At 67.6% G+C, this 57,671-nt stretch carries 50 protein-coding genes, 2 tRNA genes and 1 pseudogene (2 of these 53 only partly in view); 19 read left to right on the top strand and 34 right to left on the bottom strand.

Going from position 1 to position 57,671, the window contains the following annotated elements; all coding sequences use genetic code 11:
* Positions 1 to 350 carry the beginning of a glycosyltransferase gene (locus tag ACT9TC_RS16055; RefSeq protein ID WP_458041434.1) on the bottom strand. The gene continues 1,036 nt to the left of window position 1, outside the view, so the window shows 350 of its 1,386 coding nt (coding positions 1-350); the start codon lies at positions 348 to 350; its stop codon lies off the left edge, out of view.
* The gene (locus tag ACT9TC_RS16050) at positions 347 to 2,518 is read right to left on the bottom strand and encodes a glycosyltransferase (RefSeq protein ID WP_458041433.1); all 2,172 of its coding nucleotides are present in this window, start codon (positions 2,516 to 2,518) and stop codon (positions 347 to 349) included. Before ACT9TC_RS16050 ends, ACT9TC_RS16055 begins: the two co-directional genes overlap by 4 nt.
* A 134-nt stretch (positions 2,519 to 2,652) precedes the next feature.
* Here ACT9TC_RS16050 and ACT9TC_RS16045 point away from each other — a divergent pair, with 134 nt between their 5' ends.
* The 3 genes from ACT9TC_RS16045 (at position 2,653) to ACT9TC_RS16035 (ending at position 4,886) form a co-directional block, all read left to right on the top strand.
* Positions 2,653 to 3,846 (top strand): polysaccharide pyruvyl transferase family protein, encoded by a 1,194-nt coding sequence (locus ACT9TC_RS16045; protein ID WP_458041432.1) that lies wholly within the window; start codon positions 2,653 to 2,655, stop codon positions 3,844 to 3,846.
* A 135-nt stretch (positions 3,847 to 3,981) separates the two neighbouring features.
* Positions 3,982 to 4,329: a hypothetical protein gene (locus ACT9TC_RS16040; protein ID WP_458041431.1), complete on the top strand. Its 348-nt coding sequence runs from the start codon at positions 3,982 to 3,984 to the stop codon at positions 4,327 to 4,329.
* Positions 4,326 to 4,886 carry a DUF6036 family nucleotidyltransferase gene (locus ACT9TC_RS16035; RefSeq protein ID WP_458041430.1) on the top strand — a complete coding sequence of 187 codons (561 nt, stop codon included), beginning with the start codon at positions 4,326 to 4,328 and terminating at the stop codon, positions 4,884 to 4,886. Before ACT9TC_RS16040 ends, ACT9TC_RS16035 begins: the two co-directional genes overlap by 4 nt.
* A gap of 361 nt (positions 4,887 to 5,247) precedes the next feature.
* Here the strand turns inward: ACT9TC_RS16035 and ACT9TC_RS16030 are convergent.
* Both ACT9TC_RS16030 and ACT9TC_RS16025 read right to left on the bottom strand, forming a co-directional pair.
* Positions 5,248 to 5,321, bottom strand: a tRNA-Ile gene (locus tag ACT9TC_RS16030).
* A 22-nt stretch (positions 5,322 to 5,343) separates the two neighbouring features.
* On the bottom strand, positions 5,344 to 6,372 hold the full coding sequence (locus ACT9TC_RS16025) for a DMT family transporter (RefSeq protein ID WP_458041429.1): 1,029 nt from the start codon (positions 6,370 to 6,372) through the stop codon (positions 5,344 to 5,346).
* Between the two features lie 63 nt (positions 6,373 to 6,435).
* On the opposite strand from ACT9TC_RS16025, the gene def reads away from it, so the two are divergent.
* Positions 6,436 to 7,002, top strand: coding sequence for a peptide deformylase (gene def, locus ACT9TC_RS16020; protein ID WP_458041428.1), 567 nt, complete (start codon positions 6,436 to 6,438; stop codon positions 7,000 to 7,002).
* Between the two features lie 72 nt (positions 7,003 to 7,074).
* Positions 7,075 to 7,398, top strand: coding sequence for a tryptophan synthase subunit alpha (locus tag ACT9TC_RS16015; RefSeq protein WP_458041427.1), 324 nt, complete (start codon positions 7,075 to 7,077; stop codon positions 7,396 to 7,398).
* On the opposite strand, the gene ACT9TC_RS16010 is transcribed toward ACT9TC_RS16015, so the two are convergent.
* From ACT9TC_RS16010 to dusB, 7 genes are all read right to left on the bottom strand, one after another.
* Complete coding sequence (locus ACT9TC_RS16010) at positions 7,395 to 9,020, bottom strand: sensor histidine kinase (protein ID WP_458041426.1); 1,626 nt, start codon at positions 9,018 to 9,020, stop codon at positions 7,395 to 7,397. The two genes, ACT9TC_RS16015 and ACT9TC_RS16010, sit on opposite strands and share 4 nt — an antisense overlap.
* 70 nt (positions 9,021 to 9,090) lie before the next feature.
* Positions 9,091 to 9,834 carry a sulfite exporter TauE/SafE family protein gene (locus tag ACT9TC_RS16005; RefSeq protein ID WP_458041425.1) on the bottom strand — a complete coding sequence of 248 codons (744 nt, stop codon included), beginning with the start codon at positions 9,832 to 9,834 and terminating at the stop codon, positions 9,091 to 9,093.
* Between the two features lie 2 nt (positions 9,835 to 9,836).
* A tRNA-Asn gene (locus ACT9TC_RS16000) sits at positions 9,837 to 9,909 on the bottom strand.
* A 71-nt stretch (positions 9,910 to 9,980) separates the two neighbouring features.
* On the bottom strand, positions 9,981 to 10,781 hold the full coding sequence (locus tag ACT9TC_RS15995) for an ATP-binding cassette domain-containing protein (RefSeq protein WP_458041424.1): 801 nt from the start codon (positions 10,779 to 10,781) through the stop codon (positions 9,981 to 9,983).
* A gap of 29 nt (positions 10,782 to 10,810) precedes the next feature.
* Positions 10,811 to 12,676, bottom strand: coding sequence for a DNA primase (dnaG, locus tag ACT9TC_RS15990; RefSeq protein ID WP_458041423.1), 1,866 nt, complete (start codon positions 12,674 to 12,676; stop codon positions 10,811 to 10,813).
* The gene (locus ACT9TC_RS15985) at positions 12,676 to 14,031 is read right to left on the bottom strand and encodes a deoxyguanosinetriphosphate triphosphohydrolase (RefSeq protein WP_458041422.1); all 1,356 of its coding nucleotides are present in this window, start codon (positions 14,029 to 14,031) and stop codon (positions 12,676 to 12,678) included. The genes dnaG and ACT9TC_RS15985 overlap by 1 nt, the downstream gene beginning before the upstream one ends.
* A 4-nt stretch (positions 14,032 to 14,035) precedes the next feature.
* Positions 14,036 to 15,190 (bottom strand): tRNA dihydrouridine synthase DusB, encoded by a 1,155-nt coding sequence (dusB, locus tag ACT9TC_RS15980; protein ID WP_458041421.1) that lies wholly within the window; start codon positions 15,188 to 15,190, stop codon positions 14,036 to 14,038.
* A 62-nt stretch (positions 15,191 to 15,252) separates the two neighbouring features.
* On the opposite strand from dusB, the gene ACT9TC_RS15975 reads away from it, so the two are divergent.
* Complete coding sequence (locus tag ACT9TC_RS15975; protein WP_458041420.1) at positions 15,253 to 15,756, top strand: glutathione peroxidase; 504 nt, start codon at positions 15,253 to 15,255, stop codon at positions 15,754 to 15,756.
* Positions 15,757 to 15,784: 28 nt separating this feature from the next.
* Here ACT9TC_RS15975 and ACT9TC_RS15970 read toward each other — a convergent pair whose 3' ends face one another.
* The 3 genes from ACT9TC_RS15970 to recO form a co-directional block, all read right to left on the bottom strand.
* Positions 15,785 to 16,489, bottom strand: a complete 705-nt coding sequence (locus ACT9TC_RS15970; RefSeq protein WP_458041419.1) for a DsbA family oxidoreductase — start codon at positions 16,487 to 16,489, stop codon at positions 15,785 to 15,787.
* A gap of 159 nt (positions 16,490 to 16,648) precedes the next feature.
* On the bottom strand, positions 16,649 to 17,455 hold the full coding sequence (locus tag ACT9TC_RS15965; protein ID WP_458041418.1) for an isoprenyl transferase: 807 nt from the start codon (positions 17,453 to 17,455) through the stop codon (positions 16,649 to 16,651).
* Positions 17,452 to 18,180 (bottom strand): DNA repair protein RecO, encoded by a 729-nt coding sequence (gene recO, locus ACT9TC_RS15960; RefSeq protein ID WP_458041417.1) that lies wholly within the window; start codon positions 18,178 to 18,180, stop codon positions 17,452 to 17,454. Before recO ends, ACT9TC_RS15965 begins: the two co-directional genes overlap by 4 nt.
* 106 nt (positions 18,181 to 18,286) lie before the next feature.
* On the opposite strand from recO, the gene ACT9TC_RS15955 reads away from it, so the two are divergent.
* Positions 18,287 to 18,955: a trimeric intracellular cation channel family protein gene (locus ACT9TC_RS15955; protein ID WP_458042962.1), complete on the top strand. Its 669-nt coding sequence runs from the start codon at positions 18,287 to 18,289 to the stop codon at positions 18,953 to 18,955.
* 139 nt (positions 18,956 to 19,094) lie between these two features.
* Here ACT9TC_RS15955 and leuA read toward each other — a convergent pair whose 3' ends face one another.
* Positions 19,095 to 20,852 (bottom strand): 2-isopropylmalate synthase, encoded by a 1,758-nt coding sequence (gene leuA / locus ACT9TC_RS15950; RefSeq protein ID WP_458041416.1) that lies wholly within the window; start codon positions 20,850 to 20,852, stop codon positions 19,095 to 19,097.
* A gap of 177 nt (positions 20,853 to 21,029) precedes the next feature.
* Between leuA and ACT9TC_RS15945 the strand changes: the two genes are divergently transcribed.
* Together ACT9TC_RS15945 and ACT9TC_RS15940 are read left to right on the top strand one after the other, a co-directional pair.
* A complete protein-coding gene (locus tag ACT9TC_RS15945; RefSeq protein ID WP_458041415.1) occupies positions 21,030 to 21,638 on the top strand; it encodes a hypothetical protein in 609 nt (202 codons plus the stop codon).
* A 151-nt stretch (positions 21,639 to 21,789) separates the two neighbouring features.
* Positions 21,790 to 23,196: a DUF222 domain-containing protein gene (locus ACT9TC_RS15940; protein ID WP_458041414.1), complete on the top strand. Its 1,407-nt coding sequence runs from the start codon at positions 21,790 to 21,792 to the stop codon at positions 23,194 to 23,196.
* A 28-nt stretch (positions 23,197 to 23,224) separates the two neighbouring features.
* Here ACT9TC_RS15940 and ACT9TC_RS15935 read toward each other — a convergent pair whose 3' ends face one another.
* The 12 genes from ACT9TC_RS15935 to lepA all read right to left on the bottom strand — a co-directional run bounded on the left by ACT9TC_RS15935 (position 23,225) and on the right by lepA (position 34,892).
* A complete protein-coding gene (locus tag ACT9TC_RS15935; RefSeq protein WP_458041413.1) occupies positions 23,225 to 23,611 on the bottom strand; it encodes a bleomycin resistance protein in 387 nt (128 codons plus the stop codon).
* 43 nt (positions 23,612 to 23,654) lie between these two features.
* Entirely contained in the window at positions 23,655 to 24,587 is a 933-nt protein-coding gene (gene era, locus ACT9TC_RS15930) for a GTPase Era (RefSeq protein ID WP_458041412.1), read from the bottom strand.
* Positions 24,580 to 25,938 carry a hemolysin family protein gene (locus ACT9TC_RS15925; protein WP_458041411.1) on the bottom strand — a complete coding sequence of 453 codons (1,359 nt, stop codon included), beginning with the start codon at positions 25,936 to 25,938 and terminating at the stop codon, positions 24,580 to 24,582. Before ACT9TC_RS15925 ends, era begins: the two co-directional genes overlap by 8 nt.
* Positions 25,935 to 26,408: an rRNA maturation RNase YbeY gene (gene ybeY / locus ACT9TC_RS15920; protein WP_458041410.1), complete on the bottom strand. Its 474-nt coding sequence runs from the start codon at positions 26,406 to 26,408 to the stop codon at positions 25,935 to 25,937. The genes ACT9TC_RS15925 and ybeY overlap by 4 nt, the downstream gene beginning before the upstream one ends.
* Positions 26,405 to 27,508, bottom strand: coding sequence for a PhoH family protein (locus ACT9TC_RS15915; protein ID WP_458041409.1), 1,104 nt, complete (start codon positions 27,506 to 27,508; stop codon positions 26,405 to 26,407). Before ACT9TC_RS15915 ends, ybeY begins: the two co-directional genes overlap by 4 nt.
* On the bottom strand, positions 27,501 to 27,794 hold the full coding sequence (locus ACT9TC_RS15910; protein ID WP_458042961.1) for an HIT domain-containing protein: 294 nt from the start codon (positions 27,792 to 27,794) through the stop codon (positions 27,501 to 27,503). Before ACT9TC_RS15910 ends, ACT9TC_RS15915 begins: the two co-directional genes overlap by 8 nt.
* A gap of 322 nt (positions 27,795 to 28,116) precedes the next feature.
* A complete protein-coding gene (locus ACT9TC_RS15905) occupies positions 28,117 to 28,854 on the bottom strand; it encodes a 16S rRNA (uracil(1498)-N(3))-methyltransferase (protein ID WP_458041408.1) in 738 nt (245 codons plus the stop codon).
* Positions 28,854 to 29,975 carry a molecular chaperone DnaJ gene (gene dnaJ / locus ACT9TC_RS15900; protein WP_458041407.1) on the bottom strand — a complete coding sequence of 374 codons (1,122 nt, stop codon included), beginning with the start codon at positions 29,973 to 29,975 and terminating at the stop codon, positions 28,854 to 28,856. Before dnaJ ends, ACT9TC_RS15905 begins: the two co-directional genes overlap by 1 nt.
* 50 nt (positions 29,976 to 30,025) lie before the next feature.
* On the bottom strand, positions 30,026 to 31,066 hold the full coding sequence (hrcA, locus tag ACT9TC_RS15895; protein WP_458041406.1) for a heat-inducible transcriptional repressor HrcA: 1,041 nt from the start codon (positions 31,064 to 31,066) through the stop codon (positions 30,026 to 30,028).
* Positions 31,067 to 31,156: 90 nt separating this feature from the next.
* Positions 31,157 to 32,374: a radical SAM family heme chaperone HemW gene (gene hemW, locus ACT9TC_RS15890; RefSeq protein WP_458041405.1), complete on the bottom strand. Its 1,218-nt coding sequence runs from the start codon at positions 32,372 to 32,374 to the stop codon at positions 31,157 to 31,159.
* A gap of 1 nt (position 32,375) precedes the next feature.
* On the bottom strand, positions 32,376 to 33,026 hold the full coding sequence (locus ACT9TC_RS15885; RefSeq protein WP_458041404.1) for a DUF1990 family protein: 651 nt from the start codon (positions 33,024 to 33,026) through the stop codon (positions 32,376 to 32,378).
* Positions 33,027 to 33,035: 9 nt separating this feature from the next.
* Complete coding sequence (gene lepA / locus ACT9TC_RS15880; RefSeq protein WP_458041403.1) at positions 33,036 to 34,892, bottom strand: translation elongation factor 4; 1,857 nt, start codon at positions 34,890 to 34,892, stop codon at positions 33,036 to 33,038.
* A gap of 605 nt (positions 34,893 to 35,497) precedes the next feature.
* Here lepA and ACT9TC_RS15875 point away from each other — a divergent pair.
* The 3 genes from ACT9TC_RS15875 (at position 35,498) to rpsT (ending at position 41,703) form a co-directional block, all read left to right on the top strand.
* Complete coding sequence (locus ACT9TC_RS15875) at positions 35,498 to 40,297, top strand: ExeM/NucH family extracellular endonuclease (RefSeq protein WP_458041402.1); 4,800 nt, start codon at positions 35,498 to 35,500, stop codon at positions 40,295 to 40,297.
* Between the two features lie 174 nt (positions 40,298 to 40,471).
* The gene (locus tag ACT9TC_RS15870; RefSeq protein ID WP_458041401.1) at positions 40,472 to 41,320 is read left to right on the top strand and encodes an alpha/beta fold hydrolase; all 849 of its coding nucleotides are present in this window, start codon (positions 40,472 to 40,474) and stop codon (positions 41,318 to 41,320) included.
* Between the two features lie 122 nt (positions 41,321 to 41,442).
* Complete coding sequence (rpsT, locus tag ACT9TC_RS15865; protein WP_396643019.1) at positions 41,443 to 41,703, top strand: 30S ribosomal protein S20; 261 nt, start codon at positions 41,443 to 41,445, stop codon at positions 41,701 to 41,703.
* A gap of 157 nt (positions 41,704 to 41,860) precedes the next feature.
* Here the strand turns inward: rpsT and holA are convergent, their stop codons facing one another.
* From holA to pabB, 5 genes are all read right to left on the bottom strand, one after another.
* Positions 41,861 to 42,916 carry a DNA polymerase III subunit delta gene (gene holA, locus ACT9TC_RS15860; RefSeq protein ID WP_458041400.1) on the bottom strand — a complete coding sequence of 352 codons (1,056 nt, stop codon included), beginning with the start codon at positions 42,914 to 42,916 and terminating at the stop codon, positions 41,861 to 41,863.
* 73 nt (positions 42,917 to 42,989) lie between these two features.
* A complete protein-coding gene (locus ACT9TC_RS15855; protein ID WP_458041399.1) occupies positions 42,990 to 45,329 on the bottom strand; it encodes a ComEC/Rec2 family competence protein in 2,340 nt (779 codons plus the stop codon).
* A gap of 2 nt (positions 45,330 to 45,331) precedes the next feature.
* The gene (locus tag ACT9TC_RS15850) at positions 45,332 to 46,015 is read right to left on the bottom strand and encodes a ComEA family DNA-binding protein (RefSeq protein WP_458041398.1); all 684 of its coding nucleotides are present in this window, start codon (positions 46,013 to 46,015) and stop codon (positions 45,332 to 45,334) included.
* 186 nt (positions 46,016 to 46,201) lie between these two features.
* A complete protein-coding gene (gene leuS / locus ACT9TC_RS15845) occupies positions 46,202 to 48,820 on the bottom strand; it encodes a leucine--tRNA ligase (RefSeq protein WP_458041397.1) in 2,619 nt (872 codons plus the stop codon).
* Between the two features lie 102 nt (positions 48,821 to 48,922).
* Positions 48,923 to 50,266, bottom strand: coding sequence for an aminodeoxychorismate synthase component I (gene pabB, locus ACT9TC_RS15840; RefSeq protein WP_458041396.1), 1,344 nt, complete (start codon positions 50,264 to 50,266; stop codon positions 48,923 to 48,925).
* A gap of 41 nt (positions 50,267 to 50,307) precedes the next feature.
* Between pabB and ACT9TC_RS15835 the strand changes: the two genes are divergently transcribed.
* Entirely contained in the window at positions 50,308 to 50,973 is a 666-nt protein-coding gene (locus ACT9TC_RS15835) for a DedA family protein (protein WP_458041395.1), read from the top strand.
* Positions 50,974 to 50,978: 5 nt separating this feature from the next.
* Positions 50,979 to 52,013, top strand: coding sequence for an App1 family protein (locus tag ACT9TC_RS15830; protein ID WP_458041394.1), 1,035 nt, complete (start codon positions 50,979 to 50,981; stop codon positions 52,011 to 52,013).
* 143 nt (positions 52,014 to 52,156) lie between these two features.
* Here ACT9TC_RS15830 and ACT9TC_RS15825 read toward each other — a convergent pair whose 3' ends face one another.
* On the bottom strand, positions 52,157 to 52,972 hold the full coding sequence (locus ACT9TC_RS15825) for a helix-turn-helix domain-containing protein (protein WP_458041393.1): 816 nt from the start codon (positions 52,970 to 52,972) through the stop codon (positions 52,157 to 52,159).
* A 49-nt stretch (positions 52,973 to 53,021) separates the two neighbouring features.
* Between ACT9TC_RS15825 and ACT9TC_RS15820 the strand changes: the two genes are divergently transcribed.
* The 3 genes from ACT9TC_RS15820 (at position 53,022) to ACT9TC_RS15810 (ending at position 55,870) form a co-directional block, all read left to right on the top strand.
* Entirely contained in the window at positions 53,022 to 53,444 is a 423-nt protein-coding gene (locus ACT9TC_RS15820; RefSeq protein ID WP_458041392.1) for a DUF2000 family protein, read from the top strand.
* A gap of 40 nt (positions 53,445 to 53,484) precedes the next feature.
* Positions 53,485 to 54,198, top strand: coding sequence for an SOS response-associated peptidase (locus ACT9TC_RS15815; protein ID WP_458041391.1), 714 nt, complete (start codon positions 53,485 to 53,487; stop codon positions 54,196 to 54,198).
* Between the two features lie 217 nt (positions 54,199 to 54,415).
* On the top strand, positions 54,416 to 55,870 hold the full coding sequence (locus ACT9TC_RS15810) for a DUF222 domain-containing protein (RefSeq protein WP_458041390.1): 1,455 nt from the start codon (positions 54,416 to 54,418) through the stop codon (positions 55,868 to 55,870).
* 154 nt (positions 55,871 to 56,024) lie between these two features.
* Here ACT9TC_RS15810 and ACT9TC_RS15805 read toward each other — a convergent pair whose 3' ends face one another.
* Positions 56,025 to 57,305 carry a glycoside hydrolase family 3 N-terminal domain-containing protein gene (locus ACT9TC_RS15805; RefSeq protein ID WP_458042960.1) on the bottom strand — a complete coding sequence of 427 codons (1,281 nt, stop codon included), beginning with the start codon at positions 57,303 to 57,305 and terminating at the stop codon, positions 56,025 to 56,027.
* Between the two features lie 82 nt (positions 57,306 to 57,387).
* On the opposite strand from ACT9TC_RS15805, the pseudogene ACT9TC_RS15800 reads away from it, so the two are divergent.
* Positions 57,388 to 57,513 (top strand): annotated as a pseudogene (locus ACT9TC_RS15800) (DUF2510 domain-containing protein); the annotation flags it as partial.
* A 120-nt stretch (positions 57,514 to 57,633) separates the two neighbouring features.
* A protein-coding gene (locus ACT9TC_RS15795; RefSeq protein ID WP_458042959.1) for a DUF805 domain-containing protein crosses the window boundary here: on the top strand, positions 57,634 to 57,671 show its beginning. It continues 439 nt past the right edge of the window; only the first 38 of its 477 coding nucleotides appear in the window; it begins with the start codon at positions 57,634 to 57,636; its stop codon lies beyond the right edge, outside the window.

The following is a 57,671-nucleotide window of genomic DNA, read 5'->3' as shown; positions in this document are numbered from 1 at the left end:
ATTTCGAGCACGCGCCGACTGCGCCCGACGGGATCCCACATCAAGTCGGTAAGCCGCTCCTGTGCCTGGTAGCGCAGGGTCTGCGTCATTCCACGGCGCGTCGCGTCGAAGAATCCCCGCAGCGAAGCGCCCTCGTCGCGCGGTTGTTCCTCGGCGCGAATCACACCGGGGTTCGAGCCCCGCCCCAGTGTCAGATCAATCCGCTCCAACCCGAAGTCGGCGACGATTCCCGCCGTCGACGGGCCCGTCGCGACAACCACGCGCTCCCCCGCATCGCGCCACCGTGTTGCCAGCGTCGCGAGGGGAAGCAGATGCGAGGCGTAGTCCGGGCTGATGACGAGCAGCGTCACCCGAGCACCCCCGCGGCCCGGATCAGCTCGGCCTCTTCCCGCGCCACGCCGCCGTAGACGGGGCCGAGTGCCGAAGCCATGCCCTGGATCGTGAAGCGTTCCCGGACCATGTCGTGCGATCGCTCCGACCGCGACTCGTCGCGCTCGGCGGCGATGTCGAGCGCTTCGGCGATCGCCTGGGTGAGCCGCGCCACGTCCCACGTCTGCGTCAATACCCCGGTATCACCGCGCGTGACGTAGGTGGCAGGGCCGCCCCCGTCGGGCGCGACGACCGTCAAACCGGTGGCCATGGCCTCGAGCAAGGCGATCCCGAATTCTTCCTTCACGCTCGCACACACGTAAACGCCGCCCGCGGCCGCGAGGCCCGGAAGACCGAAGCGGACGGCGGCCAACCATCGCGCCGCGACGTCGTTCGAGCGGTGCCCAGCCAGCACGAGGCCGCGCGCGGCGCGATCCGCGTCAGGCACGATCCGCGCGATGCGCTCGAGCTGCTCGCGTTCGTCGAGCGACGGGCGTTCGAGGTCACCGCCGATGATGAGCAGATTCGCACGATCGGCCAGCGGCCCGCTCGCCCAGGCCTCTACGAGGGTCGCCATGCCCTTGACCCGGTGCAGTCGCCCGACACTCACCAGCAGCGGAAGTCCGCGACGCTCGGCGGGCAGCTCTTCGAGCAGGGCGCGGAGCGGCTGGACCTCGGGCGGGACGTCTTCGCTGGAGCCCGATCGCACCTCGGCAACGGCCCGCTCGACGACCTCGAGGTCGACGCCCTCGGCGACGATCGTGTGCCGTTCGGGGTGCGATGCGATGTCGATGCCGACCAGATGCCGCATGTCTTCTTCGAGCTTCGGACGGGGAAACAGCACGGTGTGCGCCGCGTTGGATGCGAGGCTCTGCACGAGCCGGGCGCGGAACCAGAAATGTTCGCGCATGTCGACCTCGCCGAAGTCCGATCGGTGCAACGTTCCCGAGAGGTCCATCGACTGGATCACCGCGTGCGGATCGGGGGCCACCGTGAACACGACGGGGATGCCGAGTTCGCGTGCGACGTCCGCCGCGGCAAGACTGCCCACGTCCGCCATCCGCAGGTGCAGCACGTCGATGCGACCGGCGGCACGGAGGATGCGTCGGATGCCACGGCGCGCGGGCACGCGCAGCGACCACGCCGCCGCGGACGGCACGGGCTGTTCGGCCAGCGGGACCCGACCGTAGACGTGGCCATCGCGGTCCATGCCGATGACGCCGAGGTCGATCACGGCACGTTCGCGCGGGCCACGCGACAGGGTCACCACGCGTTGGACACCCGTCGAGGGATCCGCTACCAGGGCATCGCCCAGGCGCACCAGCAACGTCGCGATTCCACCGTTGTCGCCGACGCCCGCCGACGTGAGCGACGGATCGATGTCGGCGTGCAGAAAGAGCTGTGCCACGGTCAGCGGGCCGGGCGTTGGTGCGGATCCGTTGCGGGCAGGGCCGACCGCGGTGCGCGCAGCCGCGAGGTCCACGAGCGCGAGGCGCGCGGCATCCGCCAGCTCATCCTCACCATCGGCCAAGTCACCGAGCAGCAACGCAGCCTCCGCCGAGTGTGCGCGCTGGCCGAGCGCCGCGACGGCCGCGATTCGCACCGTGCGCGGCTCGTGCGGGTCGCTGGCGCAGATGAGCAGCGTTCGCGCAGCGATAGGCGCCCGCACAAGGCCCAGAGTCTCGACGAGGCGCGTGCGGGACGGCGCATCCTGAATCCCCAGAAGAGCCGACTCGATCGCGACCGCGAGCGACTCGCCGATCGTGATCGACCAGTTCTCGAGCGTCCTTTGCGCGAGCATGCCCGAGAAGCCGCCCGCTGCCACGATTCCGAGCAGCCGCCCGATCGCATCGAAGCGCGGCAGACCCGCGCCGAGCGCCCACGCGGCATGTTCACGGATGAAGCCGCGTTCGTCCGAGAGCAGCCCACTGAGAGCTCGGGCCGCCTGCTCGTCGTACATCTCAGCCAGGGCGTGCACGGCCGTGATGGCCGCGACGTCGTCTTCGCTGGCAAGGGCCTTCGCCAGCAGACGAAGGGTACGAACACCAGGGTCGCGTCCCGCTTCGAACGCAACATCGTCCGCGAGCCGGATGGCGTCCACGATTCCCGGGGCGGCGTACACCGCGTCCATGGCCGTCTGGATGCCCATCGTCGTCTCCTCCGCGCGCGCGAGTTCGTCCGAACACAGTCGTCCGAATACAACCGCATGCCGATCGTAGCCCGCGCGAGTGACATCGGACTCGGCTGGCGTCGGCCGACTTCGGAGGCTAGGCTCCGGTGCTCGTGCGGCTTCTCTCTATCGGCGATATCGGCGTGTCAGACGGCATGATGCACATCGGTGACGAGGCGATGGTCGAGGCCCTCCGCGACGAGATGCACGCTCGCGGCGTCGAGCTCGTCGCCGTGTCCGCCGAGCCGGCCGAATCGGCCGCGCGGTACGGCGTCGACGCGGTTCCCCGCATCGGATTCGCAGTCCTCAACCGTGACGACGCGGAGGACCGGATGCGCGAGGTCGTGGCTGCGGCGAAGCATCCGTCCCTTCTCGGGACGGATGATCCCGCGCGGGCGGTCATCGAGGCGATAGCCGACACAGACGGGGTCGTCGTCGCGGGCGGCGGTAACCTCGCGTCGCGCTGGCCGGTGCACATCTATGAGCGGGCGACGTTGGCCCGGATCGCCGGCGAACTCGGGCGTCCCGTGGTCATCACGGGTCAGACATTCGGTCCGGACCTCGAGCCGCACGATCGGACGCTGCTGTCTCGTGCCCTGCAGAACGCTCGCCTCGTCGGAGTCCGCGAGAAGACATCTCTGGCGCTGGCGCGTGAGCTCGGCGTGGTTGCGCGCCTGGGCGTCGACGATGCCTCGTTCCTGGGCGACCGCGATCCCGGCGCGGATGAAGACGCGGACGCCCCGCGATCGGGAGTGCTCGTGAGCCTCTCGCTCAGCCTGGGCGGTGCTCCGCGCGACGAGACCGTCGCCGGCATCGCCCGGCTGGTCGATCGGGCGGCCGAGCTGACCGGTGAGTCGGTCGCGTTCCACGCGCACTTCGGCCGCCTGGACTCCGCGGCTCCCGCCCGCGGTGACGCCGTGCTGCACGATGAGGTGCGGGCGCAGATGTCGGCACCGTCGCGGGTGATCCCCACCGGCGACCCGCGCGCCGCGGCCCGCCTCGCGCGGTCGTCCGCGCTGCTGATCACCGGTCGCTACCACCCGGCCGTGTTCGCCGCACCTGCGGGCGTACCGATCGTCGGGCTCGTCGCTGACGACTACACCCGCATCAAGCAGCTCGGTGTACTGGGACACTGGGGTCAGGACGGCATCGCACCGCTCGCGGACACCGCTGGCGCAGGCGCCGCGGTGCTCGACCAGGTCTGGTCAGCGCGCGAACGGATCGCCGATGCCGCGGCCGAACGCGAGCCCCGCAACCGTGCAGAGGCGGCGCTGTGGTGGGACAGGGTCGCGAACGTCGAACGCTGAACCGCGTATGCAGGCACGACGCTCACCCAACTCGTCTCACCACCAGGGTTTGGCCGGTCCTTCACGGTGGCACGCCCATCCCGAGAACGGCCGGGGGTAACATGACGACAAGGTCGAGCCGCGTATCGAGGAGCTATGAAGCCGTCACCTGTGCGTCGTGATCGCAAGTTCTACACGAGCCTTGCGTTGCATCAGGCCGTACAGCGTCACCTTAGTGAAGATCCGGAGCGCGTGGTCCAGCTCGGGATCGAAGGTGCGAACCGCGTCCTTCCGCATACGCGGGGAGGTGCGCGCGATCTCGTATCGGAATGGCTGCGATTGCTGCGAAGCCGCGACGTAGACGGCATCAACGCTGTGCTGGCCGGCGACGACGAGTACGCGGTAGAGATGCGGAATCTCGGGGTGTTCTTGGGTGTGCTCTCAGAGGCGGAGCGGCGCACTGTCCTCGACGAAGTCTACAGCCGTAGCGAGTACGCGCGGTGAACCGTTCAGAACTGGAACGCGCCATTCGCGCCGCGACACACGTTGTCATGCGCGACAAGGTCATTATCATCGGTAGCCAGAGCGTTCTCGGAACCTGGGACCAGGACGAATTACCCGCCCTAGCCACGCTTTCGAACGAAGTCGACATCATGCCGCTCGACGACGATGATGCGGAGACGATCGCTCGTCGTCTGGACATCAACGGGGAGTTGAGCATCTTTCACGAGACGCACGGCTTCTATATCGACGGCGTGGGGCGGCGAACCGCCACTCTGCCCGACTTGTGGGAAGAACGGCTCGTCGAGGTACCAACGGAAGGGCCGGACGGCGCGGCCCGTTTGGGACTCTGCCTCGAACCACACGACCTGTGCGTCGCCAAGCTCGTAGCGCATAGGCAAAAAGACCGTGACTTTGTTGGTGCGCTGCTCGATGCGGATCTGATCGATCCAAACATCCTGCTCGAACGCTTGACGAGCACCCATCTCGCCGACGGCGGCAACCTCGACTACGCATACAGGTGGGTTCTGGACCGCGTCTTGCCGCGTGAGGCTACGTAGCAAACACGAGAGCGCGGCAGACTTGAGTATGCGTTCAGTAACCCTCCCTAACGGGGTACAAGTTTCTTGCTATGCCGACATCGACGTTGGTCTCGATGTCATAGCGGAAACTGAGCGTCCGGGAAACGTGCGCCTCACTTACCAGCGACCTATTCGAGGACCTCGTCGTTGACAAGCTGGCATCGCACGTGCAAACCGTATCGCTGCGCCGACGGCCGATGTCAAGGCCACCTACCCTCGGCGATTAGCCGGCCCGGGGAGTCTGCGGCGCTAACCCGATCAGGTACGACTATCGTCATCGAAATGCCGCGAACATCAACGGTCCAACTTTTTCAGGGCTGGGTCGCGTGCTTGCTAGGAGTAGGGCGGGTGGGACTTGAACCCACGATCGTCGGGTTATGAGCCCGCTGCCTTGACCAGCTTGGCCACCGCCCCGTAGGGAAAAGCCTAGCGTCCGTCAGACGAGAGGATCGGGACCCGCGCCATCGTCCATCGTGGGTCGCGGTGAAACACTGCTGGATGTCGATCCCCCGCGGAGGATCGGGAACTCCTGGCTGTGCGACAGAACCTGCGGATGGAAGCGCGCCAGGGTGATGACGCCCCACACCGCGATGGCCCCCGCGATGGCGAAGCCGATGAGAGCCCACAGTGGCGCGGCGCCGCCCTCACCGAGCACGAGCAGACCGATGAGGACCGCGACCATCGGGTCGATGACCGTCAGGCCCGCGATCACGAGGTCGGGCGGGCCGGACGAATACGCGGTCTGGACGAAGTAGGCGCCGAGACCTGTCGCCGCGAGCAGCGCGAGCAGACACACGAATGTCAACCACTCGAAGTCACCGGCCTCGACCCGTTTGATGACGACCTTCGCGAGCGTTGCGACGAAGCCGTAGACGACGCCCGCACTCAGGATGTAGAACAACGCCCGCATCCGCTTGCGCAGCAGGATCCACAGCGCGATCATGACGACGAGCACGACGCCCATGATCACGAGCACCGTGATGAGGTCGCTCTCGCTGAGCGGCCGCTCGGTCGCGAAGATCGCGGCGATGATCACGAAGATGAAGATGCCGCCGACGCACGCGACGATCGCCATGAGCGATCGCCTCGTCGGCGCCAGGCCGCTCACACGCGAGTTCAGCAGGGTCGTGATGACGAGGGCGATCGCGCCCAGCGGCTGCACCACGATGAGCGGTGCAACGGTCAATGCACCCAGCTGGCAGAGAATCGCCATCCCGAGCATCAGTGTGCCAACGACCCACGAGGGGCGCGTGATCAAACGCGACATCTGCCGCATCGTCAGCCCGCTCGCGCCGTCCTGCCCGCTCAGGCGCTCGACTTTCTCCACACCGCGGTGCTGATACAGAGCGCCGAACGACATGAAGACCGCGCCGGCCAGAGCCAGCGGGATACCCAGGAGCAGGCCTGGATTCTGGAAAGCGCCGACGAGCTGCTCGCCGACTTCTTCTACTGATCCCACCCACATCACTCATCGACACTAACCGAGGCAGATGCCGATGGGCCGAGGCGCTCCGGTTAGGCTCGATACGTGGCTGTGCTCCCGATCGTGATCCTGGGTGATCCCGTCCTTCATTCCCCCGCAGCTCGCGTCGGTGTCATAACCGACGAGATCCGGACTCTCGTCGCCGACATGCACGAGACGATGGACGTCGCACCCGGCGTCGGACTCGCCGCCCCGCAGGTGGGGGTGCCGCTGCGGATCTTCGTGTATTCGTACGAGGACGACGAGGGGGCGCCTTGGCGGGGCGTCGTGATCGACCCGGAGCTGTGGATCACGTCGCCGGAGCCCGGTCATCCCGATCCGGACGACGAGAGCGAAGGGTGCCTGTCGTTCCCCGGCGAAAGGTTCCCGCTGCGCCGCGCCGACCGCGCCATCGTCACGGGAACGGATCTCGAAGGCGCGCCCGTCCGACTCGAGGTCGATGGCTGGCGCGCACGCATCCTGCAGCACGAATTCGATCACCTCGACGGGATTCTCTACGTCGACCGCATCGGCGACGCCGACGCGAAGACGGCCGCCAAGATCGTGCGCAAACGCGGCTGGGGCGTGCCCGGGCAGTCGTGGATGCCCGGCGTCGACGACCTCGACGCATAGGGCGAGCCGCGTAGGCCGAGCCGCGTGGACCGCGCCTCGCGCCCATCGCCGAATCGCGCGTAGGCTCGAAGAGTGGAAGAGGTACGGATCGAACGACGCGCGAGCCTGGAAGTGCTCCGCGCCGAGGCATCCGAAGAACTCGGCGTCGTCGTCGAAGAGCGCCTTCGCCATGGCGAAGACCCCTGGGCCTTCATGGAAGAACTCCCCACGGTCGATGAGCTCGTCGTGCACATGCTGCGTGCCGACGCGATCATCGCGGACGGTGGACGGATGCCGACGCACGTCCGCCACTATCGTGTGCTGCGCCAGATCGCGCTTGAGCACCCCGCCCTAACCAGTACGGTGTGGCGGATGCTCGGCGAGGACCCACTCGCCCACCGGGGCTCCGGCGGCTAAGCGGCCGGCCGGGGAAGTCGACAGATCACGGTCGTTCCCACGCCCACTTCGCTGCGCAGCTGCACATCCCCGCCGTGGGCCTGGAAGATATTGCGGACGATGTGCAGACCGAGCCCGAAGCCCTGGATCGCCTGTGCCCGGGCCGCCGGGGCCCGGTAGAACGAGTCGAATGCGCGAGTGATTTCGGCCCGCGACATCCCGGGGCCCGTGTCGGTGATCCGCAGCTCGATCGCGTCGCCCTCACTCGAGAGGCGCACCACCACGGGCATCTCTTCGGAACCGAACTTGATGGCGTTCGTGAGAAGCTCGCCGATCGCCTGCGAGAGACGCCGCGGGTCCACGTCGGCTTCGATCCCTCCGGCGTCGGTGCCGAAGCGAATGACCCGACCGCGATTGCGCGGCGGAAGACGATCGACGCACTCCTCGACGAGCTGTCCGACATCGACCCGCACAGGATTCAGGTCGACACCATCGTCGCTCGCCGCCATGAGTTCGGCGATGCGCGTCGTGAGGCGCTCGATTCCCCGCCGCACCGTGTCGAGCCGCTCGGCCAGTCGCGGAGGAAGCTCAGGGTCTTCCTCCAGCAGATCCACGTAGCCCACAGCCGCCGTGAGAGGCGTGCGGAGCTCGTGCGAAGCCGTGCGCAAGAACTCCTCGCGAATCTCGATCGCCTCGGCAAGCTCGGTGACGTCGTACATGACCGCCACGGTGCCGAGCAACTCCCCGGACGGCCGCCGCACGAGACTGGTCGAGGTGATCATCGCGGACTGCTTGTGCGCCGGTCCGATCCACGCGAAGTCCTGCTCCACAACTTCGGCTCGGAGCCCCCGTTCGAGTGGTTGTGCTTCCGGCGGGATGGGGGTGATCCGATCCGCCCCGTACATCCTGTTGCCGCTGTACTGCTTCGCGTCGAGATCGAATCCGATTGCGGCGGCAGCGTCCGCGGCACGATCGTTGGCGATGAGCTCTCCGTCGACCGCGAAAAACGCCACACCGGCGTTCACCGTATCGAGGATGCTGCGCACGATGGCTTCGCTGTCCTGCGCCTCTTCGAGCGCGGTCTGCTGAACGGAGAAGGCCTGAATGAGCCGCGCGCGGCGGGTTCGCAGTTCGTCGGCCGCGAGATTCGCCAGGATGGCGATCCCGATGACGAGAACCGGCAGCGTCAGCACGTTGAGCCACTCGAGCGAGGACTGCGGCACCGTCCACGCTGCGAGGTAGGGGAACACGGCGATGAAGATCGTGCCGCCGACCGCGGCGAATATGACACCGCGATTGAAGCCGTAGGCGAGCCAGAGCACGGGGAAGATCGCCAAGATCTCGACCGAGGGTACGTAGGGGAACAGTGCGGCCCGGACAAGAGCGACGCCGATGACGTCTGCGAGGGCCAGCACGACGAGCCCGGGAGCGGTGACCTTATGCCACGGAACGAGGAGGCCCACAACGCACGATGTCACGATCATGAGGCCGCCGGCGATGAGGAACGCATCACCGCGCACCTCGGGTACCACGACCCACCCGCTCGCGATCACAAACGTCGTGCCGACCAACAGCGGTAATTGGGCGCGAACGAATACCAGAAACCGTCGTTGGCGGATCGTGCCCCGCTCGAACACATCCATGGTGCGCACGAGAATAGACCGATTCGGCAGGCTCGGACAGCATTTGGGCTCGCCGCGCCGCCAAACCGTGTCAAACGAGCAGGTACAGAGCGCCGACGATCGTCAGCGCGATGACGATGCGTTCGAACCAGGTTTGGTTGATCCGCCCCGCGATCAAGCGCCCACCGAATGCACCGACCAACACCGCCGGGACGAGGACCAGATCCATCAACAACGTCGCTGGCGTGATCAGCCCCAGCCCGAACATGATGGGGAGCTTGGTCAGGTTGACGAGCGCGAAGAACCACGCGGCGGTGCCGAGGAACGCCATCACGCGGAACCCGGACGCGAGGAAGTACATCGACATGACCGGGCCACCGGCATTCGCGACCATCGTGGTGAATCCCCCGAGCGAGCCGTAGGTCGCTGCCGCCGGCCAGCGCGCACCGTCCACAGCCGGTTCGCCCCGCCGCGCGTAGCGTCGCCACAGCGTGACCGCGATGAGGACGAGCAGGATGACCCCGATCGTGCGGCGCACCCAGGAATCGTCCGCGACGACGAGGAAGATCGCGCCCAACACGAGACCCGCAGCGACCGCGGGGACCAGCCGACCGAGAGCTCGCCAGTCGGCGTGGCGACGGTAGGCCCAGAGCGCAAAGATGTCGCCCACGATGAGCAGAACGAGCAGGGTGGCGGTCGACTGCTTCGCCGGCAGGATCGCTGCGAAGATCGCCACGGCCAGGGTGCTCGCGCCGGGCAGAGCAGCCTTCGACAACCCGACGATGAGGGCCCCGATCACCAGCAGAACCCAGCCACCTGCAGCCAGTTCTGTCACTGCTCCCCCACTTGGACTCGAACCAAGAACCTATCGGTTAACAGCCGATTGCTCTGCCAATTGAGCTATGGAGGAATGCGCCCGACTCGCGCCGGGCAACCCCACTATCCTAGCAAACCCGAACCGTCCGCAACGACACCTGCACGTCAGGGCGCGACCAGCCACGGGTCGGCATTGGCGCCCGGCGCCCACGCCAGACGATCGTGTGGTCCCTGCGCCACGATGTGTCCGTGCTGCAGCACGATGACGTCGGCATTCAGCACACTCGCGAGCTCTGCGTCGTTCGACACAGCCAGCGTTGCCATGGAGAAATCAGCCGCACGCTGACGGAGCGCAGACAGGACGGCCGATCGGGATGCGACGTCCAGGTTCGCGAGCGGTTCATCCGCGATCAACACACGGGGCTGCAGCACGAGGGCGCGCGCGAGGGCGACACGCTGCCGCATCCCGGCGCTCAATTCGTACGGAAACTGCGTGGCCACCTTCAGCGGTAGGTGCATCTCATCGAGCATCGACGCGACCACGAGCGCGAGCGCGCGTTCAGCGACCTTGCGGTCGCGGCTCGTGATCGGTTCGGTGATGATCTCGCCCGCCGTCAACCGCGCGGGTAGATCCGCGCCCGCTCGCTGCGGCAGATACCCGGTGTAGTACATCAGCGAACGCTTCGCGCGACCGGGGTGACGAATGGAGACGCCGTCGACGAATGCCTGGCCGCCCACGACCGCGAGGTCGTCGGTGCCGCGACCTGCGAGAGCTACCGCGAGACTCGACTTACCCGACCCCGTCGAACCCATGACGACGAGCGATCGACCCGGCAAGATTTCGAACGAGACGCCGTCGACCGCGCGACCGCCACCCGGACGAGAACCGGACGTGTGCGCCAGCGAAAGATCCTCCGCAAGAATTGCGAACGGGATGTCTCGACGCCGGGCCATGCTCTTCATCATGCCCCGGATCATGGGCCCGGGGCGGGAATTCAGTCTTCCGTGAGCAACGCGTGTCGCTGGGCGTCGAGGTCGCGCAGCCGCATTCTCAAGGTTCGCCCCTCCTCTGAGGCCGCCGGAACACGCTGGACCGCACCGAGCAACTCGGTCTTCTCGCGATCGATCGCGCGGGCCAGCATCCGGCGAGCGAGCGAGACAGCGGATGCCTGGGCGCTCTGTTCGTCGCGGGCGGGGAACGGTGCGGCGAGGAGTTCTGCCGCCAGCCCACGATAGGGCTCGCGCACATTCTCGATCGCCGTCAGCGCCCATCCGGCACGTGCGGGGTCTCCGGTTGCAATCGACTCGCGGACGGCCTCGAGCCCCGGGTGTCGCATCGGCTGGGCGATCGCACGCGCCCGCAGGTCTTCGGGGACCGTGTGTCCGTACTGCAGGAACGCCATGACGGCGTCGCGTTCGAGCAGAACGTCGGGGGTGTGCGGCAGGTTCGCGAGTGTGACCGCGGCGACCGGGGCGGATCCGCCCTCCGACGCGGTGCCCGGCGCTGCGGCCTGGTCGGCACGGGCGCCCTCCCGCGCCGCGCCTCGGGCCGCACGCTCGACAGCCGGACGCACCTCGCCGATGTCCATGCCGAGGCGACGAGCGAGCACCCGGGTATATCCGGGGCGGAGCGACGGGTCACGGATGTCTGCGACGATCGGTGCCGCCGCCCGCAGCGCCCCGATACGTCCCTCCACGCTCGCGAGGTCGTAGTCGGCAATCCGCCGGTCGATGACGAACTCGTACATCGGCTGCTTGTGCTCGAGCAGGGCGCGGACGGCCGCGTCACCGCGATGCAGCCTCAGATCGCAGGGGTCCAGTCCTTCGGGCGCAACGGCGACATAGGTCTGGGCAGAAAAGCGCTTCTCTTCGGCGAAGGCACGCAGCGCCGCCTTCTGCCCCGCGGCATCCGGATCGAACGTGAAGATGACCTCGCCCGAAGCCTTGTCGTCACCCATCACGCGCCGCAGCACCGTGATGTGGTCGGTACCGAACGCCGTGCCACAGGTCGCGATCGCCGTCGTGATGCCCGCCAGGTGGCAGGCCATGACATCGGTGTATCCCTCGACGACCACGACCTGGTCGGCGCGGGAGATATCGCGCTTTGCGAGGTCGAGCCCGTAGAGCACCTGCGACTTGTGATAGATCGGGGTCTCGGGGGTGTTCAGGTACTTGGGGCCCTGGTCGTCCTCATACAGGTGACGCGCACCGAAGCCGACGGTCTGACCCGTCACGTCACGGATGGGCCACACCAACCGACCGCGGAAGCGGTCGTAGACGCCCCGCTGACCTTGAGACATCAGACCGGCGGTCGTGAGCTCTTCGCGCGAGAATCCTTCGGCGGTGAGCGCCTTCAGCGCTTTGTCCCACCCCTTCGGGGCATAGCCGACGCCGAAGTGCGCGGCGGCTCCGGCATCGAACCCGCGCTCACCGAGAAATCGGCGCGCAGCCTCCGCCTCGGGCGTCGACAGCTGGCTCTGGAACCACGCCGCCGCCGTCTGGTTGGCGGCATACAGACGTGCCCGCCCGCTCGTTTCGGGCGCGGGTCCACCGCCCTCTTCGTAGTGCAGTGTGAAGCCGATGCGAGCGGCCAGCCGCTCGACGGCATCCGTGAACGTGACGTGGTCCATCTTGCGCAGGAACGTATAGACGTCCCCCGACTCGCCGCATCCGAAGCAGTGGTAAAAACCCACCTGCGGACGGACGTGGAAGCTCGGGCTGCGCTCGTCGTGGAACGGGCAGAGACCCTTCATCGACCCGACACCCGCCGACTTCAGGGCGACGCGCTCCCCCACGATGTCGACGATGTTCGTTCGGGCCTTGACCTCTTCGACATCGGCCTGAGCGATCCGCCCCGCCATCAGCTTTCCTTCGACCAGGGACGCGAGCCCGGCGTCCAGATGCCGAGGGCGCCCGCATCTACCTCGCCGAGAAGGCGCTCGTGCCACGACAGGGCGTCCTGGTCGGTCAGGCTTGCCACCTGATCGACGATCACGCGTCGACGGGCGGCATCGGAATCGGCCGCGAGGAAGTCGCCGCGAAGCGCTGGGGTCAACTGCGCGGGGCCCGCTTCCCACAGAGCGGTTGCGAGGCGCTTCAGCATCCGCCTCTGCTCCTTGTAGAGCGTCTTTCGTCCATCGATCGACACCACGAAAGCGCCCACCATGCCCTTGAGCGCGGCGACCTCAGCCTCGACGACCCGCGGCACGACCACGTGCGCACCGTACCGCGTCAGCATGCGGGCGGGATATGCCTCACGCGTCGCGGTCGTAGCAGCGCGCGCGAATCGCCCGATCAGGTCACTCGTGAGGTTCTTCAGGCGACCGAGGGCGGCGCGCGATCCGTCGAACGACGTGATCCACTCGGGCATCCGCGTCAGGCGGTACAGCGCATCGTCGAGCTCGTCCCGGGCGAAGTCGAAGCCGACCCATGCCTGCAGCGCCGTGACGAGCGCCTGATGCTCGGCAGGATCCGAGAGACGGCGCGGATCGAGGTATCCGTTCGTCACCGCGTCTTCGAAGTCGTGCACCGAATAGGCGATGTCGTCGGCCAGGTCCATGACCTCGGCCTCGATACACCGCACACGACCGGGCGCACCCTCGCGCATCCAGCGGAAAACGGGCTCGTCGTCCGCGTAGACGCCGTATTTCAGGCGTCCGCCGGCGTCAGGCAGCGGATGCTCGGACGTCCACGGGTACTTGCAGGTAGCGTCGAGGCTCGCCCGCGTGAGGTTCAGACCGACGCTCTGCCCATCTGCGTCGATGACCTTCGGTTCGAGCCGCGAGATGATCCGCAGCGTCTGCGCATTGCCCTCGAACCCACCGATGTCATCGGCCCAGTCGTTGAGCGCACGCTCGCCGTTGTGCCCGAACGGCGGGTGCCCGAGATCGTGGCTGAGGCAGGCCGCATCCACGACATCCGGGGCGAGCTCGAGCCAGGTTGCCAGCTCGCGGCCGACCTGGGCGACCTCGAGAGAGTGGGTCAGCCGGTTGCGGGCGAAATCGGCCGGGCTGGCGGGGCTGAGCACCTGTGTCTTCGCCGCGAGGCGACGAAGAGCAGCTGAATGCAGCACGCGAGCCCGGTCGCGGGCGAAGTCGTCGCGCTTCGACCGGTGCTCCTCGGCGTGGAACCGCTCGGTCGCGTGCTCGTCATAGCCGTCGGTGCGGATCGCTGCGGGTTCTTTTCTGGCGTGAGCCGCCACGCCCTTATCAACCACGCCTTTATCCACCACTGTGGTGCAACTCCGCCGCGGCGATCTCCTGGCCCTCGGCCACGTTGACGTCTCGGCTTTCGAGCCAACGGTCGGGCAGCGCCGGGCGCTTGGGGGTTCCGGCCCGGCCGCGCTGGCCTTCGGCCGCTGCCCCGGGGTACGGGGCGTCCAGGGGAAGCTCGGCGAGCAGCTCGTCGATCTCGTCCAGGCTCGACGCGGTCGCGAGGCTCGCGCGCGTCTCACCACCGACGGGATACCCCTTGAAGTACCACGCGACGTGCTTGCGGATGTCTCGGCATCCACGTCCCTCGTCTTCGAAGAACTCGACGAGGAGTTCGGCATGACGGCGGAAGGCGCGAGCTACGAACCCGAGGTTCGCATCAACGGCGGGAGAGTCGGCGCCGAACGCCGCCGCGAGGTCACCGAAGAGCCACGGGCGCCCGAGGCATCCGCGTCCCACGACAACGCCGTCGCATCCGGTCTCGGCCATCATGCGCACGGCGTCTTCGGCAGACCAGATGTCGCCATTGCCGAGCACGGGAACGGTCGTCACGGTCTCTTTGAGCTTCGCGATCGCCGACCAGTCCGCCTGCCCCGAATAGAACTCCGCAGCCGTGCGTGCGTGGAGGGCGATGGATGCGACACCCGCGCCCTCGGCGATGCGACCGGCTTCGAGGTAGGTGAGGTGGTCGTCGTCGATGCCCTTGCGCATCTTGATCGTCAGGGGCACGTCACCGGCAGCCTGGACGGCGCCCTCGACGATGTCGCGGAACAGGCCGAGCTTCCACGGCAGGGCCGCTCCCCCGCCCTTCTTCGTGACCTTGGGCACCGGGCATCCGAAGTTCAGGTCGACGTGATCGGCGTGATCTTCGGCGACGATGATGCGGACCGCCTCGGCGACGGTGGCGGGATCGACGCCGTAGAGCTGGATCGAACGGGGTGTCTCGGACTCGTGGTGCTGGATCAGACGCATGGTCGTCGCGTTGCGCTCGACCAGTGCCCGAGACGTGATCATCTCGCTGACGTACAGGCCGGCGCCGTACTCGCGACACAGGCGCCGGAACGCCGTGTTCGTGATCCCCGCCATCGGCGCAAGCACGACGGGGACATCGAGAGCGAGCGGCCCGATGCGCAACGTCGGCGCGGAAGTAAGGAGGCCGGACATCTCATCATTCTCCCAGACATAACGTGGCCTTCGTCTCGATACGTGGTCGTATCGTGGACAGCATGACGAACGACACCGCTGTGGACATCCGAAAGATCCCTTTCCACACCGCGGACGGGGGCACCGCATCGCTCGCCGACTACGGCGATAAGGTCATCCTCGTCGTCAACGTCGCGTCGAAGTGCGGTCTCGCGCCACAGTACGAACAGCTCGAAGAGCTGCAGCGCACCTATAGTGAGCGCGGCTTCACCGTCCTCGGATTCCCCTGCAACCAGTTCATGGGACAGGAGCCCGGCTCGATAGACGAGATCCTCGACTACTGCGCCGTCAACTGGGGCATCACGTTCCCGATCTTCGACAAGGTCAAGGTGAATGGCGGCGGTGCCGCGCCGATCTACAAGGCGCTGAAGAAGGCCAAGGACTCCGAGGGCGCGCACGGCCCGATCATCTGGAACTTCGAGAAGTTCGTGCTCACGCCCGGCGGCACCGTACACCGCTTCCGTCCGACCGTGAAGCCCGACGACCCGGCCATCGTCTCGGTCATCGAGGCAAATCTGCCCGCCTGACGCGGATTCACGGCAAGCCCTGCGGCGGTCAGACCGCGGCGGGCTCGTTCTCGATCTGCAGGTCACCTTCCGGGGTGTTCCGCTCGGCCCACACCTGGCGGGCGATCTGCGCGAATGCCTCGGCCGGTTGGGCGCCGCTGACGCCGTATTTGCCATCGATCACGAAAAACGGCACCCCGTTGATTCCGTAGGTCTGCGCCTGGGCCTGATCGGCGCGAACATCCGCGAGGTAGCGCTCGGATTCGAGGGCCTCACGCGTCTCGTCCGCGTCGAACCCGACCTCGGCGGCGAGGGCCACGAGGTCATCGATGCGACCCACGTGCTTACCCTCGGTGAAGTACGCAGCCATCAGGCGCTCGGCCATGTCGAGCTGGCGTCCCTTGTACTTGGCGAAGTGCAGGAGTTCGTGGGCCTTGACCGTGTTCGTGTGCTTGAGCAGGTCATAGCGGTAGGCCAGCCCCGATCCGGCGGCGACATCCGTGACCCGACCGATCATCTCGCGTGCCTGCTCGAGCGGCACGCCCTTGTGGTTTGCCAGGTATGAGACCTCGTCACCCTCGAAATCCACCGGAGTATCCGGAGACAGCTCGTACGAGTGATAGGTCACCTCGACGCGGGGGCCGTCGGGATCTGCGGATGCTTCCACCAGTCCGTTCTCGAGATTCCGCTTGCCGATGTAGCACCAGGGGCAAGCGATATCGCTCCACACGTCGATCTTGATGGCATCCGTCATACCGTGCTCAACACCCGCAACATGCCCGCATATTCCCGCCCCCGCATGCTTCGCCACCACATCCCGCTCCCCTGGCACTAAATGTTGCCGGGCGGCGCCCGAGGCAACATCTACTGCCAGGGGAACGGACTCGGCACGGGGTGAGAGAGGGTGGGGGCACTACGGAGCGCCGGGCGTGTCGATCGCGCCACCGAAGCGGCGGTCCCGGTCGAGGTACAGCTCGATGCCCTGCCAGAGATCCGAGCGCGAAAAGTCGGGCCAGAGCGTGTCGAGAAACACGAACTCGGCGTACGCCGACTCCCACAACAGGAAGTTCGACGTTCGCTGCTCTCCGCTCGAGCGGATGAATAGGTCGACATCGGGCATGTCCGGCACATACAGGTGGCGCCGGATCAGCTTCTCGGTGACGGCGGAGGGACGGATGCGTCCGCGCGCGACATCCTCGGCGATCTGCCTCATGGCATCCACGAGTTCGACGCGACCGCCGTAGTTGACGCACATCGTCAGCGTCAGCACGTCGTTGCCCGCTGTGAGCTGCTCGGCATGCTGCAGCTCCTTGATGACCGAACCCCACAGCCGCGGCTTGCGACCCGCCCAACGCACGCGCACGCCCCACTCGTTCAGCTGGTCACGGCGGCGATGCAGGACGTCGCGGTTGAAGCCCATCAGGAAGCGGACCTCATCGGGCGAGCGCGTCCAATTCTCGGTCGAGAAAGCGTAGACCGACAGATGCTTCACGCCCGCCTGGATCGCCCCCGCGACGACGTCGAGCAGTGACGCCTCACCCGCCTTGTGTCCCTCCACCCGCGACAGCCCGCGGCGGTTCGCCCAGCGACCGTTGCCGTCCATCACGATCGCCACGTGCTCGGGGACCGAGCCAGACGGGAACGCCGGCGGGTACACGCCCGTCCAGTCGAGGGGGCGATACGGCACGGCATCCTTATGCGTGTAGGGCTTGGGGCTCATCGAGGTCCTTCGAGATGCGAGAGCGAGCGGATGCCTCGCTCGAGGTGCCACTGCGTGTACGCCGCAACGACACCGGATGCTGCGGCCAGGGCACGTGGGGGCGCGGCGGCCACGACATCCCATTCCCCCGCCATCAGCGCACCGAGCTGGCGGACGGCTTCGGGTCCGATGCGCGCGCTGCCTGGAGGGGCGCAGTCGTTGCAGACGATGCCGCCGAGCTGCGCGACGAAGTAGTCGTTGGGACCGGCCGCACCACAGCGGGCGCACTCACCGAGGCTCGGTGCCCAACCCGAGAGGGCCATGACCCGCAGCAGGTAGGAGTCCAGGACGCTGCGCGACTCGTGCTCACCGCGAGCCAGTGCGCGCAGGCCACCCACGAGCAGCAGGTACTGCTGGGGAGTCGCCTCGGACTCGTTGAGGCGATCGGCGGTCTCGACCATCGCGTTCGCGGCCGTGAAGCGCTCGTAGTGCACGACGATGTCGGCGCCGTACGAGCCCAGGCTCTCGGCCTGCTGGACGATGTCGAGGTTGCGTCCGGCATACAGCTGGACATCCGCGACCATGAACGGCTCGAGCCGTGCCCCGAAGCGTGAGGCCGTGCGCCGTACACCCTTCGCGACCGCGCGGACCTTGCCGTGCCGACGGCTCAGCATCGTGATGATCCGGTCCGCTTCGCCCAGCTTGTGGGTGCGGAGGATCACGACCTCGTCGCGGTAAGTGGGCACCGGTCCATTATCCGGCGGTGCGGCGACACCGGGTCGCGCGGCTCGCCCACGGGTGCCGGTCGAGAGCTGCCGCGGCGGCGAGAATAGACGAGTGGAACCCCATTTCATGATCCCGCTCTGGGCCGACCTCACAGCCGTGGCTTTGGGAGGCGTCCAGGGTGCCCTGTTCGCTTCCGGCTTCCAGGGGCAGCGGCGTTTGGATCTGCTCGGGGTAGCGATCATCGGCATCGTGATCGGCATGGGCGGTGGACTCATCCGTGACCTGCTGCTCGGCCTCCCACCGTCGACGCTCCAGAGCAACTGGTACCTGCTCACGGCCGTCGCGGCTTCGCTGGTCGGGATGCTGCTCGCCGGGCTCTTCCGGCGGGTGAACGGTGTGATCGTCGGGCTCGACGCGATCGTGATCGGACTGTTCGGCGCGTTCGGCACCAGTAAGGCGCTCGCCGTAGGACTGCCGCTCGTGCCCGCGGTTTTCGTCGGCGTGGTCGCGGCGGTCGGAGGCTCGATCCTGCGTGACGTGATCATGGGGCTGCCCGTGGCCGTGATGCACGTCGGTTCGCTGTATGCGGTCGCCGCGGGAGCCGGATGCCTCGTGCTCGCCGTCTCTGCCTCGCTCGGACTCGCGATCGTTCCGGCCGCGATCGCCGGCATCGTAGTGACGGCCGTGATCCGCGTGCTGGCCGTGGTGTTCGATCTGTCGCTGCCGGAACAGCGCATGCTGTATCGCCGCCGCGTCGCGGCCGAGACGGGCGTGCTCCCGATCATCAAGCCCTGAGCGGGTCGCGTCGTTTCGTCTCACCTGCGGCTCGCTCAACGACCGAGGGATGAGCCGGGTCGTTTCGTCTCACCTGCGGCTCGCTCAACGACCGAGAGCTACCGGTCGTTGAGCGAGCGCAGCGAGACGAAACGACCCGTCAGACGACGCCGGCGAGCGCGCGGTCGCGCGTGCGGATCGCGCGGTTCACGCCCGAGACGATCGCCTTGAGGCTCGCCGTCGAGATGTCGCCGTCAATACCGACGCCCCAGAGGCGCTCGCCCTCGACCTGCAGCTCGACGTAGGCCGCGGCCTGAGCATCGCCACCGGCGCTGAGGGCATGCTCGACATAGTCATACACCGTGACCTCGAAACCTCGGGCGCGCACGATATCGAGGAACGCCGCAATCGGGCCGTTGCCATGACCGGATGCCTCGAACCGCTCATCGCTGTCACGGAGCATCACATCGAGCGAGACATCCCCGCTCATGTCGCTCTGTGTGCGCGTCGACAGAAGCTCGAACCGACCCCAGCGGGCGTCCGCCTCGTCGGCCGGTAGGTATTCGTCGCGGAATATCGACCAGATCTGGTCGCTCGACACTTCGCCGCCCTCGGCATCCGTCTTCGCCTGTACGACACCCGAGAACTCGATCTGGAGCTTGCGGGGCAGATCGATCGCGTGGTCGCTCTTCAGCAGGTAGGCCACGCCGCCCTTGCCGGACTGCGAGTTGACGCGGATGACGGCCTCGTACGAGCGGCCGAGGTCTTTCGGGTCGATCGGCAGGTAGGGCACGGCCCACTCGAGCTCGTCGACCGAGACGCCCTCGGCCTGGGCCCGGGCATCCATCGCCTCGAAGCCCTTCTTGATGGCGTCCTGGTGCGATCCGCTGAACGCCGTGAACACCAGGTCGCCCGCCCACGGGCTGCGCTCGGGCACGGGCAGCTGGTTGCAGTATTCGGCGGTGCGCTTGACCTGATCGATGTCGCTGAAGTCGATCTGCGGGTCAACGCCCTGTGTGAACAGGTTGATGCCGAGCGCGACCAGGTCGACGTTGCCGGTGCGCTCACCGTTGCCGAAGAGGCATCCTTCGATGCGGTCCGCACCGGCCAGGTAGCCGAGCTCGGCGGCCGCAATCGCGGTGCCGCGGTCGTTGTGCGGGTGGAGCGAGATGATGACGTTCTCGCGGTGGTTGAGGTTGCGACCCATCCACTCGATCGAGTCGGCGTAGACGTTGGGCGTCGCCATCTCGACTGTGGCGGGCAGGTTCAGGATGACCTTGCGCTCGGGCGTCGGCACGAAGATCTCCATGACCTTGTTGCAGACGTCGGCCGCGAACTCGAGCTCGGTGCCCGTGTAGCTCTCGGGCGAATACTCGTAGTAGACCGCGGTCTCGGGCACCGTCTCTTCGTACTGCTTGCACCAGCGCGCGCCCTGCTGGGCGATGTCGATGATGCCCTGCTTGTCGGTGCGGAACACGACATCGCGCTGCAGGATGCTGGTCGAGTTGTAGAGGTGCACGATCGCCTGCTTGGCGCCCTTGATGGACTCGAACGTGCGCTTGATCAGCTCTTCGCGTGCCTGCGTGAGCACCTGGATCGTGACGTCGTCGGGAATGAGCCCGTCTTCGATCAGCAGGCGGACGAAGTCGAAGTCGGTCTGGCTGGCCGACGGGAAGCCGACCTCGATCTCTTTGTAGCCCATGCCGACGAGCAGTTCGAACATGATCCGCTTGCGTTCGGGGCTCATCGGGTCGATGAGCGCCTGGTTGCCGTCGCGCAGGTCGACGGCGCACCAACGAGGTGCCTGGGTGATCTGCTTGTCGGGCCACGTACGATCGGGCAGCTGCACCGAAATCTGCTCGTGGTAGGGGCGGTACTTGTGTACCGGCATCCCCGAGGTCTTCTGGGTGTTCTCCATGGTGTCGTCGCTTCTGTTTGTGACTTGTGGGGGCCAACGACAAGCTCCGCGACGAGAAAGGCCCTAGATCGAAGCCTCGTCGCGGCGGCTAAGGAGGAGAAGCCCGCGCAAACGCATGGGTCCGATGGTAGCAGGATGTCTCGTGAGACGATCCCGTCCGCCGTGACACTCTCTGGTATGAGCCGTTTCATATCCGCTAGCGCCCTGGCCGCCGCATCCGTTCTTCTGCTCGCTGGCTGCGCGACCGCGTCCCCATCGTCTGGCGATACGGTCGTATGGGGAACACCGTCGCCACCCACGGGCGAGGTGATGACACAGGGCACCGTGATGGACGTCGGGGGCACGGTCGAACTGTGCCTCGGGCCCGTCGCCGAGTCGTACCCGCCGCAGTGCAGCGGCATCCCGGTCGAGGGGTGGTCGTGGGATGGCATCGAGGGGTGGGAGACCTCGGGTGATGTGACCTGGGGTGCCTACGGCGTGCGGGGCACCTACGACGGGTCGTCGTTCGCGGTGACCGCGGAACCGGTGATGTTGGCGCTGTACGACCCGATCGCGCCGGTCGATCCGACGGGTGGCAAGCCGGGCACGGCGAACGAAGCCGAGTTGACGGAAATGCAGGACGCTCTTTCTGACGTGATCGGTGACGACATGCTCGCGTCATACCCCGAGAACGGATGGCTGTGGGTCGACGTCGTCTGGGACGACGGAACCCTGCAGGCCGCGGCCGATGCCAACTACGGCGAGGGCGCCGTCGTCATCCGCTCGGCGTTTCGCGACTTCGACTGAGCCGAGGGTGCGGGGCCGCGGGGTGCTCCGAATGCGCATCCACGGCTCCGGCAGAGTCTTCGAAAAGAACTTTTGCGAACCGGCAAATTTGCCCGTTTGATCCGCGCAAAACCAGGCCTCAATGTCGGTGGCCCTCGCCAGAATAGAGGGTATGGAAGCACTGCTCGATCACCTCGAAGGGGTCATCGAGCAGACGCGCGCCGTTGTGGTCGCGGAGTTGAGCGACGGGCAGATCCGGGCCGCGAACGATGACCAGGTGGTGCGCGTTCTGAGCTTGGCGGCTGAGCTGCAGCGACTCACCGACGCGGTGCTCGTGGAGTCGGTGGGCGAGGTCGTTCGCCGCTCTGCGGGCCCCGATCGTGACCTCAGGCTGACAGCGCGGCGCGGATGCCACGACGTGAGCGAGCTGGTGCAACGGGCGACGCGGATGGGTCCCGCATCCGCTGCCCGTCTGCAGCGCGGGGCCAAGGGTGTCGCGCTGGGTGAGTCGCTGAGCGGCGGGCCTCTTCCGGCGCTTCTGCCGGCCATGCGCTCTGTGTTGTTGGAGGGCGAAGTCGGTCTGGACGGACTCGTCGCGGTGTCCGGGCCGCTCGAGGCGATGAGTCAGCGGGTCCCGCTGGAATCCCTGCGGGTGGCCGACGCCGTGCTCGCTGCCGAGGCGAGCGGCACGGGTCCGGATGGCGCCCCGTCCGCGTGCGCGGATCTACTGCGTGTGCAGGCTCAGGTGTGGGCTGCGGCGCTCGACCAGGACGGCGCCGAACCGAAGGAGCAGCAGGCGGTGCGGATGCGCGGGGTCACCCTCGGCGTCGCGCGCGACGGTGTCGTGCCGCTGCGCGGGAGTCTGCTGCCCGAAGTCGCCGCGCAGTTCCAGCGCATTTGCGATGCCATCAGCTCGCCGCGGGTGGCTGACGGCGTTTCGTTCCACCCCGATAGCGAAGGTGACTCCGGCTTTGCCGACGACCCGCGCACCTCGGCGCAGAAGCGGCACGATGCCCTCGCGACCGCGTTGTCGGTCGCGGCATCCAGTGAGCAGCTCCCCACGATCGGGGGCGCGGCTCCCACGCTCGTCATCTCAGTCCGTGCCGAAGACCTGGCATCCGACACGGGTTGGGCGCACGTCGACGGCATCGACGAGCCGGTGTCGGTCCGCGCCGCCGCCCACGCCGGTTGTGCCGGAGTGATTCAGCGCGTACTGCTCGGCGAGAACGGCCGTATCCAGCGCATCGGCACCGAAGAGCGCGTGTTCAACCGGCACCAGCGTCGGGCGATCGCCCTGCGGGACGGCGGATGCATCATCCCGGGCTGCGGTGTCCGTGCAGCGTGGTGTGAGATCCATCACGTTGTGGACCACGCCGAGGGGGGCCCGACCCATACCGACAACGGTGTGCTGTTGTGCTGGAATCACCACCGGTTCATCGACCACGGCGGATGGAAGATTCGGATGAATCAGGGGGTGCCCGAGGTCATGGCTCCCCCATGGATCGAGCGAAGTCCGCGGTGGCGACCGATCACCACTTCCCGCACACGCCTGCTCGACCTGGTCGGGCGGCGGACGTAGCCGACGTTCCACGGTGGTATTTCCTGAATCAGGTGGCGGCTGGCGCCGGGCTGTGCTGGTTTTCGATGAGATGCAGCTGCGTCCCGTCAGGGTCGACAAGGAATCCCGCTCGCTGCCCCCATCTCTGCTGCCGCACAGGAAGCAGCCGCGGGAAGCCCGCAGGCCTTTCGACCACGCCAGCTCCTTTGATCTGCCCATACAACTCATCGACGTCATCAACGCGCACGCTGCACATGAAGGCACTCTCTTCGGGCATGAGCTCGGGCAAGAGAAAGAACTCCAGGTGAAGCTTCCCGCGGCGCATGATCAGCCATCCATCATCCCGGTAAGCCGGTCTGAATCCGAACCCGCTATAGAACGCGATCGTGCTGTCGAAGTCACGAGACGGCAAATTCGGTACCGCGTGATCGGTCATGTCGCGAGCCTAGCGAGCCGTCGTTCCGTCGTTGCAGCGGACTCTAGAAGCCCAGGCGCCCCAACTGCTTCGGGTCGCGCTGCCATTCCTTCGCCACCCGCACGTGCAGGTGCAGGTACACGCGCGACTTCATCAGCGGCTCGATCTGCGCGCGGGCGCGAGCCCCGACATCCGCGAGCCGTGACCCGCGGTGACCGATGATGATGGCCTTTTGGCTGTCGCGCTCAACGACGAGGTCGGCGTAGACGTCGATCAGGTCTGAATCCTCACGCGGCAGGATGTCCGCGATCGTCACCGCGATCGAGTGCGGCAGCTCATCGCGCACACCCTGCAGTGCCGCCTCGCGGATGATCTCGGCGATCCGATCCTCGGTCGACTCATCCGTCACGACATCCGCGCCATACAGCGCCGGCCCCTCGGGCATGAGCGACAGCAGCTCGTCGGCGAGAACCTCGAGCCCCTCACCCGCCTCGGCGGACAGCGGGATGACAGCGGCCCAGTCCTCGCGCAGCGCATCAACCTCGAGCAAGCGTTCGGTGATCTGCTCGCGGGACGCCGCATCCGTCTTCGTCACCAGCGCGACCTTGCGGGCGCGGCGATACCCGTCGAGCGACTCCGCGATACGGCGGTCGCCCGGCCCGACCTTCTCGGTCGCCGGCACACAGAACGCGATCACATCGACGTCGCCGAGCACCTGATCGACCAGGTGATTGAGGCGCTCGCCGAGCAGCGTCCGCGGCTTGTGAATACCAGGCGTGTCGACGATCACGAGCTGACCAGCAGGACGATTCAGGATGCCCCGGATCGCCCGGCGCGTCGTCTGCGGCTTCTCGCTCGTGATCGCGATCTTCTCGCCGACCAGGGCATTCGTGAGCGTCGACTTGCCAACGTTCGGGCGACCGACGAACGTGACGAAGCCGCTGCGAAGCGATTCCGAACCCGATCCCGTGTCTTCGTGCGAAACCGCATCAGTCACGGGATTCTCCCTTTCGTTTGCGCCCCTCGGACGCGCCGACCTTCTCGATCGGACCAGTGTTCGTCTCCGCCGCGAATGCTTCTTCGGCGGCAATCAGTTCAGCGGAGCGCTCGACGAATACCGTCGCAATACCCCGACCTCGACCGCGCGAGGCGCCGCCGGTCATCACGATGCCATCGTGCGTCGCCTCGGCTCCCGGCAGCGGCACGCGCCCGAGCGCCTTGCCGAGGAGACCGCCGATCGAGTCGACGTCCTCGTCCTCGAGTTCGATGCCGAACAGGTCCCCGACATCATCGAGCGAACTGCGCGCGCTCACCCGGTAGCGCCCCGGGCTCAGCTCGACGATCTCGTTCTGCGGCACGTCGTACTCGTCCGCGATCTCGCCCACGAGCTCTTCGATCAGGTCTTCGAGCGTCACGAGGCCCGCGATTCCGCCGTACTCGTCGACGACGATGCAGACGTGCACGGCGTCGCGCTTCATCTGCTGCAGCAGGGTCTCGGCCATCATCGACTCGGGCACGAAGCTCGCCGGCCGGAGGATCTTGCGGATGCCTTGGGTGCGCCATCCGTCGCCCGCCCCGAAACCTGACTGGACCAGGTCTTTCAGATACAGGATGCCGACGATGTCATCGTCGCTTCCCTCGGTCACGGGGATGCGCGACACACCCGTGCTGAGGAAGAGGCCCATCGCGTCATCCGTGCTTGCCGTCGCGTCGAGCGTGACCATGTCGGTGCGCGGCACCATGACGGAGCGAACGAACGTGTCGGTGAAGTCGAAGACCGAGTGGATGAGTTCGCGGTCCTCGTCCTCGATCAGATCCGCCTCGGCGGCCTCGTCGACCATGCTGAGCAACTGCTGCTCGGACGCGAACGAGACGACCCGTCGACGACCCGGTGTCACGCGATTGCCGAGCGCAACCAGGGCACCAGCGATCGGGCCGAGGATGATCCGAACGAACCGCACGATCGGAGCGAACGCGCGCAGCAGACCCTCGGCGTGCTGGCGCCCCACCGTGCGGGGGCTCGCCCCGACGAGGACGAACGAGGCGCCGGTCATCAGGATCACGGCGGCCAGCATCGCCCACCAGATCGAGTCCAACAGGATCGTGAGCGCGACCGTGACGAAAACGGCGGCCGCGGTCTCGGCCAGGATGCGGATGAACACCACCGCGTTGAGGTGGGCGTCGTTGTCCGCTGAAATCGCGCGTAGCGATCGTCGAGCCCGCGCCGTGAGCGCCCATTCGGCGAGGTCGGCGCGCGACGTGACGCTCAGGGCTGCGTCGAGCGCAGCCATAAGACCCGCAAAGGCGACGAGAAAGAGTGCAGCGAGAAGAAGGAGGAGGGCGGTCATGCGGGTCTGCGGCGCCGCTCACGAACCGAGAAGCCGATGAGCAGATCCCGCTGAAGCGCGAACATCTCGCGCTCTTCTTCGGGCTCGGCGTGATCGAAGCCGAGCAAGTGGAGCAGTCCGTGCGTCGACAACAGCAGCAGTTCGTCCTCGGTCGTATGACCGGCTTCGCGCGCCTGCGTCTCGGCAACCTGCGGGCAGAGCACGATGTCGCCCAGCAGGCCGGGGGGCGTCGGAATGTCTTCCGTGCCGGGGCGCAACTCGTCCATCGGAAAGCTCAGGACATCCGTCGGGCCCGGCTCATCCATCCACTGCACGTGCAGCGCCTCCATCGCGCCCTCGTCGACGAGGATGATCGCGACGTCCGCCTCGGGGCTGACGTGAAGCTCGGCGAGGTTGTACTCCATCAGGCGCAGGAGCTTCGTCTCGTCAACACCCGTGACACCGGACTCGTTGGTGATCTCGATGGTCATGAGCGTCCTCCCTGGCTCTTGCGGTCACGCGGCCCGAGTGGGCGGGTGGAAGATCGACGCTCGGCCCGATTGGCGAACTGCGCCGCCTGCTCGCGCTCGTAGCGCTCGGCCGTCCGCTGCTCGTCGTACTCGGTGTACGCGTCGACGATCTTGCCGACGAGCGTGTGCCGCACGACATCCGCACTGGACAGACGGGCGAAATGGATGTCGTCGATGTCGTCGAGCACCTTGGTGACCAGGCGCAGTCCCGACGATCCGCCCGGCAGGTCGACCTGCGTGATGTCACCTGTCACGACCATGCGCGTGTTGAAGCCGAGGCGCGTCAGGAACATCTTCATCTGCTCGGGCGTGGTGTTCTGGGCCTCGTCGAGCACGACGAACGAGTCGTTGAGCGTGCGGCCGCGCATGTACGCGAGCGGCGCGACCTCGATCGTTCCCGTCGCCATGAGCTTGGGGACGATGTCGGGGTCCATCATTTCGTTCAGCGCGTCGTACAGCGGGCGCAGATACGGGTCGATCTTGTCGTTGAGCGTGCCCGGCAAGAACCCGAGCCGCTCCCCCGCCTCGACCGCGGGACGGGTCAGGATGATGCGACTGACCTCCTTGCGCTGCAGCGCTTGTACGGCCTTTGCCATCGCGAGGTAGGTCTTGCCGGTACCGGCCGGGCCGATGCCGAACGTGATCGTGTTCTCTTCGATCGCGTCGACGTACTCCTTCTGCCCGAGGGTCTTCGGACGGATGATCCGACCGCGCGACGAGAGGATCGCCTCGCCCAGCACATCCGTGGGTCGACGCGCGGGATCGTCGCCGAGCATCCGCGCGGACGACGATACGTCGGCGGGAGCAACGCTGTAGCCCTCGCGAGTCATGGTGAGCAGTTCGTCGACGAGAGTGCGGGCAGCGGCCACGGCATCCCGTGGTCCCGACAGCGTGATCTCGTTGCCGCGGACGTGGACGTCCACATCCGGATGCTCCTTCTCGACCACGCGCAGGAGTCGATCCTGCGGGCCGAGCAGCTGCACCATCGCGACACCGTCGGCCAGGACCCGCTCGTTGACGATCTCTTCGCCCGACGCGGTCTGTTCGGTCGGTTCAGTCACTGACGCTCTTCTCGGAAAGTCCGCCCGCGAGAACGTGGGCGTGTACATGGAAAACGGTCTGGCCTGCCTCGGCCCCGGTGTTGAAGACCAACCGGAAGTCTCCGTCGGAATTCTCCATCGCGAGGGTGTTCGCGACCCCGATCATCTCGGCGAGGAGCTCCGGGTCACCCGCGGCGAGCTCCACGACGTTGCGGTACTTCTCGGTCTTCGGGATCACCAACAGGTGCAGGGGTGCGCGCGGCGCGATGTCTTTGATGGCGAACACGTTCTCGGTCTCGCCCACCATTTCGGAGGGGATGTCGCCGCGCAGGATGCGCGTGAAGATCGAGGGTTCTGTGCTCACCCCTCCAGTCTATCGGCGGGACTGTTGCGCGGTCGGGCGGTGCCGGAGGCGTAAACCTGAAAGGAAATTCACGCGAGATCGTGCCCGGAAACGCCGATCTGGCGCAACCAGGCCCCGATATTCCTTTCAGATTTACATCACGGGGGGGGTCACACGGGTCACTTCGACAGGCTCAGTGACCGAGGGGTCGGGTGGGTCACTTCGGCAGGCTCAGCGACCGAGGGGTCGGGTGGGTCACTTCGGCAGGCTCAGTGACCGAGCGGGGTCACCAGCGGCCGAGGGCCGCGCTCGCTACCGCCAGCGCGGCGGGGCCCGCGGTCGAGGTCCGCAGAACCGTGGCACCGAGCCGCACCAGCACGGCACCGGCCGCGACGAGCACGTCGAGCTCGTCCGGTGCGATCCCACCCTCCGGCCCCACCACCAGCACGATGTCGCGCTCATTCACGGGCTTCAGAAGCTGCGCCGTGAGCGTCGCCTCGGCGGTCGGTTCGAGCACCAGAACGGATGCTTCGGCCGCACGCGCGGCGAGCTGCCTGGTCGAGACGGGGGCCGAGACATCGGGAATCCACGCCCGGTGCGCCTGCTTCGCGGCCTCGCGCGTGATGGCCTCCCACCGCGCCACGCCCTTGTCGAGCTTCGGGCCGGACCACCGCGAAACACTGCGAGACGCCTGCCACGGCACGACCTCGTCGACGCCGAGCTCGGTAGCGGCTTGCACGGCGAGCTCGTCCCGATCGCCCTTCGCCAACGCCTGAACGAGCACGAGACGCGGCGAGGCCTGCGGCTCGACCCGCCGCGCGATCACGCGCACCGCCACCTCTTTCGGGCCGACGTCCTCGCAGATCCCGTCGAGCCACACTCCGCGCCCGTCACCGACCGTGACGGTCTCGCCCGAGCGCACACGCCGCACGACGGCAGCGTGATGAGCCTCGGCACCCGTGAGTCCTAGCAGACTTCCAACCGCAGCATCCGTCGCCTGATCGGCAACGAAATGCAGGGGCATCAGGCGTTCCGGAAGCGGTCGCGGAGCTTCGAGAAGATGCCCTGCTGGAAGTGCGCGAGCTTGGGCGCCGGAGCCTTGGTGCGCTTGCGCAACTCCTCGATCAGGGCCCGTTCCTTGGCATCGAGACGTGTCGGCGTGAGTACCTGCACGCCGACACGGAGGTCGCCGCGCTGCGTGCCGCGAAGGGGCGTGACGCCGCGCCCCTTGATCGTCAGGATATCGCCGGCCTGGATGCCGGGCCGCACCTCGAGCTCAACGGGACCATCAAGCGCCTCGATCGTCGTCGTCGTGCCGAGAACGGCATCCGGCATCGACACCTCGAGGGTCGCGAGCAGGTCGTCGCCCTCGCGGCTGAACACCTCGTGGTGCGACACGGTGACCTCGATGTAGAGATCGCCGTGCGGACCGCCGGCCGGGCCGATCTCGCCCGAGCCCGGCAGCTGCAAGCGCAGTCCGGTCTCGACGCCCGAGGGGATGTCGAGCGAAACCGTACGGCGTGAGCGCACGCGCCCCTGACCCTGGCAGGTCGAGCAGGGGTACGGGATCGTCGTGCCGTAGCCCTGGCAGGTCTGGCACGGTTGGCTCGTCACGACGTTGCCGAGCAGGCTCCGGACGGTGCGCTGCACGTGACCGGACCCACCGCAGATGTCGCAGGTCACCGGCTGGGTTCCGGGCTGGCAGCACGATCCCTGGCAAGTCTCACAGATGACAGCGGTGTCGACCTCGAGGTCGCGATGCACGCCGAAGACGACGTCCGAGAGGTCGAGCGTCACGCGGACGAGCGCATCCTGGCCCCGCTCGCGCCGCGAACGCGGACGCTGCCCGCGACCGCCGCCGCCCTGCGCACCGCCGAAGAAGGTCTCGAAGATGTCGCCGAAGCCACCGAATCCGCCCGCAGCGCCCCCGCCGAACGGGTTGTCGCCGCCGCGGTCGTACTTACTGCGTTCTTCGGCGTTGCTCAGCACGTCGTACGCGTGCGTGACGAGCTTGAAGCGCTCCGCCGCATCCGCTCCCGAATTCACGTCGGGGTGCAGCTCGCGCGCCAAACGCCGGTACGCCTTCTTGATGTCTTCGGTGCTCGCATCGCGCGAGACGCCCAGCACCTCGTAGTGGTCTGCCATGTTGCCTTTCACAGATATCCGGCGACGCTCGGCCGTCCGGTGTGCGTCCGTTAGCGGGACGACTCGTCTTCGTCGAGCATGCGCGATAGGTAGCGCGCGACGGCTCGGGCTGCCGCCAGGTTGCTCGGGTAATCCATCCGGGTCGGACCCATCACGCCCACGCGGGCCATGGATCCGGATGTCTCGTAGTCACTCGTGACGATGGATGCCTCGGCGAGGCCCCATGGTTCGTTCTCGCGACCGATGCTGGCCGCCAATCCCTGGCTGTCGGCGACCATCTCGCTCATGAGTCGGATCAGCGTGACCTGCTCCTCGATCGCCTCGAGCAACGGATAAATGCTGCCACGGAAGTCGGTCTCGCGCCGCGCGAGGTTGGCGGCGCCGGCCATGACGAGACGGTCTTGCCGGAACTCTTCGAGCTCCTCCGACAGCACATGCGCGACCTGGACGAGCGCGGCGTCGATGACCGGAGCGGCCGGGTCGGCCTGCACGCGCAGCGCCTCGACCCGCTCCGCGGCGACGCCCACGGCCAGCCCGGTGAGGAGCGCCGCGAGTCGCGTCCGAAGAACCGGAATGTCTTCGTCATCCAGAGGCACCGTGAGCGGCGCGATCCGCTGCGAGACCCGGCCGGTGTCGGTGACCAGGATGACGAGCAGGCGCTGGGGCGCGAGCGAGACGAGTTCGACGTGCGTGACATGCGCATTGGCGAACGACGGATACTGCACGACAGCGACCTGTCCGGTCAGCTGCGACAGAACGCGGACCGTTCGCGCGAGCACATCGTCGAGATCGCCCGTGCCTCCGAGAAAGCTCGAGATGGCGGTCCGTTGCGCGGGCGAGAGCGGACGGACTTCGGCCAGGTGATCGACGAAAACCCGGTAGCCCTTATCGGTCGGAACGCGGCCTGACGACGTGTGCGGGGCGACGATCAGTTCTTCGTCTTCGAGCAGCGCCATGTCATTGCGGATCGTCGCTGCCGACACCCCGAAAGCGTGCCGCTCGACGATCGAACGGCTGCCGACCGGTTCGTGCGTTGCGACGTAGTCCTGGACGATCGCCCGGAGGACCTGCAGGCCTCGTTCGTTGACCATGCATCCCCCTTCCGCTGGCACTCGTGAAGTCTGAGTGCCAATTCTAACGCGTCGGGAGGCGTCGGCGCTGTTGCGGCGCGGTCGGCGGATTTACGGCAGCAGCGCCCGTACGACAGTGTCGGCGAGCAGCCGCCCCCGCAGCGTCAGCACGATGCGACCCCGCAGGGCATCGGATGCCTCGACCAGGCCGTCCGCGATCAGCCCGGCAACCGCCACGCGCGACGCGGAAGGCACACGATCGAGCGCGAGCCCCTCGCGAATGCGCGACTCCAGCAGCACCCGTTCCAACGCGGTGGCCGCGGCATCCGGTCTCTCGCGTCCCGCCGCGGGTGACTCCCCCGCCGCGAGGCGTTGCGCGTATGCCGCCGGATGCTTGACGTTCCACCAGCGCAGCCCACCGACGTGGCTGTGGGCACCGGGACCGAAGCCCCACCAGTCCTGGCTGCGCCAGTAGTTGAGGTTGTGCTGAGAGCGATTCTCGGGCGTCCGCGCCCAGTTGCTCACCTCGTACCAGTCATACCCGGCGGCACTGAGGCGAGCATCGGCGGCTTCGTACATGTCGGCCTGCAGGTCGTCGTCGGGGGCGACCAGCTCACCGCGACGGATGCGTCGGTGCAGCGGCGTGCCCTCCTCCACGATCAGGGCGTAGGCCGAGACGTGATCGGGGTCCTGCGCGAGCGCCGACTCGAGCGACCGGGTCCAGTCGTCCAGCGACTCCCCCGGTGCCCCGTAGATCAGGTCGAGGCTCACGGCCAGACCCGCGGCGCGGGCCGTCCGGACGGCGGTGGCAACGTTCTCGGGATTGTGGGTGCGGTCGAGCGCCGCGAGCACGTGCGGCACGCTCGACTGCATGCCGATCGACAGGCGTGTGACGCCGGCCGCGGCGAGGGTGTCTGCGACCTCGGTGGTCATGGTGTCGGGGTTCGCCTCGACCGTGATCTCGGCGCCGGGCATCAGCCCGAACGCGTCACGAACATCGCCGAGCATCCGCGCGAGATCGCGCGCGGGCAGGAGCGTCGGCGTGCCCCCGCCGATGAAGACCGTCGATGCGGGACGGAGAGCCCCCGCATCCGTCAGCACGCGGCGCGCGATCGTGATCTCGCCCGACAGCGTCTCGGCATAGGAGTCCTGCCGCACGCCGCGCAACTCGGTCGCGGTGTACGTGTTGAAGTCGCAGTATCCGCAGCGCACGCGGCAGAACGGAACGTGCAGGTAGACGCCGAAATCCGCCGCGGGGTCGAGGGCGAGATCCCGCGGCAGCGCACCGTCGGCGGGTGCGGGATCGCCGACGGGAAGGGGGCCGGCCACGTCAGGAGGGGGTCGTGTACAACGGCGAGATGGCCTGCAGATACCGTGTGAAGAGCTGCCGACGGCGACGGCGCACGAGGCCCTTCATCATGCGGTACGTGGTCGCGGCGGGCGCGTCGAATGCCCGCACGGTGAACCAGACCTCGTCGTTCGGCAACCAGTCGACCATGAAGGACTCTTCACCCCGGACGACGGAGCTACCTACCGTACCGAGCGCGAACCCCACCCGGCGCGTCTCCTCGACCACGAAGATCACGCGTAGCTCGGCATCCGCGCGCAACCCGCCGATCCGACCCCGCACGTGCACGTTGGTGCCCGCGCCGACGAACGGCGTGCCGTCGGCGTCGAAGCGCTGGTCGGCCTCGGTGCGCGACGGCGCGAGGGCGTTGCCCTCTTCGTCGAAGCTCACGCCGGAGTACATGGGACCGGATGCGGGGCGCACATCCGAGAGGCGGAGCCCCGCGCCGCGCACGGCACCCCACGACAGCAGCGATTCACTCGCTGCCTGGAAGCGTGCCTCACCCGAGCCGATCCGCAGCGTCTCTTCGGCAGGGATGCTCCGCTCGGGTGGAAAGTGCATCAGGTCGGCGGCCTGAGTCGCGCCGACCGCCGCGTAGTTCACCGTGTCGTCCTTGAACGTCCCGCGCCGCATCATGCGAGCCTACTTGGCCTTCGTTTCGGTGTCCCCCGACAGCGCCGCGATGAACGCCTCCTGCGGAACCTCGACGCGGCCAACCATCTTCATGCGCTTCTTGCCCTCTTTCTGCTTCTCCAGCAGCTTGCGCTTGCGGCTGATGTCGCCGCCGTAGCACTTGGCGAGAACGTCCTTGCGCATGGCGCGGATCGACTCGCGGGCGATGATCCGGGCGCCGATCGCGGCCTGGATGGGCACCTCGAACTGCTGGCGCGGGATCAGCTTCTTCAGCCGCTCGGTCATGAGCACGCCGTAGGCGTAGGCCTTGTCGCGGTGCACGATGGCGCTGAACGCGTCGACCGCCTCACCCTGCAGCAGGATGTCGACCTTGACCAGGTCCGCTTCCTGGTCGCCGCTCGGTTCGTAGTCGAGCGAGGCGTAGCCGGCGGTCTTGGACTTGAGGTGATCGAAGAAGTCGAAGACGATCTCACCGAGCGGGATCGTGTAGCGGATCTCGACGCGGTCCTCACCCAGATACTCCATTCCGAGGAGCGTTCCGCGGCGCTGCTGGCACAGCTCCATGATCGTGCCGACATAGTCCTTCGGCGCGAGTATCGCGGCCTTGACCATCGGCTCGGTGACGCTGGCGATCTTGGTGCCCGAGGGGAACTCGCTCGGGTTAGTCACCGTGAACGTCTTCTTGTCGTCCGTCATGACCTCGTACGTCACCGACGGCGCGGTCGAAATCAGGTCGAGGCCGAACTCGCGCTCGAGGCGCTCCGTGACGATCTCGAGGTGCAGCAGCCCGAGGAATCCGCAGCGGAAACCGAAGCCGAGGGCGACGGATGTCTCGGGTTCGTAGTTGAGCGAAGCATCCGACAGCTTGAGCTTGTCGAGCGCCTCGCGCAGCACCGGGTAGTCGCTGCCGTCGATCGGGTACAACCCCGAGAAGACCATGGGCTTCGGGTCTGTGTACCCGGGCAGCGCGTCTTTCGAGGGCTTCGCGGCGTTCGTGACCGTGTCGCCGACCTTGGACTGGCGCACGTCCTTCACACCCGTGATCAGGTACCCGACCTCACCGACCCCGAGCCCCTTGGTGGGGGTCGGTTCGGGCGACGAGACACCGATTTCGAGGAGCTCGTGGATGGCTCGAGTCGACATCATCTGGATGCGCTCGCGGGGCTTCAGCGATCCATCGATCACACGGACATAGGTGATGACGCCGCGATACGAGTCGTAGACGGAGTCGAAGATCATCGCCCGGGACGGCGCATCCGGATCACCCTTCGGTGCCGGGATCTGCGCGACGACCTGGTCGAGCAGCTCCTCGACGCCCATTCCGGTCTTGCCACTCACGCGCAGGACGTCCTCGGGCTTGCCACCGATCAGGCTCGCGAGCTCTTTCGCGTACTTCTCGGGGTCGGCCGCGGGCAGGTCGATCTTGTTCAGCACCGGGATGATCGTCAGGTCGTTCTCGAGCGCGAGGTACAGGTTCGCGAGGGTCTGCGCCTCGATGCCCTGAGCCGCGTCGACGAGGAGGATCGCGCCCTCGCACGCCGCGAGCGAGCGGCTGACCTCGTAGGTGAAGTCGACGTGGCCCGGGGTGTCGATCATGTTGAGTGCGAAGGTCTCGCCGGTTCCGGGCGCGGACCACGGCATACGAACGGCCTGGCTCTTGATCGTGATTCCGCGCTCGCGCTCGATGTCCATGCGGTCGAGGTACTGGGCACGCATATCGCGGTCCGAGACGACGCCGGTGATCTGCAGCATCCGGTCGGCCAGCGTCGACTTGCCGTGGTCGATATGGGCGATGATGCAGAAGTTACGGATGTTCTCGGGCGGCGTTGCGGCGGGCTCGAGAGGCTTCAGGGCGCGGGGAGACATGTCCGCTCGATTCTACGGGGCGGGCGCGTCACGACGAATGACAGGGCTGGCGCCTGCGCCCTCACGCTCCCTGAGCCAGTCGAAGGGAGCGCAGCAACCCCGCGCGCGCCGGGCGGTGCGCGAACATCCGAGAGGAGCGATGCGGCGGATGTGGCCCGCCGAGGTGATTTCCGTTGGTGCTGGGCGGGTTGTTCCTCCGTGATGTACGCGGAGGGCCGGGCCAGCGCGCGGTCAGGCGGTGGACGAGGCGTAAATCTGGAAGGAAATCCGTACGGGAGGTTGCTCACGGGCGGCCTTCTCGCGTGAACCGGACCCGATATTCCTTTCAGAATTGCGCAACCGGGCGGGGACGGTCACTTCGACAGGCTCAGTGCCCGGTTGAGCCACGCTCCCCGAGTCGAAAGAAGCGATCCGCGAGAGCCCGACGGCGCATCGTAACCCGGGCCTTTCGAAACACGCCAGGAAAGCATTAGTAAACAAACGATGAGAGTTTGTTCACCACATCGATACTTGCGCAATCGCCTGATTGCAACGAATGCTCAATGGTGCGGCCGGTTCCCCCGCGATCTCCCCAGGATCGTGACCAAGCCGCGTGGAGACGACACGTGACGAGTAATCGGCAACCCCTGCCCCCAACATCCCCGCTCGCAACCTCCCCCGCACCGCAACGCTCGCGCGGTCGCCGCTTCGCCGCGATCATCGCGGTGTCGGCGACGACGCTTGCCGGCATCGGCGCGGCTCCCCTCGCGGCGTCCGCAGCCGTGAGCCCCGACGCCGCGATCGTGATCAGCGAGGTCTACGGCGGTGGCGGCAACTCCGGCGCGACCTACACGAACGACTTCATCGAGCTGTTCAACACCAGCGACGAGGCCGTCACCATCGACGGATGGACCGTTCAGTACGCATCGACCGCGGGGAACAGCTGGGCGCGCACGCCCCTGACCGGCTCGATCGAGCCCGGTGAGTACTACCTCGTGCAGCAGGCCGCGGGCTCCGGCGGGACGGACGCTCTGCCGACGCCCGACACCACCGGCACGATCGCGATGAGTGGCACGGCCGCAAAGGTAGCGCTCGTCTCCTCCGACGTCGCCCTGACCGGCGCTACCGGTAATGCCAGCGGCGCCGCATCCGTCGTCGACTTCGTCGGGTGGGGACCTGCCAGCGACTTCGCCGGCAGCGCGCCCGCGCCCGGTACCCAGAACGCCACGAGCGCATCGCGAAGTGCGCAGAACGCGAACACCGCCGACAACGCCGTCGACTTCACGGTCGGAACGCCTACCCCCACCGCTTCGGGTGCCGAGACGCCGGAAGAGCCGGTCGACCCCGAGGAGCCGGTCGACCCGGAAGAGCCCGTCGACCCGGAGGACCCCCAAGAGCCGACCGTTGTCGCGATCGACGCGATCCAGGGCACCGGCGACGCTTCGCCGCTCGCCGGTCAGACCGTCACGACGGAGGGCGTCGTCACGGCGCACTACCCGACGGGCGGCTTCAACGGGTATGTGATCCAGACCGCCGGAACCGGCGGCACGCTCGACCTCACCACACACACGGCCTCCGACGCCGTCTTCGTCTACGCGCCCGGCGCGGTGGGCGAGGTCTCCCCCGGCCAGACCGTGCGCGTCACCGGCGTGGTGACCGAGTTCAACGGGCTCACCGAACTAACCGTCGCGCCCGGCGCGGCCACCGTCATCGAGGCGGGCATCACACCCGTTGCTGCGACGGTCGGTTGGCCCACGGATGCTGCCCAGCGCGAGGCTCTCGAGTCGATGCTCGTGCAACCGCAGGGTGACTTCACCGTGTCGAACACGTACTCGACCAACCAGTACGGAGAAGTCGGACTCGCTTCCGGCACGACGCCGCTGCGTCAGCCGTCGGATGTCGCACGGCCGGGTACGCCCGAGGCGGCGGCAGTCGCGGCCGAGAACGTTGCTCGGGCGGTGACCCTCGACGACGGCACCTCGATCAACTTCCTGAGCGCCGCGAACGCGGGCTTGACCCCCGCGTGGGTCTCGCTCGTCGAGCCGCTCGTGGTCGGAGCATCCGCGACCTTCTCGGCACCCGTGGTCGTCGACTACCGCAACAACACGTGGAAGCTCAACCCCACGGCGCCCATGACGACGGATGGCTCGGGCACCGATGGCGTGCAATTCTCGAACCCGCGCACCGCGGCCCCCGAGGCCGTCGGCGGCGATGTCAGCGTCGCGTCGTTCAACGTTCTGAACTACTTCACGACGCTCGGCGACGAGAACGCCTCGTGCTCGGCCTACACGACCGCCGCGGGTGAGCCCGTGACGGTGCGCACCGGCTGCGACCAGCGCGGAGCCTGGGACGACGCCGACTTCGAACGTCAGGAGTCGAAGATCGTCGCGGCCATCGAGGCACTGGACGCCTCCGTAGTGGGCCTGATGGAGATCGAGAACTCCGCCGCCCTCGGCGAGACGGCCGACGAAGCGACGGCAACCCTCGTCGCTGCTCTGAACGACGCGGCGGGGACCGAGAAGTGGGCGTTCGTGCCCTCGTCGGACGAACTCCCCGACGCATCCGGACAGGACGTCATCACCAACGCGATCATCTACCAGACGGCCCTCGTCGAGCGGGTGGGCGAATCGCGTGCCCTCGGCAATCAGAGCGAGACAGGCGAGGCGTTCCAGAACGCTCGCGAGCCGATCGGACAGGTGTTCGCGCCGGCAGATGGCGGAGACAACTTCCTCTTCGTGGTGAACCACTTCAAGTCGAAAGGTTCGGCCGGCCCCTGGCCGGGCGACGCCGACACGGGCGACGGACAGGGCTCGTCGAACGAGTCGCGTGTGCGTCAGGCTACGGCGTTGCGCGACTGGGTCGCCGAGATCCAGGGCGACACCGAGGCGGTCCTGCTCGCAGGTGACTTCAACTCGTACAGCCAGGAAGACCCGCTGCAGGTGCTATACGACGCGGGCTACGCGAACGCGGGAGACGCGCTCGAGATCGACTCGTCCAGCTACTCGTTCTCGGGACTGTCGGGCTCGCTCGACCACATCATGCTGAACGACGCGGCACTCGCCCGCTCCACGGGCGGCGACATCTGGAACATCAACTCGGGTGAATCCGTCGCGCTGGAATACAGCCGCTACGGCTACCACGGCACGCTCTTCTACGAGGATGGCCCGTACCGTTCGTCCGACCACGACCCGGTGATCGTCGGCCTCACCGCCGAAGAACCGCCGGTCGAGTTGACGCTGCTCGGCATCAACGACTTCCACGGTCGTATCGATGCCAACACGGTGAACTTCGCCGGAACCATCGAGCAGCTGCGGGATGCCGCATCCGGACCCACCCTGTTCCTCTCGGCGGGCGACAACATCGGCGCTTCGCTGTTCGCCTCGTCGGTCGCGCAGGACCAGCCGACGATCGACGTGCTCAACGCGCTCGAGCTCGAGACATCCGCCGTGGGCAACCACGAGTTCGACCGCGGATTCGATGACCTCGCGGGACGCGTGACCGACGAATCGGACTTCTCGTACCTCGGGGCGAACGTCTACGAAGCCGGCACCGAGACTCCCGTTCTACAGGAGTACGAGTTGATCGAGGTCGACGGCCTGACCGTCGGCGTCATCGGCGCCGTGACCGAAGAGACGCCGACCCTGGTCTCGCCCGCGGGCATCACTTCGCTCAGCTTCGGCGACCCTGTGGAAGCCGTCAACCGCGTCGCGGCCGAGCTGTCGGACGGCGATGAGAGCAACGGCGAAGCCGACGTGCTCGTGGCGACGTACCACGAGGGTGCTGGCGCCGGGACACCGGAAGGCGCGACCCTCGAGAAGGAGATCGCCGGTGATGGTGCCTTCGCGGCCATCGTGGAGGACACGGCGGCCGAGGTCGACGCGATCTTCACCGGACACACGCACAAGGAGTACGCGTGGTCGGCGGCGATCCCCGGCACCGACCGGACGCGCCCGATCGTCCAGACGGGTTCGTACGGCGCCAAGATCGGCAAGATCACGCTGACGATCGACCCCGAGACGGGTGACGTCCTGGGTCACGCTCAAGAGAACGTCGCGCGTACCACGACGCCCGCCGCCGAGCTCATCACGACGTACCCACGGGTCTCAGCGGTGAACGACATCGTCACGCAAGCGCTCGCCAACGCGGCCGAGGTCGGCAACACGGCGGTCGCACAGATGTCGGGCGACATCACGACGGCGTACGTCGGCGGCTCGTTCGTGACTGGTGTGTGGACCGGTGGCTCGCGGGATGACCGTGCGTCGGAGTCCGCGCTCGGCAACCTCGTTGCGGGTTCGATCCTCGACTCGCTGTCGGCGCTGCCGAACGGTGCGCAGATCGGTGTGACGAACCCGGGCGGTCTGCGGGCCGACCTGTTCGACACGCAGGCCGAGTTCGGCGCGAGCGCCGTGGCGGGGATGCCGGACGGCACGATCTCGTTCTCGCAGGCGAACGCGGTCCAGCCGTTCAACAACACGCTGGCGCTGGTCACCCTGACCGGTGAGCAGTTCACAACGCTGCTCGAACAGCAGTGGCAGCGGGATGCGCAGGGCAACGTGCCGAGCCGCCCGTACCTGCAGCTCGGCCTGTCGGACAACGTGACCTACACGTTCGACCCGACGCTGCCCGAGGGCTCGCGGATCACCTCCGTGACGATCGACGGCGCGCCGCTCGACCCCGCGGCGGAGTACCGCATCGGTACGGCATCGTTCCTCGCGACCGGTGGCGACAACTTCCGGATCTTCACCGAAGGATCGGACTACGTCGACACCGGCCTGCTCGACTACGAGGCATGGATCGACTTCCTCGCCGAGGGTTCGCCGGTCGCGCCGTCGTACGCCAAGCAGGGCGTGGCCGTGCAGGGTGCCCCGGAGTCGGCTGTCGCCGGGACCGAGGTCTCGTTCGGCGTGTCGGGGCTGAACATGACGAGCCTCGGCACGCCCGAGACGACGTCGCTCGAGGTATCTCTCGGTGGCCAGGTGCTGACGACCGTGCCGGTCACGGCCGGTTCTGCGACGGTCACGGTTACGATCCCCGCGGGGACAGCGGACGGGGCATCCGCCCTCGTCCTGACGTCCGCCACGGGAACGACCGTCACGGTGCCGCTCACGATCGAGCAGCCGGTGCCGCTCGTGACGAGCAAGACGACGCTGGTCGCCCTGCCGCCGCTGCAGATCAACGGTCTGCTGCACGCGACCCTCATCGGGTACGTGTCGGTTTCTGACGGACGCGCGTCTGGCACGGTTGTGTTCCGCGAGGGCTCGAAGGTTGTGGCCGAGGTCAAGGTCAGCCGCCTCGGGCTCGCGTCGGTGACGCTGCCGCGTCTCAGCCGCGGGAAGCACCAGTACACCGCGGAGTTCGTCCCCGCGGATCCCGGTGCCGTCGAGGGTTCGACGAGCAAGAAGGTGGGCGTGCGGGTGCTGTTCTAGCCCGCCGCGCCCGCGCTCCCGGAACCGCCCCTCGCGACCTCTCGCGGGGGCGGTTCCGTGCCGCGCGCTGCTGCTCCGGATCCGCTCGCCTGGCAGTAGTCGGGGTCTACACCGGCGCGAAGGCCCGACTACTGCCAGGCGAGCAGACCTGCGCGGCGAAGTTACGCTGGAGGCATGACGGTGCAGGTGGTTTTCGTCCACGGAATTCGCACGTCAGCGACGATGTGGCGGGCTCAGGTCGAGCACCTCGAGGCGCGCGGCATCGGGGCACACGCGATCGATCTACCCGCACACGGCACGCGCATGGGCGAAACGTTCGACATCAACGAGGCCTTCGCAACCATCGACCGCACGGTGCACCGCGCTGCCGAAGACGGCCCCGTGCTGCTCGTCGGTCACTCCATGGGCGGGCTGCTCTGCACCGAGTACGTGGGTGGCCTCGAGCATCCGCCCGTGGCCGCCTTCATCGGAGCCGGATGCACCGCTCTGCCTCGCACCGCGGGACTATCGGCGTATCGAGCGCTCGCCGGCAGCTTCAACCGTCTGCCCGACCGCGGAATGTGGCTGACGAACAAGGTGCTCGACCGCACACTGCCCGCTGACACGCGCCTCGATTTCGGCGCCGGCGGTTATGCCCTCGACGCACAAGATGCCACCCTGCGCTCGCTCTCGATCCTCGACCTGCTGACAGCGTTGCGGCGCATCGAGGTACCGGTGTGGTTCATCAACGGGCAGTACGACCAGATGCGGCTGAACGAGCGGTTGTTTCTGAGGCTGAAGCCCGAGGCCGAATTGGTCGTCGTGCCGAGGACGAGCCACCTCGTCACCGCGATGCGTCCGCGCGTCTTCAACGCGCTGCTGGACCTCGCCATCGCCACTATCGAGGCGGGCGGGACGGATGCCGCGGGCGAGACCAACGCCGACGATGTTGATGGTGCCGACGCCGACACCGTCACCGACACCGACACCGACACCGACACCGACGCTGGCGGTCGTCGGGCGCGCAGGGTTCCGCGGCGGTGACCTGCTAGACTCTTTGATTGGCTTGCGTGTGGGTATCCCACCCTCACGATCGCTGCCTGGCAGCCCTCTTCTGCCGGCCGGCAAACACATCCAAACTCTCCTCGAACGAAAGACTCGACACAGTGGCAAATATCAAGTCGCAGATCAAGCGCAACAAGACCAACATCAAGGCGAACGAGCGCAACAAGGCGGTCAAGACGCAGCTCAAGACGGCTATCCGTCGCACCCGTGAGGCTACCGCCGCCGGCGACAAGGCCGCCGCCGAGGCAGCCCTCGTCACCGCGACCAAGAAGCTCGACAAGGCCGTCAGCAAGGGTGTCATCCACCAGAACCAGGCCGCGAACCGCAAGTCGGCTATCGCCAAGCAGGTTGCTGCGCTCTGATCTGAACGCATTCACGAAGGCCTGTCCCCCAGGGGGCGGGCCTTCGTCGTTGGTGCCGCCGCGGGTCGAGGGGGCCGGCTCACCTGGCACTCGTTGCGGGCTGAGCGGGGTACAGCTCGCAACTACTGCCAGGGGAACGGTTCAGTGACCGCGCGGGTCAGCGGCGGGGCGCGCGACCGCCGGGGAACGGCGTGCGGGTCGCCACGACCGTCAGCAGCCGCTCGAGCGCGAACACCGGATCGCGCGATGCGCCCTTGACTTCGGCATCCGCACGCGCGGCGGCCTGAATGGCCATCCCGAGCTGGTCGTCGCTCCAGCCGACCAGGTCGCGTCGGGCACGATCGACCTGCCAGTCCTTCATGCCGAGGCGTGCGGCCAGTTGTGCGGATGACTCACGCGTTCCGGCCACTCGCGCCATGGACCGCAGCTTCGACGCGAGCGCGGCGACCATCGGCACGGGGTCGGCACCCGAGGCGAGAGCATGGCGGAGCGCAACGAGAGCTTCGCCGTAGCGTCCGGCGATCGCGGTATCGGCGACGGCGAACGCGGATGTTTCGACCCGGCCACCGTAGTAGCGCTGAACGATCTCGGGGGTGATGTCGCCATCCACGTCGGCGATGAGCTGCTGACAGGCGGCGGCGAGCTCGGTGAGGTCGTCTGCGAAGGCCGAGGTGAGCGCCCGGAGGGCGGGCGGCGCGATGCGGTGCTGCGCGGCCTGGAACTCACCCGCGGCGAAGTCGTAGCGGTCGGAATCGCGCTTGACGGCCGCACACGCGATCTCGATTCCTCCGCCCTGGCCGCTGCGGATCGCGTCGAGCAGCTTCTTGCCGCGGACGCTCGCACCCGTGTGGCGCAGAACGACGGTCGCACCCTCCTGCGGCTGAGCGAGGTACGACAGGGCCTCGGCGAGGAATTCGTCCGTACACTTCTCGACCCCCCCGATCCGGACGAGGCGCGGCTCGCCGAACAGAGACGGCGACGTGACCCCGAGCAGGGTCCCGGGGGCGTAAGCATCGGCGCGAACGTCCGACACTTCGAGCGACGGATCCTCGGCGCGCAGGTAGTCGCGAAGGCCCGCGATCGCGCGCTCGGCGCACACCTCTTCGGGCCCCGAAACGAGGACGATCGGGGCCGGCTCGGGCCGACGCCACGACAGTTGTGGGATGCGGCTCGCGGCCGCTTTAGCCGGTGTCCGAGCCGATCGTGTCGCCATCCCCCCAGCCTACTGACGGCGACCGACAGCGGCGGTCACCGCGAGGACGGCTCCGACCCGGGAGTCAGCCGATTCACCCACCACCCTCGCGCCACACCTCGAGCCCCCCATCCACGCGGCGCACGAGGCCCAGACCATCGACATCAGACCGCACGATCGTCGCGCCCGCGCTGGTGAGCAGGTCCAGGATCTCGGTGCGCGGATGCCCGTAGTCATTTTCCGCGCCGACGCCGATGAGAGCGAGGGATGCGTCGACGACCCGGTAAAGATCTGCGTCCTGGTCCGCGCTGCCATGATGGGCGACCTTCACGACGTCGTACGTTCCGCGCACTCGACCCGTTGCCCGGAGGGCGCGCTGAGCGGTTGCCGAGACGTCCCCGAGGTACAGGCCGCGAGGCATCCCGTCGTCCGTGCGCGCAACGTCGAGCACGAGGCTCAGATCATTGCCCGGATCGAACGGCGACCGTCCGGAGCTCGGCCAGAGGATCTGCCACCGGGCCGCGCCCAACGAGCCGGACATTCCCGCCGTCCCGTGCACGGCTCGGGCACCGGCCGAGACGAGGTCGCCAATCATCCGCTCCTCCGCCGCTTCGCCCGTTGGTCCGTGGATGACTGTGCCGATGCGGCCGCGCACGGCATCCACCGCTCCGACGTGGTCCGAGTCGAAGTGGGTGAGAACGAGCAGGTCGACGTAGGCCACCCCGACCCGGGCCAGGCAATCCTCGAGCAGCCCGACATCGGCACCCGTGTCGATCAACGCCACCCGGCCGGCCGAGCGGAGCAGCACAGCGTCGCCCTGCCCGATGTCGCACTGGGCGATGCTCCACTCTGCGGGCACCGTCAGCGGCGCGAGCGGCCGGTCGAGCAGCACTCCCCCGACGGCAACCCCGGATACCGCGACCACGATGAACGTGATGCCCGCCCGCGCGCGTCGGGCCAGCGCCGTCCGCGGCCGAACCACGAGCGCGAATACCAGCGCCGCGCTGGCTACGGCGAGTGCGACCGCCCCCACCACGCCACCCGGCCACGGCAGGTTCGCACCGGGGAAATCGGCGAGGACCGCCGCGACGCCCGCGATCCAGGATGCGGGAACCCAGGCGATCCACGTCAGAAGATCCGCAAGCGGCGGCACGAAGCCGAACAGACAAGCCGCGAGCCCGACGAGCGTCGCAACGGGCGCGGCCGGTCCCGCGAGCAGGTTCGCGACGACGCCATATGCCGGAATTCTCGGATCGATCAGCACGAGCAGGGGCCCGCACGCCAGCTGCGCGGCGGCCGGAACAGACAGGGCGATCGCGAGGGGTGCCGGCAGGACGCGCGAAAACGCCGCGGCGAGGGGACGACTCAGCACAAGCAGTCCCGCGGTCGCCGCGGCCGACAGCGCGAAGCCGAGCGAGTGCGACAACCACGGGTCGCTGATCAGCAAGACCCCGATGGCCAGTGCGAGCACGGTGAGCCCCGCGCCTGCCCGGTCCACAGCGAGCGCGAGCAGCGCGATCGTGGTCATCGCGGCCGCCCGCATGACGCTCGGCTCGGGTGTCACGAGCAGGACGAAGCATCCGAGAGCAGCGAGTGACAGCAGGATGCGGATTAACCGCGGCATCCGTAACAACCCAGTCAGGGCGAATGTCAGCGCCACGACAACCGCGCAGTTCGCGCCCGACACCGCGGTCAGATGGCTGAGCGAACTCGTGCGCATCTGCTCGCTGAGCGCATCCCCAACGGCGGAGGTGTCTCCGACCGCGAGTCCCGGAACGAGCCCACCGCCCGCACCGGGCAACGTCGAAGCTCGGTCGACGAAACTCCTGCGCAGGTCTGCGGTCACGCCCAGTGCACCCGGCGGTGCCGCTTCGACCTCGACGGCGGTCGCGAAGACGATGAGCACGGCCCGATCCCCCGCATCCGTCTGACGCGCCGCGCCCCGCACAGTCACGCTGCTTCCGAGATCCAGCGCATCCCGGGCTTGCATGTCGGCCAGCACACTGGCGTCGGCCCAGATGACGAGCGGGACGGATGTCTCCAGCTGCCGTCCGCCTGCCCGCACAACTTGCGTGTCCACCTCGAAACGCACCGAGTCCCCCGTCGCCGGCTCGATCTTGGTGCTCACGATCGCCTCGACAACCAGGGCGCGACCCCCATCCCCCGCGAAGGCGATCACCTGCGCCCGTGCTCCGTCGGCGATCGCGACCTGAGCCGCGACACATCCGGAGAGAACGATCGAGAGGGCCGCGATGAGCAACGCAAGGGACGGGCGACGGACAAGCCCGACCATGACCAGCACGAGCAGGGCGGTGGCGACGAGAGGCACCCACGCGGCGGCGGAAGGAATGACAACCAGAACGAGCGCGGTAACCCAAGCGGCGACCGCCGGGACGACCAGCGGGTGCTGACTACGGGATCTGCGCCCGGCCACGTTCACAGCACAACGAGGGGCCGGAGCGACTCGAGCATCTTCTCGCCGATGCCCGGCACCGACAGCAGATCGTCGACCGCCGAGAAGCGTCCGTTCGTGTCGCGCCACTCGATGATCCGCTGAGCGATGGCCGGGCCCACCCGCGGCAGGGTGTCGAGTTCGGCGACGGTGGCCGTGTTGAGGTTCACGCGGGCATCGCTCGCCGTCCCGCCACTGCCGGAGGCGGCGGCCGGCGCCTGCCCGACGACCGGCACGACGATCTGCTCACCATCGGACAGCGGACGCGCCAGGTTTACTCCGGCATCGTCGGCGCCCTCCGCGAATCCGCCCGCCGCGGCGACGGCGTCGACCAAGCGCGCGCCGGCCTCGAGCCGATACAGTCCGGGCCGAGCTACGGCGCCCGACACGTGCACGTAGAGAACGCTCGCCGACACGTCCCCGCCCGCGAGGCCTGACGCCTCCTCGCCTGCGAGGCCCGACGAATCGTCGAGCGGAACCACCTCGGGTGAACTCGTCCCGGACTGCACGATCCCGACCACCACCGTTGTGCCCAGCGCAACGAGCAAAACGACCACGACCGCACCCACCATCGCCCGGGCGCGCGGCGAGGCGCGCACATAGGCGTCTTCCGCGCCGCTCAGGGAGTCGTCGTCGGCGGCCGAGTTCGGAGGGTTGTCGCGCGCCACGCCGTCACGCTACGGATGCCGCGGCCCCCACCATCCGCTCACCGCTCACATCGGTGGCACCTCGCGCGCCCTCCCCGCTGGGGAGGACACGACGGCGCAAGCGCGAGACTTCAGCAATGTCAGCTTTTCACCCTCGAAACGTGACACAGGTGAAGTCTCGCGCTCAGGGGGCCAGGGGCGCGGGGATCAGGCGGGGCGGGTCGCGATCGAGACGACCTTCGGGGCGCGCACGATGACCTTGACGATCTCGCGCTCGCCGATCGCCCGCACGATCCGCTCGTCGGCGCGGGCGAGCTTCTCGAGCTCCTCCGTGCCGATGCGAGCAGGCACCTCGAGGGTGCCGCGCACCTTGCCGTCGACCTGCACGACCGCGGTCACGTTCTCTTCGACCAGCAGCATGGGGTCGGCCTGGCGCCAGGGCACGAGACCGACGAAGGGCTTGTAGCCGAGCAGCTCCCACATCTCTTCGGCCGTGTGCGGCGCGAACAGGTCGAGGACCATCGCGGTGACCTCGGCGGCCTCGCGAACGGCGGGGTCGGTGGGTCCCGCGCCCGTGTCGATGACCTTGCGCGTCGCGTTGACGAGCTCCATCAGGCGCGCGATGACGACGTTGAACTTGGTCTGCTCGACGAGGTTCGGGGCATCCGCGAGCAAGCGATGGGTCACGCGGCGGAGGGCGGGATCGCCCTCGGCCCAGATAACGCTGGGGTCACTGTCGACGTCGTTCGCCACGCGCCAAGCCCGGGCGAGGAACTTCTGCGCACCACCGGTCGAGACATCCTCCCACTCGATGTCGTCCTCGACGGGGCCCGCGAAAGCGATCGCGACGCGCACCGCGTCGGCACCCGGGGACTCCATGCTCGCGGCAAATTCGACCAGGTTGCCCTTGCTCTTCGACATCTTCGTGCCACCGAGCGTCACCATGCCCTGGTTGATCAGCGACGAGAACGGCTCGGTGAAGTCCACCAGACCCATGTCGAACAGCACCTTGGTGATGAAGCGTGCATAAAGCAGGTGCAGGATGGCGTGCTCGACGCCACCGATGTACGAATCGACGGGCGCCCAGCGCTGGGCCTCGCGCGGGTCGAATGCCTTCTCGTCGTTGCCCGGCGAGAGAAAGCGCAGGAAGTACCACGAGCTGTCGACGAACGTGTCCATCGTGTCGGGGTCGCGACGGGCGGGTGCACCGGAGGCCGGGTCGACCGTGTTGACCCAGTTCTCGGCGGCACCGAGGGGTGAGGCACCCTTGGGCGTGAGGTCGAGACCCTGCACGTCGGGCAGACGGATCGGGAGCTGGTCTTCGGAAACCGGCACGATCGAGCCGTCGTCCATGTGCAGCATGGGGATGGGCGTGCCCCAGAAACGCTGGCGCGAGATCAGCCAGTCGCGCAGGCGGTACGACTTCGCCGCGCGACCCTTTCCGATCGACTCGAGCTGTTCGACACTGCGGGCGATGGCCGTGCGCTTCGAGAGCCCGTCGAGCGGACCCGAATTGATCATGCGTCCCTCCCCCGTCAGGGCGACGCCCGTGCGTGCGGGGTCGATGTCGTCGAGACCGGATGCGTCGGCACCCGGATCGATCGGAACGCCCTCGTCGTCGAGCTCGATCACCGGAATCGCCCCCGTGATCGGGGCGGCGGTGTCGACCACGACGGTGATCGGCAGGTCGAACGCGCGGGCGAAGTCGAGGTCGCGCTGGTCGTGCGCGGGCACGGCCATGACGGCGCCGTGACCGTAATCGGCGAGGACGTAGTCGGCCGCCCAGATCGGCAGGCGGGCGCCGTTGACCGGGTTGATCGCGTAGCGGCCCAGGAAAACACCGGTTTTCGGGCGATCCGTGCTCTGACGCTCGATATCGGTCGCACGGCGGACGTCTGCGAGATAGGCGACGAAACGCTCGGCCACCTCAGCATCGGCGCCGGCTACCAGTTCCTGCGCGAGATCGGAATCGGGCGCGACGACGAAGAACGTCGCGCCGTAAAGCGTGTCGGGGCGCGTCGAGAACACCGTCACGGTGTCGGGGTGACCCTCGATCTCGAAGTCGATGTCGGCACCGATAGAGCGACCGATCCAGTTGCGCTGCATCTGGATGACCTTCTGCGGCCAGAATCCCTCGAGCTGGTTGAGGTCATCGAGCAGACGGTCGGCGTAGTCGGTGATCTTGAAGAACCATTGCGTGAGCTTCTTCTTCTCAACCATCGCGCCGCTGCGATCGGACGTGCCATCCGGCAGCACCTGCTCGTTGGCCAGCACGGTCTGATCCACCGGGTCCCAGTTGACCAGGGCATCTTTGCGGTAGGCGAGCCCACGCTCGTAGAGCTTCAGGAACAGCCACTGGTTCCAGCGGTAGTAGTCGTCGTCGCTCGTGTGGAGCACGCGACTCCAGTCGTATGACGTGCCGAAGGCGCGCAGGCTCGTCTTCTGCTGCCCGATGTTCGCGTAGGTCCACTCACGCGGGTCGACGCCGCGCTGGATGGCCGCGTTCTCGGCGGGCAAGCCGAACGAGTCCCACCCGATCGGGTTGAGCACGTTATAGCCGCGGTGGCGCCAGAAGCGGGCCACCGTGTCGACGTAGGCGTAATTTTCGGCGTGGCCCATGTGCATGTCGCCCGAGGGGTAGGGGAACATCCCGAGCACGTACTTACGGGGGCGGGTGTCGCCCTCTCCCCCGGCCCGGAACGGGTCTTTCGCCTCCCACGCGGCCTGCCACTTCGCCTGGATCGCGGCGGCGTCGTAGCGCGCGCCGTCGCCCTGGGCATCGCCGGGGGCGTCGGGAGCGTTGTCGGTGGGAACGGTCTGGGACACAGAAAACCAATCGAGCGGGGGGTTCGGGATGCGCACAGGCGCTTTCCAGGTTACCGGACCCGCCTGCGCCGCTCGCCGGGCGGTAGATGAGCGCGGTTGCCCCTACCAGCCGGCGGGCAGCGCGGCGCCGAGCGCGGCGAGTGGTGCCCGCACCTTGATGCCGACCTCGCGCACCTCTTCGAGAGGAACGGACGACCAGGTGATGCCGCCGCCCGCTCCGACGACGGCGTGGCCATCGCGCATGACGATCGAGCGGATGACCATGGCGAGATCGAGGGTGCCGTCGAGGCCGATCCACCCGAAGCATCCGGCATAGATCCCGCGCTCCCCCACCTCGAGCTTCTGCAGGATGGTCATGGCCGAGAGTTTCGGCGCCCCCGTCATCGACCCCGCCGGAAAGGCGCGGTCGAGAAGTTCGCCGACCGTGCTGCCCGGGCGCAGCTGCCCCGATACCGTGCTGACGAGCTGATGGACGTGCGGGTACGTCTCCACCGCGAGCAGCGCCTCGACCCGCACGGTGCCGACCTCGCACACCCGTGACAGGTCGTTGCGCATCAGGTCGACGATCATGACGTTCTCGGCGCGCTCCTTCTCGCTCGCGAGCAGTTCGCGGGCGAGGGCAACATCGGCTTCGGGGTCGGCGCCCCGCGGCCGGGTGCCCTTGATCGGGCGCGTGCGCACGATGCCGTCGCGAACGCCGAGAAACTCCTCGGGACTCGCGCTCAGCAGGCTGACTCCGCCGATCCGCACGAACCCGCCGTGATGTGCGGGGCTCGAGCCGCGCAGTCGTCTATAGACAGAGACCGGAGAATCGGATGTCTCGACCTCGAACCGCGTCGTCAAGCACAGCTGGTAGGCATCACCCGCGCGGATCGCGTCGTGGCACTGTGCGATCAGGGCCTCGTACTCGACGGGGGTGTGCCGGGAGGTGGCGGACCGCTGTACGGGGGACGCGGACGCGGGGTCGACGGGCGCGACAGGCTCGGCTGTCACGCTCGCGGCCGCTCGGACCTCCTCCGCCCACGACGCCGACTCCGTCCCGGACGAAACGGCCCACGCCCGGCGGCCGGCGTGATCAAAGGCGAACCAGGCGCTGACGTGCATCCACGCATCCTCGCCTGCTTCCCCCGTGGCGCCGCGGGCCGGGGCACCGGCGCGCTCGGCCGCGACGTCGTACGCGAACCAGCCGACCCAACCGCCCCGAAACGGGCCCGCGGGCCACTCGCGGTCTGGGCCATCCGCTTCGCCGGCAGCCCCGGCCAGGTGAATATCCCGTACCTCGGCGACCGCCGAGGGCAGGCCAAATCCGACGAAACTCCAGCCTGATTCGGCGTCGGCACCGGCGTCCAACCAGAAAACGTTCGGATGCGACGATTCCAGGGCTGCGAACGCCTCGGCGGGCTCGATCCAGTCGGCGAGCGACTCGACGTCGAGATCCTGTGGCACGCACCCAGGGTACGGGTACCTGAGCATCGTAGGCTCGACGCGTGAACGAGTTCCTCTCGTGGCTGCTGGACTCGGTCCAGAGCGTCGACCCGGTGTTGCGGACATTGCTCGCGGGCGTTGCGATCATGCTCGAGACGAGCATCCTGATCGGTCTCATCGTTCCCGGCGACACCATCGTGATCGTCGCCGCGACCGCGGTGTCGTCGCCGATCGAGGGCGTCCTGCTCGGGGTAGCCGTCGTGATCGGGGCACTCATCGGCGAGAGCATCGGGTTCTGGATCGGACGATGGCTGGGCCCACGCATCCGCGCCTCTCGTCTCGGCGCGCGTATCGGTGAGAAGAACTGGGAACGATCGGAGCGCTACCTCCGGCGTCGCGGCGGGCCGGCGATCTTCCTGTCGCGCTTCCTCCCCGTGCTGCACTCACTCGTACCGCTGACGGTCGGGATGAGCGCCTACCCCTATCGGCGCTTTCTGGCGTGGACAGCACCCGCCTGCATCCTCTGGGCAACGCTCTACGTCTCCGTCGCGGCGGCCGCCGCCGGCACGTATCGCGAACTGGCCGACACCGTGCACTTCGCGGGCTACCTGTTCGTCGGCATCATCGTGCTGTTCATCGTGCTCGTTTTTGTTGGCAAGAAGGTCATCGAACGTATCGAACGCCGTCACCTGCACGATGAGGATGCACCGGAGGGCATGAAAGACTGAGGTCGATGCCCACTTCGACGCAGGCCCCCGCTCGTCCCGCCAAGATCCTCTGGTTGGCAAGACTCGAGCACCGATTTCATGCCTGGCGCGAGAAGCGTGCTCGCCGCCGCGGGTTGAGCGCGAGCATCGTCCCGTTCCCCGGGTACGGCGGCGAGGGTTGGGTGCGCGTCGTCGGACGAGTCTTGATCGTCCGCCCACCCCGCGACACGAAGTCGGGTGAGATCAGCAGCCTCCGCGGATGGCGCAGCTTCGTCGGCATCCCCGTCGGCTACTCCGAGGTGAAGATCACGATCGCGGGTCGCACGCACACCGTCGTGTCTGACCGCGGGGGCGTGGTCGACACGGTCATACAAGCCGAGCTCGAGCCCGGGTGGCAGACGCTCGAACTGTCCGTCGAGAACAGCAAGCCCGTAGAGGCGCGCGTGTTCATCGTCGGGTCCGATGTGAAGTTCGGCGTGGTGTCGGATGTCGATGACACCGTCATGGTGACGGCGCTCCCCCGTCCCCTCGTCGCCGCGTGGAACTCGTTCGTCGTCGACGAGCACGCTCGTCTGCCCGTTCCGGGCATGGCCGTGCTGCTCGAGCGGTTGGTGCGTAGTCACCCCGGCGCCCCGATGATCTACCTCTCCACCGGGGCGTGGAACATCGCGCCGACGCTGACTCGCTTCCTCTCCCGACACCTCTTCCCGCCGGGCGGCATCCTGCTGACCGACTGGGGTCCCACGCACGACCGGTGGTTCCGCAGTGGCCGCGAGCACAAGCTCGACAACCTGCGCCGCCTCGCTGAGGAGTTCCCGCAGGTGCAGTGGCTACTCATCGGCGACGACGGGCAGCACGACGAGTCGATCTACACGGAGTTCGCGAAGGATCACTCGGGGCACGTCGCCGCCGTTGCGATCCGTCGCCTCTCGACCACCGAGGCCGTGCTGGCCGGTGGACGTCAGACCATCGACGATCATTCGGATGCCCAGGCCCCGTGGGTCACGGCGTCGGACGGCGCGGGCATCCTCGACAAGTTGGAGCGCGCGGGCCTCGTCTGACCCTCGACGCGGACAACACTCCGGAGAACCTTGCGCGAACCGCCCGGATCGGAGCTATAAAGGCCTCTGCTGACGAGTTCCACCGGAATGTGGTCCGGTGCCCCGGCACAAGCATCGCTCGGACCGGCCGACAGAGGACCCGTTCACGCAATGGGCGATGGCACGGTGCCCGGCCCTGTTCCGTCTCGCGCGAAACGCGCGGGGGTGGTGCCGAGCACCCGACGGAAGTGCCGCGTCAGATGTGCTTGGTCGTGAAATCCGGCCGCCGCGGCGACCGCCGCCGGCCTCATACCTGTGAGCAGCAGACCGCGGGCTACATCAACACGGCGACCCGTCACGTAGCGATGCGGCGGCAGTCCGTAGTGCGCCGTGAACGTGCGCGCCAGGTGGCTCGGGTCGGCGTCCAATAGGCGGCTCGCCTCAACGAGGGTGATCCCCTCGGTCAGCCGCGACTCCAACAGATCGCGGAGCCGACGCGATGCTGCACGGTCTCGGGTCGGCTGCATCGTCCGACCGCGCGCCGCGCCCAGACGGTCAGCGCTCTCGACGAGCGCGCCCTCGGCCGCCAGCTCTTCTCCCGGCGTGGCCAAGGCCCGATGAGCACGACGCGTCGGCTCGAAGATGTCGATCCGATCGGGTTGATCGACCGCGTGTCCCGCCAGAGCTTCCGGTAGCCAGGACGCGTTCAGGTACGCGACGCGCTTGCGAAAGCCCGCGCTGTCGGGCGCCGCGCGTCCGTCGTGGGCAATTCCGGGAGGAAGAAGTGTTGCCGAGCGAGCATCCGCGATCCTCGGTCGTCCACCGAGTCCGTAGGCGACGGCTCCCTCGTCCACCAGCATCAACGTCCAGTCCGCGTGGGTGTGGGCCGGGTAGGCGTGGAGGGTCATCCGGGCGTGCAGCACCTCGCGCACGGCAGGCACGGCCGGGTGCCAAGCCCGCATCCACGTGTCGGGATCCATGCCAGAAACGTACAAGACGCGACGCATGCCGGGGGCCGAGGATCGGAGCATGGTTGACGAACTCGTGCGCTTTCCCACCCGCATCGCCCTCGTGTTGCGGGATGATCTCGAGCCGTGGCAGACGGTCAACGTCGCCGCGTTCCTCTCGAGCGGGATCGCCGCTGATGTCACACTTTTCGGCGATCCCTACGCGGATGCGGATGGCACGGAGTACCTGGCGATGCTGGGGCAACCGGTCATGGTGATGCAGGGAGATGTCGAGACACTTCGAGCCGTGCGCGCCAAGGCGGTCGCTCGCGAGATTCGCGTGGCCGTCTATGTGAAAGGGATGTTCGCGACGGGGCATGACGCGGCGAATCGAGAAGTGGTCGCGGCATCCGCGGGCGCTGACCTCGATCTGGTGGGAGTCGCTATCCACGGTCCGAAAAACGTCGTCGATCGCATCCTCAAGGGCGTGCCGCGGCACCGGTAACAGCCGCGGGGCGTCGGAGGCCCGGCGTAGGGTTTGAGGCATGTGCGGACGCTTCGTGGTGACCAGACCTCCGGCCGATCTGACGGCCCTGCTCGATGTCGACACGGTGGCCGAAGACCTGCCCGCACCGTCGTTCAACATCGCTCCCACCGACCGGGCGGCTATCGTCCTCGACTCGGCAAAGACGGACCCTCCGACCCGACGCCTCGAGGCCGCGCGCTGGGGCCTCGTGCCGAGTTGGGCGAAGGATGTCTCGATCGGGTCGCGCGCGTTCAACGCGCGCTCCGAGGAGATCGAGGACAAGCCGATGTTCCGTGGTGCGCTCGAGAAGCGTCGCGCGATCGTGCCGACCTCGGGCTATTACGAGTGGAAGACGACCGACGACGGCAAAGAGCCGCACTACATCCACCCGGCGGACGAGTCGCCCCTGCTCATGGCGGGGCTCTACGAGTGGTGGAAGAACCCCGCCGCTGCGGACGACGACCCGGCGCGCTGGGTGCTCAGCTTCACGATTCTGACGCGCGATTCGATCGGCGACCTCGGTTCGATCCACGACCGGATGCCGCTGTTCGTCGACATGGACCACGCCGAGGCCTGGCTCGATACCGACACCGACAACATCGGCGACATCCTCGACGCCGCGATCGACGCCGCACCATCCGTCGCCGCGACGCTCGCCAATCATGTCGTCAGCCGGGCGGTGGGCAACGTCCGCAATAACGGGCCCGAACTCATCGAGCCGCTGGCGTCGTAATCACACGCCGCGTCGGTGATCGAGCCGTCACAGACTGCTGCATTTCGCGATCAGATAGAGCGTTTTGTGACAGGTAGTCCAGGACTCGCTGCCGCTGGGCCGGCTTGAGCGGCGCATCCCCCGTCTCGGGTTCTTCTCATGTTCTTCTCATGTGCGAAGGCCTGATCGGGGTTGTTTTCGGGGGTCGAGTGTCGGTGGTTGGTCGGATGATGTAGTCATGACCGAATCCGCAGTGAATGCCCGTCTTCGGGCTGACGCGCGGATGGACCTGTTGTTGCCGAAACTGATCGAGATCCGTGCCGCGAAAGCCCGGCTCGATGCTGAGGAAGCCCGCGCGCTGGCGGAGGCACAAACCATCGCGGCGGACTGGACCGAAGAAGCCGACACCGGTCGGGTCGGGTCGGATGCCGGTTTCCCGCACCGGTCGATCGCGGCCGAGATCGGCGCCGCATTGCGGGTCAGCGACCGCACCGTGCAACGACAAATGGGTGAAGCCGCAACCCTCGTGCACGACTACACCGGGACATTGGAAGCACTGGATGCCGGGGTGATCTCGGCGGCGCACGTCCGGGCGATCGTCACGGCCGGGACCGTCATCGAGACGCCAGAGATGCGGGGCGAGTTCGAACAGGACGTCCTGCAGATCGCAGCGACCGAATCCGCAACCCGTTTGACGCCGTTGGCGAAGCGGCGGGCGGAATGGTACGCCGACACCACGTTCGAACAACGCCACCGCCGCGCCGTCGAAGACCGCACCGTCTGGGTCACCGACCTCGACGACGGCATGGCTGAGCTTCGCGCGATCCTCCCCGCCGTCATCGCCCACGGCGTTCACGACCGCCTCAGCGAAATGGCACGAACCGTCATTGATGCACGCCGCGTCGAAACTGGCGCGGGCGACGGGTCCGCGGGCACGACTACCGACGCAGGCGGATGCGGGGACGACGGGCCCACGGACTCACCTGATGTCCGCACGACGGACCAGATCCGAGCCGACATCCTCGGCGACCTGCTCCTCACCGCCGCACCCACCGGCCACACCGACCTCGGAGCGATCCGCGCCACCGTCCAGATCACCGTCCCGGTCATGTCGCTCATCGAGAAGCGCATCACCGACCCCTACGAGAGCGCATTCCTCGTCGGACACTCCCCCGTCGATCCCGAAACGGCCTGCATGCTCACCGCGCAGGCACCGGGCTGGGACCGGATCCTCACACATCCGATCTCCGGCCAGGTGCTCGCCGTCGACAGATATAGACCGAGCGAGCAGCAACGAAGACACCTCACCGTCCGAGACCAACACTGTCGATTCCCCGGATGCCGCATGCCCGCCAAACGCTGCGATGTCGACCACACCATCGACCACGCCCACGGCGGCCAAACAGACGTCTGCAACCTCGCCTGCCTCTGCGAGAGACATCACACGCTCAAACACAACACCGCCTGGACCGTCCGACAACTCCCCGGCGGAATCCTCGAATGGACCAGCCCCACCGGCCGCATCTACATCGACACACCGGTCAGCACCATCGAATTCGCACCCGACCCCGAACACGAGATACCCAACGACCCCATCCCCGCCTCGACGACGCGGGTGCCCGAGGAACTCGACCCCGACGACATCGACTTCGACGAGCTCCAGTTCGACCCGCTCGAGCTCATCCCGTTCTGACCATCACCCGCGCCGTTCTGACCCTCACCCGCGAACAAACCCTGCTCGTTGAGCGCGCACAGCGAGACGAAACGACACCGCCGACAACCACCGTTTCGACTCGTCGCTGCCCTCCTCGCTCAACGAACGACACCCCGGTCGTTGAGCGAGCTCGTCAGCAGCCGCTGCAGGGTAGGGCGCCGGCAGTCGCCGAGCTCAGGCGCAGCGCGACGACACGTGTCGCGGCCTCGTCCAAACGCTCCGAAGACAAAGCCCCCGACGCGACGGCACCGGTGATTCCGTCGATCACCGCATTCGCACGCTCCACCGACGAATACGCTACGCCCAGCACCATGTCGTTTCCGGCGACCAGAGCCGCGACCGCATTCGCGACGGGGTCCCGATAGGCAGCGATTCCGGATGCCTCCAGCATCGCCATGTCATCCGTGATCGCAACTCCAGTGAACCCCAGTTCGTCTCGCAGAATGTCGTGCCAGGCCACCGACAGCGAAGCCGGGGCAGCATCCACCGACGTGTACGCGAGGTGCCCGAACATCACCAGCTGAGCCCCGGCGTCGATGCCCGCCTGGAACGGCAGCGCTTCGCCGGCGCGCCACGCGTCGATCGACATGTCCGTGGAAGGAATCGTGCGGTGCGAGTCGCCCGGGGCCGCGCCGTGACCCGGAAAGTGCTTGAGCGTCGAATCGACGAAGGACGCCTCACCCGCCACCGCCTCAGCGACACGTGGGGCGGCAGCCGAGGCATCCGTCCCCAACGAGCGGCGATAGATGAAAGAGCCGGGATCGTCGGTGTAGTCCGCGACGATCCCGAAGTTGACATCGATACCGGCGCGCTCCACGAGAGAGCCGCGTCCCGAGAAAGCCGCGGTCGTCGACTCGGGCGGCGCGGACTTCAGCGTCAGCGACGACGGAAAGTCGTCCCACTTCAACCGGCGCACATCGCCGCCCTCTTGGTCGACGGCCACCAGTGCGGGCAGTGCGGGATCGAGCGAGGCTGACTGCGCGAGCGCGCGCAGCGCCGACTCGGAACCCGACACGTTCGCGCCCATCACGATGAAGCCGCCCGCGCCCGTCTGCTCCATGTACCTGCGCACGGCGGCGGGATCGGTGGAGGGCAGATGCCCCATGACGACGGCGCCGGCCTTCTGGCGCGGGCTCATCGCCGCGACGATGGCGGACGCACGCTCGGCCAGCGCCGCATCGTCGCCCGCAACGACGCGAACCCCTGCGGAAGAATCCGTCGCGGTCGGCTCCGTGGACGGTGAATCAAAGGACGCCGCGTCCGAGGACGGCGATGCGGAGGCTGCGACGAATGCGGACGCGGCAGCCGCAGCAGTCACCTCCGGCGAGGCGGCACGGGCAGCAGCCGCGGACGGTGCGACGCACAGCAGCGCGACAGCCGCCGCCACAGCGGTGAGGGTTCCGCGCCGTTGCATCACCGATCCAGCTTAGGCGTGGTGATTCGACGCGACGCGGTGCTGTTGAATAGTGGATACATCGCCACCGATTCGGAGCACCATGGCCGTCTCACCCCCGCCCGTTTCATCCCCGCCCCCCGCAGGTTGGTATCCCGACCCGGCCGACGCCCGTCAACGACGCTGGTGGGACGGACTCTCCTGGTCAAACCAGACCTCGCCCGTACCGGCGGCACCCGGGGCGCAACCACGGGCGCTGCTCCATTCCGAGTCTCCGACTCCCCCGACGCAGACAAGCATCCCGCCGTACGCGACGCCGCCGTACACAGTCGTCCCGACCGGATCAGCTGTGTCCACACGGGCGGCCCCCGGATCGATATCACCCGC

The sequence above is a fragment of the Microbacterium sp. HM-570 genome (genome assembly GCF_054165885.1).
This window is presented reverse-complemented; position numbering and strand designations above follow the sequence as displayed.

Coding starts and splice junctions, on each gene's coding strand:
- ACT9TC_RS16050 (WP_458041433.1), bottom strand. CDS start 2,518: ATGGGCATCCAGACGGCCATGGACGCGGTGTACGCCGCCCCGGGAATC.
- ACT9TC_RS15945 (WP_458041415.1), top strand. CDS start 21,030: ATGAGCCGTTTCATATCCGCTAGCGCCCTGGCCGCCGCATCCGTTCTT.
- ACT9TC_RS15995 (WP_458041424.1), bottom strand. CDS start 10,781: ATGATGAAGAGCATGGCCCGGCGTCGAGACATCCCGTTCGCAATTCTT.
- ACT9TC_RS15925 (WP_458041411.1), bottom strand. CDS start 25,938: ATGACCGCCCTCCTCCTTCTTCTCGCTGCACTCTTTCTCGTCGCCTTT.
- ACT9TC_RS15940 (WP_458041414.1), top strand. CDS start 21,790: ATGGAAGCACTGCTCGATCACCTCGAAGGGGTCATCGAGCAGACGCGC.
- ACT9TC_RS15805 (WP_458042960.1), bottom strand. CDS start 57,305: ATGCAACGGCGCGGAACCCTCACCGCTGTGGCGGCGGCTGTCGCGCTG.
- ACT9TC_RS15810 (WP_458041390.1), top strand. CDS start 54,416: ATGACCGAATCCGCAGTGAATGCCCGTCTTCGGGCTGACGCGCGGATG.
- ACT9TC_RS15935 (WP_458041413.1), bottom strand. CDS start 23,611: ATGACCGATCACGCGGTACCGAATTTGCCGTCTCGTGACTTCGACAGC.
- ACT9TC_RS15825 (WP_458041393.1), bottom strand. CDS start 52,972: ATGGATCCCGACACGTGGATGCGGGCTTGGCACCCGGCCGTGCCTGCC.
- leuA (WP_458041416.1), bottom strand. CDS start 20,852: ATGGAGAACACCCAGAAGACCTCGGGGATGCCGGTACACAAGTACCGC.
- ACT9TC_RS15975 (WP_458041420.1), top strand. CDS start 15,253: ATGACGAACGACACCGCTGTGGACATCCGAAAGATCCCTTTCCACACC.
- lepA (WP_458041403.1), bottom strand. CDS start 34,892: ATGTCTCCCCGCGCCCTGAAGCCTCTCGAGCCCGCCGCAACGCCGCCC.
- ACT9TC_RS15970 (WP_458041419.1), bottom strand. CDS start 16,489: ATGACGGATGCCATCAAGATCGACGTGTGGAGCGATATCGCTTGCCCC.
- ACT9TC_RS16010 (WP_458041426.1), bottom strand. CDS start 9,020: ATGGATGTGTTCGAGCGGGGCACGATCCGCCAACGACGGTTTCTGGTA.
- ACT9TC_RS15965 (WP_458041418.1), bottom strand. CDS start 17,455: ATGAGCCCCAAGCCCTACACGCATAAGGATGCCGTGCCGTATCGCCCC.
- ACT9TC_RS15830 (WP_458041394.1), top strand. CDS start 50,979: ATGCCCACTTCGACGCAGGCCCCCGCTCGTCCCGCCAAGATCCTCTGG.
- ACT9TC_RS16025 (WP_458041429.1), bottom strand. CDS start 6,372: ATGTGGGTGGGATCAGTAGAAGAAGTCGGCGAGCAGCTCGTCGGCGCT.
- ACT9TC_RS16040 (WP_458041431.1), top strand. CDS start 3,982: ATGAAGCCGTCACCTGTGCGTCGTGATCGCAAGTTCTACACGAGCCTT.
- ACT9TC_RS15870 (WP_458041401.1), top strand. CDS start 40,472: ATGACGGTGCAGGTGGTTTTCGTCCACGGAATTCGCACGTCAGCGACG.
- holA (WP_458041400.1), bottom strand. CDS start 42,916: ATGGCGACACGATCGGCTCGGACACCGGCTAAAGCGGCCGCGAGCCGC.
- dnaG (WP_458041423.1), bottom strand. CDS start 12,676: ATGGCGGGGCGGATCGCTCAGGCCGATGTCGAAGAGGTCAAGGCCCGA.
- hrcA (WP_458041406.1), bottom strand. CDS start 31,066: ATGGTCAACGAACGAGGCCTGCAGGTCCTCCGGGCGATCGTCCAGGAC.
- ACT9TC_RS15955 (WP_458042962.1), top strand. CDS start 18,287: ATGATCCCGCTCTGGGCCGACCTCACAGCCGTGGCTTTGGGAGGCGTC.
- ACT9TC_RS15905 (WP_458041408.1), bottom strand. CDS start 28,854: ATGCCCCTGCATTTCGTTGCCGATCAGGCGACGGATGCTGCGGTTGGA.
- ACT9TC_RS15885 (WP_458041404.1), bottom strand. CDS start 33,026: ATGCGGCGCGGGACGTTCAAGGACGACACGGTGAACTACGCGGCGGTC.
- ACT9TC_RS15815 (WP_458041391.1), top strand. CDS start 53,485: ATGTGCGGACGCTTCGTGGTGACCAGACCTCCGGCCGATCTGACGGCC.
- ACT9TC_RS15910 (WP_458042961.1), bottom strand. CDS start 27,794: ATGGTGGGCGAGACCGAGAACGTGTTCGCCATCAAAGACATCGCGCCG.
- ACT9TC_RS15820 (WP_458041392.1), top strand. CDS start 53,022: ATGGTTGACGAACTCGTGCGCTTTCCCACCCGCATCGCCCTCGTGTTG.
- ybeY (WP_458041410.1), bottom strand. CDS start 26,408: ATGACCATCGAGATCACCAACGAGTCCGGTGTCACGGGTGTTGACGAG.
- dusB (WP_458041421.1), bottom strand. CDS start 15,190: ATGTCCGGCCTCCTTACTTCCGCGCCGACGTTGCGCATCGGGCCGCTC.
- dnaJ (WP_458041407.1), bottom strand. CDS start 29,975: ATGGCAGACCACTACGAGGTGCTGGGCGTCTCGCGCGATGCGAGCACC.